Here is a 56,793-nt window from a genome sequence, read left to right as displayed (position 1 = left end):
CCCCGGTCGCCACCCACCGCGACGTCGCGCCCGCCCTGAACCGCCTCCTCGCCGGGTGACCCGAACCGCGCCATCGGCGGTGATCGCGGCGGTGGGAGCGGAAGCGACCCAGGTGGTCGGTCCCGCTCCCACCGTGACGATCACCGGCGCCGTGAACCGGGCCCGCCGCACCGGGCTAGCGTGCGGGAGTGGCGGAACTGATCGGGCTCGACGACATCACGACGGCGGCCGAACGGATCGCGGGGCAGGTGGTGCGCACCCCGACGGTGCACAGCCCGGGGCTCTCCGCGCTGCTCGGGGCACCGGTGACGGCGAAGCTGGAGCTGCTGCAGCGTTCCGGGTCGTTCAAGCCGCGCGGCGTGCTGGCCAAGATCGCGACGCTGTCCCCGGCCGAGCGCGACGCCGGCCTGGTCGCGGTCAGCGGGGGCAACCACGGGATCGCGCTCGCCGACGTCGCCGGGTCGCTGGGGATCGCCGCGACCGTCGTCATGCCGGAGTCGGCGCCGGCCCGGTCGGTGCAGATCGCCCGCGACGCCGGGGCCGACGTCCGCCTCACCCCGGACATGGCGGGCGCGTTCGCACTGACCGCCGAGCTGCAGGCCGCCGGCGTGACGCTGGTGCACCCGTTCGACGACCCGGTCGTGCTGGCCGGGCAGGCCACCGTCGGTCTGGAGATGGTCCGGGACCTCCCCGCGCCGGTCACCGACGTGCTCGTGAGCATCGGTGGCGGCGCGCTGATCTCCGGCGTGGCCGCGGCGGTGCGGGCGCTCGTCCCGGGCGTGCGGGTGTGGGGTGTGGAGACGGTCGGCGCCGAGGCCATGTCGACCGCCCTGCGCGTCGGCGGCCCGACGCCGGTGTCGCTGAGCTCGATCGTCTCGACGCTCAGCGCGCCGTCGGTGTCGCAGCTGACCTACGACCACGTCCGCGAGCTGGTGCACGACGTGCTCGTGGTCTCCGACGCCGAGGCCGTCCAGGGGGCCGTCGACCTCGCCGAGCACGGCAAGGTCTGGGGCGAGCCGGCCGCGGGATGCCTACTCCCGGCGGCGCGCCGCGTCCTGGCCCAGGTCGACGACGCCCGCCTCGGCCTCGTCGTCTGCGGCGGGAACACCACCGTCGCCGACCTCGCCGACCGGATCGCCCATCCCTGATCCACGAGTGGACGGCCCGGCGATCCGGGGTCCGGCCACCCACCCCGGTGACCGGGATCCGGCAACGGCAGATCCGGGCCAGCGGTGGCCCGACCTCGACCTCGACCGTCGATCACCGCCGCCGGGACTGCACGGGCGGCCCACCGCGTTGTAGCCGACATGCGCACGGACGTGGTGGTGATCGGAGCCGGGCAGGCGGGTCTGTCCGCCGCGAGCGGCTTGCGGCGCGGCGGGCTGGAACCCGGGGCGGGGTTCGTCGTCCTCGACGGCGACGACGGCCCGGGCGGGGCATGGCGGCACCGCTGGCCGACGTTGCGGGTCGACGACGCGCACCGGATCCACGACCTGCCCGGCATGGTCTTCTCCCCCGACGACCCGCAGCGCCCGGCGAAGGAGGTCGTCCCGGAGTACTTCGCCGCCTACGAGGACGCGTTCGACCTGCAGGTCCGCCGCCCGGTGCACGTCACGGCCGTCCACGACGACGCACCGGACCTGCGTGTCGAGACCGACGCCGGGACCTGGACGGCCCGTGCACTGATCAACGCCACCGGCACGTGGACGCGCCCGTTCCTCCCGCACTACCCGGGCGCGGAGACGTTCCGTGGCCGGCAGCTGCACGCCGTGGACTACCCCGGGCCGGGCGACTTCGCCGGGAAGCGCGTCGTGGTCGTCGGCGGCGGGACGACGGCGGTGCAGCTGCTGCTGGAGATCGCGCCGCACGCGTCGTCGACGACGTGGGTGACCCGGCGCGAACCGCAGTTCTTCGACGGGCCGTTCGACGCCGAGCACGGACGGGCCGCGGTGGCGAGGGTCGAGGAACGGGTCCGCGCCGGGCTGGCGCCGGAGAGCGTCGTGAGCGTGACCGGGCTCGCCCGCACCGACGCCGTCGCCGAGGGGCTGCGCACCGGCGTCCTGGACCGGCACCCGATGTTCGACCGGATCACCCCGGACGGCGTGGCCTGGGAGGACGGCAGCACCGAGGACGCGGACGTGATCCTCTGGGCCACCGGCTGGCGGCCGGCCGTCGGGCACCTGGCGCCGCTGGGACTGCGCGGCCCCGGCGGTGGGATCGCGCTGGAGGGCACCCGGGCGGTCGCCGACCCGCGCGTGCACCTCGTCGGCTACGGCCCGTCGGCCAGCACGATCGGCGCCAACCGCGCCGGGCGGGCCGCGGCCCGGGAGGTCCTGGCCCTGCTGCGCACCTCAGCCGCCGCCTGATCCCGCTCGTTCGACCCGCAGCGCCCGGTACTCCCGGATGACGATCACGATGATCGCGACGTCGAGTGCGGCCAGGAACGGCAGCAGCACCGAGCCCGTCGTGAACGCGCGGTAGACCTCGTAGACCACGAACAGGCCGAGCACCACGACCGCCACCGGGTACATCGGCACCCACCTGCGCAGCAGCGCGGCGACCAGCAGCAGCTTCACCACCCCGTGCAGGGCGAGGTAGACGATCGCGAACGTCCGGTTCCCGGACGCGAACTCGGCGGTGCCGGACACGAAGTGCCGGGCCAGCGACCCGTCCGGCGGGCCGAGCAGGTCCCGGGCCAGGACGTCGGTGACCAGCCGGTTCACCAGGTCCCCGGAGATCAGCAGCAGCGCGACCGCGCCGAGCAGCTCCGCGGCCCCGTCGACGCCCTTGACCAACAGCGCGATCCTGAACAGCTGCTCGGTGCGCCGCGATCCGCGCGTGGTGATCGGGTCTCGGCTCGGCACGGGATCCGAGACTAGACCCCGCCGATCGTTGCGGCGTAACATCATTAGCGATGCTCAACAAATCCGCCGCACCGCACCCGACCCGCTACAAGTGGATCGCGCTGTCGAACACGACCATCGGCGTGCTGATCGTGACGATCAACATGTCGATCCTGCTGATCGCCCTGCCGGACATCTTCCGCGGCATCGGGATCAACCCGCTGTCCCCGGACAACATCGACTACCTGCTCTGGCTGATCATGGGCTACCTCGTGGTGACGGCCGTGCTGGTGGTCAGCTTCGGCCGGCTCGGCGACATGTTCGGCCGGACCCGGATGTACAACCTGGGCTTCGCGGTGTTCACCGTGTTCTCGGTGCTGCTCGCCGCGACCTGGATGCAGGGCGACGCGGCGGCGATCTGGCTGATCGTGATGCGCGTGCTGCAGGGCGTCGGCGGCGCGCTCCTGCTGGCGAACTCGACGGCGATCCTCACCGACGCCTTCCCCACCCACCAGCGCGGGCTCGCGCTGGGCATCAACTCGGTCGCGGCCATCGCCGGCTCGTTCATGGGCCTGGTCGTCGGCGGCGTGCTGGCACCGATCAACTGGCATCTGGTGTTCCTGGTGTCGGTGCCGGTCGGGGTGTTCGGCACGGTCTGGGCCTATCTCAAGCTCCACGACACCGGCGTCCGCAGGGCCGCCCGGATCGACTGGTGGGGCAACGCGACGTTCGCGGTCGGGCTGGTCGCGGTCCTGATGGGCATCACCTACGGCATCCAGCCCTACGGCGGCGAGGTGATGGGCTGGACCAGTCCCCTGGTCCTGACGCTGATCATCGGCGGGATCCTGGTCCTGGGCGTGTTCGCCCGGATCGAGCGCCGGGTCGCGGACCCGATGTTCCACATCGACCTGTTCCGGATCCGTGCGTTCACCGCGGGCAACGTCGCGAACCTGCTGGCCGCGCTCGGACGCGGCGGGCTGCAGTTCATCCTGATCATCTGGCTGCAGGGCATCTGGCTGCCCGAGCACGGTTACGCGTTCGAGTCGACGCCGCTGTGGGCCGGGATCTACATGGTGCCGCTGACGATCGGTTTCCTCGTCGCCGGACCGGTGTCCGGGGTGCTCTCGGACCGCTACGGGGCACGCGCGTTCGCCACGATCGGCATGGTCGTCGCGGCAGCGAGCTTCCTGGCCCTGCTGGCCGTGCCGGTGGACTTCGACTACCGACTGTTCGCCGGGATCCTGGCCGTGAACGGCCTGGCCATGGGCCTGTTCAGCTCGCCGAACCGTGCTGCGATCATGAACTCGCTGCCCGCGGACCAGCGCGGCGTCGGCGCCGGCATGACCTCGACGTTCCAGAACGCGGCGACGGTGCTCTCGATCGGCGTCTTCTTCTCGATGCTGATCCTGGGCCTGTCGACGTCGCTGCCGGAGACGATGTTCGCCGGGCTCACCGCGCAGGGCGTGCCGGCCGCGGCGGCGCAGCAGGTGGCGGACCTGCCGCCGGTCGGGACGCTGTTCGCGGCCCTGCTGGGCTACAACCCGATCGCCACCCTGCTCGGGCCGCAGGTGCTGGCCGGGCTCGGCCCGGCACAGGCGCAGTTCCTCACCGGACGGGAGTTCTTCCCGCAGCTGATCTCCGGCCCGTTCGCCGACGGCCTGACGTTCGCCCTCGGCTTCGCCGCGGTCGCCTGCCTGATCGCCGCGGTGTCGTCCCTGCTGCGCGGGGGCAGGTACCAGCACGAGGAGACCCCGGAGCCCACTCCCGCCCGCCCCGAGCCCGCCCGCACCTGAACGAGCGGCACCCTCGTCGCAAAGATTGCGACGAGGGTGCCGTTCGTTGACGCGGGGTGGGCTCAGTCGCCGGTACGGACCTCGGCACCGTCCTGCGCCCAGCGGGTGTGGAACGAGCCGTCGGCGTCGGTGCGGCGGTAACCGTGCGCGCCGAAGAAGTCGCGCAGGCCCTGGATCAGGTTCGCCGGGCCGCGCTCGCGCCGGTAGCCGTCGTAGTAGCTCAGGCTCGACGAGAACGCCGGGATCGCGACGCCCTGCTCGGTCGCCGTGGTCACCACCCGTCGCCACGAGTCCTGCGCGTTCGCGACGGCCTCGGTGAAGTACGGGACCATCAGCAGGTTGTCCAGGTCCGGGTGCTCGGCGTAGGCGTCGCGGATCCGGTTCAGGAACTGCGCCCGGATGATGCATCCACCGCGCCAGATCGTGGCCATCGAGCCCAGGTCGAGATCCCACCCCTGCTCGATCGACGCGGCGCGCATCTGCGCGAAGCCCTGCGCGTAGGCGACGACCTTCGACGCGTAGAGCGCCTGGCGGATGTCCTCCACCAGGTCGTCGCGGTTCTCGCCACCGCCCGGGGTCGGGCCGCCCAGCGTCGTCGACGCCTTCTGACGCTCGTCGGCCAGCGAGGACAGGGTCCGGGCGAACACGGCCTCGGTGATGCCGGTCAGCGGCACGCCCAGCTCGAGCGCGTTCATCGCCGTCCAGCGGCCGGTGCCCTTCTGTTCGGCCTGGTCGGCGATCACGTCGACGAGCGGGCCGCCGGTGGTGTCGTCGGTCTTGGCCAGCACCTTGGCGGTGATCTCGCAGAGGAACGACTCCAGGTCCCCGGAGTTCCACTCCTCGAAGATCTTCCCGATCTCCGGCGCGGAGAGCCCGGCGACGTGCGTGAGCAGGTCGTAGGCCTCGGCGATCAGCTGGATGTCGGCGTACTCGATGCCGTTGTGCACCATCTTGACGTAGTGCCCGGCCCCGCCCGCGCCGACGTGCGTGCAGCACGGGGTGCCGTCGACCTGCGCGGCGATCGTGGTCAGGATCTCCTCGACCTCGGAGTACGCCGCCACGTCACCGCCGGGCATGATGCTCGGCCCGAGCAGGGCGCCCTCCTCGCCACCGGAGACGCCGATGCCCATGAAGCGCAGGTTGCGCTCGGCACAGTAGGCGGTGCGACGGTCGGTGTCCGGGAAGTGCGAGTTCCCGGCGTCGATGATGATGTCGCCGGCGTCCAGCAACGGGGCGAGCTCGTCGATGACGGCGTCGACCGGCTTGCCGGCCTTGACCATGACGACGATCTTGCGCGGCGTCTCCAGGGCGTCCACGAACTCCTGCAGCGTCTCCGCGCCGGTGAACGGGCCCTCGTCGCCGAAGTCCTTCATGAACTCGGTGGTCTTCGAGGTGGTGCGGTTGTGCACGGCCACCGGGAACCCCCGGCGGGCCATGTTGCGGGCCAGGTTGGCCCCCATGACCGCCAGCCCGGTGACGCCGATCCGGCTCTTCTCCGCCATCGCGTTCCTTCCCTGTGCTCGGTGCTCTCGCAGGGGACGACTACCCGTTATGACGGGTGCGTCCACGTCCACCGTCCATCCTGGCCCGATGCGGTGGTGCCTGCGCGAGCAGGTGCACGTTCGGTTGGTCACCGTTCCGGGCTCCGGGACGCGCGGGCAGACCCGGACGCCCGGGCGCCGTAGCGTCGCGGAGGTCGTCGAGCGAGGGGGTAGCGGGTGGGTCACGCCGGGTACGAGGTCGTGCTGCTGCGGCACGGGCAGACCGTCGGCTACGAGAACGACCTGGGGCTGACCGACCTCGGCGAGCAGCAGGCGTCGGAGCGGGGCAAGGCGCTCGCCGCCGAGCTGGAGCCGGGAACGCGCGTCGTCCTGCCGCACGCGCGCAGTGCCCGGGCCACGGCCACGGCCGTCGTGCTGCGCCGGGAGCTCCTCGCCGCCCTGGGGGACGCGAGCGGGGTCGACGTCGGGACGCTGTACCCGGAGCCGTGGTTCGACAACCTGCGGATCAGCATCGAGGGCGAGTCCCTGGACGCGAACGTCGCGATGGCCCGGCGCCTGCGGCTGCCCGACGGCGAGCTGCCGGACTGGGCCCGTGAGCTGGACCGTTTCGACACCGACCACCGCGCGATCGCCGCGGCCGGCGGGCCGATCGAGTTCTGGGTCTCCACGCCGACGACGTTCTTCGAGCCGCCGAACCTGACCGTGCACCGGCTGTGGGCCGGCATCACCGCGCTCGCCCCGGACGACGCCGACGAGCGCCGCGTCGCGCTGGTCGCCACCCACTCCGCACCGATGCGGGCGTTCCTCAACGCCGTCCTGGGCCGGGATCCCGGGGAGCCGGAGAACCTGGAGGACGTCCGCATCCGCGTGGCCCCGGACGGCGCGGCGACCGTCACCTACCGCGGCGAGCAGACCGCCTTCACCGGTCCGCCCCCGATCCCCCCGTGGTTCGACGCCGCGTTCCTCGCCGCCCACGGCCGCCCCTGACCTCTAGCCGGCGAGGAAGTCCAGGAGCAGCTCGGTGGTGCGCTCCGGGGCCTCGACCGGGATCCAGTGCCCGACGCCGTCGATGCGCTCGTAGGTGAACCCGCCGTCGACGAACTCCGCCGACCCGGTCATCTGCGCCTCGGTCAGCGCCATGTCGCGGCTGCTCCACACCCCGAGGACGGGACGGTCGATCCGCGGCAGCGCCGGCGGGGCGACGCCGGCGAACGTGGCCGGGTCGAGGTTGGCGCGGTACCAGTTCAGCGACGCCGTCAGCGCGCCCGGTCGGGACAGGTCGGCGATCTGGCGGGCGAGCGCCGGGTCGTCGGGGCTCGTGTCCGGGTGCGCCCACGTGCGCAGGAACGCCCAGTCGTCGGCCGGCAGGACCGACTCGGCGACGCCCGGGAACTGGAACCAGAGCATGTACCAGGACAGCTGCCTCTGCTCCAGGCCGGCGCCCAGGAACGAAGCGGTGTGCCCGACCGAGAACGCGGCGTAGCGGGTCACCCGCGGCGAGAAGATCGTCAGCGCCCATCCGAGGGAGGCGCCCCAGTCGTGCCCGGCGAGGGCGAAGCGGTCGACGCCGAGCGCGTCGGCCAGGCCCAGGACGTCGGCCGAGGTCTTGTCGAACGTGTAGTTCTCGACGCCCTCGGGACGGTCGCTGTCGCCGAAGCCGCGCAGGTCCGGCGCGATCACCCGGTACCCGGACTCGGCCAGGCCGCGGATCTGGTGCGACCACATCGACGCCCGGTCCGGCCAGCCGTGCAGCAGGACCACCGCCGGTCCGGTGCCCCCGGTGTCGATCACGGACAGGGTGATGCCGGGCAGCTCCACCCGGGTCGGTGCGAACGCGTCCATGGGATGTGACCGTAGCCCCGGCGGCGTCGGCGCCGCGGAGCGACAATCGCCTCATGATCAGTCGTGACACGGCGGAGCGGACCGACGGCTCGCGAGGCCTGATCGCGGTCATCGGCGTGGTCGGGGGCGTCGTCGGCGGGCTGATCGGGGGCGGCAGCGGGGTGCTCTACGTCCCCGCGCTGGACCGGTTCACGTCGATGTCGCGGATCCGCATCCACGGCACGTCCACGATCGCGGCCATCGGGGTCTGCGGGGCCGGCGCCGCGGCCTACGCCGTCGCCGGTGGCGCGCTGGACCTGCGCATCGGGGCCGGGATGACGGTCGGCGGGATCATCGGTGGCGCCATCGGGCCGAAGCTGCTGGCCCGGGCGTCGGAGACGCTGCTGCGGGTGCTGCTGGTGGTGATCCTGCTGCTCACCGCGGCCAAGTTCTTCGTCGACGCGCTCGGCATCGGGCTGTTCACCCACGCCGTCGTGCCGCCGGGCCTGATCGAGAACCTGTGGTTCGTCGTCCCCGCGACGGTCGTCGTCGGCGTCGTGATCGGTGCCTGGGCCGGAGCGATGGGACTGGGCGGTGGGCTGCTCGCGGTCCCGGCGCTGGTGCTGCTCTTCGGTGTCGAGCTGCACGTCGCGGCCGGGACGTCGTTGCTCATGTTCGTCCCGAACTCGATCGTGGGCGGCGTGGTCCACCTGCGTCAGGGCACCGCGTCGTCACGGTGGGGATGGCTGCTCGGCCTGACCGCGGTCCCCGGCGTCGTCGTCGGGGCGCTGATCGGTCTGGCGCTCGACGCCGTCGTGCTCGGCGTCGTGTTCGGGACGTTCGCGCTCGCGATGGCCGTCCGCGAGATCGTCCAGCTCGCCCGCGGGCGTCACTGACGGCCGGTCAGAACGCCGGCCACGGGATCGCGGGCCCGTACCCGTTCGGCTCCGGGAACCGCGGCTCGTCGATCAGACGGTCGATCCGCGAGCGCAGGGCCGCGACCTCGCGCCGGGTCACGTGCTCGCCGATCTCGTCGCCGAAGTCGCCGGACAGCTTGCGGCGCAGCGTCTTCAACGGCTCGATCAGGTCCTGGCGCAGCTCGTCGCCGACCCAGCCCCACAGCACCGTGCGCAGCTTGTCCTCGGTGTGCAGGGTCAGGCCGTGGTCGACGCCGTAGACGCGCTCGTCGCCGCCGACCAGGACGTGCCCGCCCTTGCGGTCGGCGTTGTTCACCACGACGTCGAACAGCGCCATCCGGCGCAGCTGGGGGTCGTTCGCGTGCACCAGGACGACCGGCGCGCCGCCACCGTCGCGGGCGCGCAGCACCGGCAGCCAGCCGTCGGGCACGTCGGTCGGCTCGCACAGCTCGACCAGCGACGCCGCGGCCAGCGTGATCGTGTCCTCGTCGAGGTCGCCGTCGAGGTCGTCGTCGTCCGGGTCGCTGATCGCGGTGTCGTCACCGGCGGAGACCCAGGCCTGCACCATGCCGGGGCCGAACGGCCCGTCGCGCAGACATGTCGGTGGCACGACACGCAGCCCGGACGCCTCGGAGATCAGGTAGCTGGCCACCTCGCGTCCGGCCAGGGTGCCGTCCGGGAAGTCCCAGAGCGGGCGTTCGCCGCGGACCGGCTTGTAGACGCAGCGCATCTCCACCCCGTCGGCACTCACGGTGCCGAACAGGGTCGCGTTGGAGGCGTCGACGAGACGCCCGGTGATGTCGATCCGGCCGTTGGCGAGCACGGTGTGCACGGCGGGGTCGCGAAGGTCGAGATCGCTCAACGCGCCGACCTCGTACGCAGGGTCATTCGGCCTCGGTCACGGGGTTGCGCTCGTGGTAGCCGTTGAGGCGCACGCAGACGTGGCCCTCCGGGTCCAGCGGCTCCGCGCACAAGGGGCACGGCGCGCGTCCGGCGGAGACGACCTTCTCCGCGCGGTCGGCAAACGCCCGCGCCGCCGACGGGGACAGGAACACCCGCAGCGCGTCCGGACCCTCGTCGGTGTCGTCGAGGACGACCGACTCGTCGATCTCCTCCTCGCTCACCGCGAGCAGCTCCACGACGATCGAACTCGAGTCCGCGTCCCAGCCCAGACCCATCGTGCCGACCCGGAACTCCTCCTCCAGCGGCACCGCCAGCGGGTCCGAGTCGGACTCGCCGGCCGACGGCTCCGCGGCCACATCGGACCCGAAACGCTTGCCGACCTCGCCGAGCAGCGCCGTGATGCGTTCCGCGAGGACCGAGACCTGCTGTTTCTCCAGCAGGACGCTGATCGTCCGGGCGCTCTCCATCGCCTGCAGGTAGAAGGAGCGGTCGCCGGGCTCGCCGACGGTCCCGGCCACGAAACGGTCGGGCTGGCGGAAGACGTGGATGACGCGTGACATGACATCTCCAGGATAGTTCACCGCCCGCGCAGCGGCATCCCGCGGTCGTGCCCGGGGCTCCGGACCAGCACCGACGCCCGGTTCAGGCGTTGGTGGAGCCCCCGATGACGGCGTCCGACGGCGACGGGGCGGGGGTGTCGCCGTCCGCCTTGTGCCCGTCGGCGTTCTCGGCGTCCTCCGGCTTGGGCTCCGGCGGGATCAGGCTCGCCACGTCGCCGGACTGCTCGTTGACCCGGGCCACGAACGGGCGCAGCTCGGTGTAGAGCACGACGCTGACCGAGCAGGTGTCGACCATGATCCGCTGGAAGTTGTCCAGGTGGGTGGCCAGCGCGTCGGCCAGGACCGCCTTGATGACGTCCCCGTGGCTGCAGGCGACCCAGATCGCATTCTCGCCGTGCTCGGCCGCGATCCGCTTGGCCTGACGGCGGACGGCCGCGACGGCGCGGGCCTGCATCCCGGCCAGCCCCTCCCCCTCGGGGAAGACCGCGGCCGACGGGTGCCCCTGCACGACCTTCCAGAGCGGCTCCGCGAGGAGGTCCTTGATGGCCTGGCCGGTCCAGGTGCCGTAGTCGACCTCGGCCAGGTCGTCGTCGACGACCGGCTCCAGGCCGCGTGCCGCCGCGAGCGGGGCGACGGTCTGACGGCAGCGCGTCATCGGCGAGGTGACGATCTCCGAGATCGGCAGGTCGGACAGCCGCTCGACGACCTTGTCGGCCTGTTCGCGGCCCTTCTCGTCGAGCTCGACACCGGGGGTCCGTCCGGCGAGGACACCGGAGACGTTCGCCGTCGAGCGTCCGTGCCGGAGCAGGATCAGCGTGGTCACGGCCGCTGACCCTACGTGGCCCGCGGCCGGCCGGCCCGCGGACGGGTCAGGTCGCGGAGACGGCCCCGATCGCCAGCGCGGCCAGCAGCGCGACGCCGAGCGCGATCCGGTAGGCGACGAACACGTAGACGGTGTTGTTCTCCACGAACTTCAGCAGCCAGGCGATCACCGCGTAGCCGACGACGAACGCGATGACGACCGCGACCACCATCTGCACCGGGCTCGGCCCGTCGCCGGCAGCGATGTCGGGGAGCTGGAACAGACCGGCGCCGAACACCGACGGGATGGCCAGCAGGAACGAGTAGCGCACGATCGCCGGACGGGTCAGCCCCAGCGCGAGGCCGGCCGTGATCGTGCCGCCGGAGCGGGAGACGCCCGGGATCAGCGCCATCGCCTGGGCCAGGCCCAGCAGGATGCCGTCCTTGACCGTGATCTGTGTGATCTCGCGCTCCTGGCGGCCGAACCTCTCGGCCAGGCCGAGCAGCACGCCGAACACGATCAACGTCGTCGCGACCAGCCACAGGTTCCGCGCGACCGTCTCGATCTGGTCCTTGAACAGCACCCCGAGCACCGCGATCGGCACCGAACCGATGATCACCAGCCAGGCCATCCGGTAGTCGGGGTCGTCGCGGGCGTCGCGGTGCAGCAGACCCCGGACCCAGGCGGTGACCAGCCGCCAGATGTCGCGCGCGAAGTAGACGATCACCGCGGCCTCGGTACCGATCTGGGAGACGGCGGTGAACGCGGCCCCCGGGTCGTTGCCGAAGAACGCACCGGAGGCGATCCGCAGGTGCGCCGATGACGAGATCGGCAGGAACTCGGTCAGTCCCTGCAGGAGCCCGAGGACGATCACCTCGAGCCAGCTCATGGGCGGTTCCTGCGGTCGCGGACGTCACGGGAGCGGGTGATCACGGTCGGTCACGGTACCGGTGCCGGATGCGCGTTCCGTTACCGCTCCGCTCGCCGCGTATGCCCGTTCTCCGGCCTCCTCCGCCCGGGTGTCCGGGAAGGCTTCCGCGCGTGTCCGGACGCGGCTGCGGCCCACCGGATGCCTAGGCTCGCGCCGTGCAACGCAGAGCGGTCGGCGCGAGCGGGCTCCAGGTGTCCCGCATCGGCCTCGGCACCATGACATGGGGGGACGACACCGGCGTCGAGGCGGCCGGTGAGCAGCTGCGCGCGTTCACCGAGGAGGGCGGCACGCTCGTCGAGACCGCCGACGACTACGGCGGCGGCGTCGCGCAGCAGGTGCTGGGCGGCCTGCTCGGCGACGTGGTGCGCCGCGAGGACGTCGTCGTCGCCGGGCGGGGCTCCCCGCCGCCCGGGCCGCTGGGTGAGCACGCGTCGCGCGCCACGCTCCTGAGCTGCCTGGACGCGACGCTGCGGCGGCTGGGCACCGACCACCTCGACCTGTGGCAGATCCCCGGCTGGGACACCCGGGTCCCGCTGGAGGAGACGCTGTCCGCGGTGCAGATCGCGGTCTACTCCGGCCGGGTCCGCTACGCCGGGCTCGTCGCCCCGCGCGGCTGGCAGCTGGCCACCGTCGTCGAACGGTCGGCGCCGCTGGGCAACGTCGCGCGTCCGGTCTCGGCCCAGGTCGAGTACTCGCTGCTGGCACGCGACCCGGAGATCGAGCTGCTGCCGGCCGCCGAGCACCACGGGATCGGGCTGATCGCCTGGGCACCGCTCGGGCGCGGGGTGCTGACCGGCAAGTACAAGAGCGGCACCCCGGCCGACTCGCGCGCCGCCTCGGCGGTGCTGGCGGGGTACGTGGAGGCCCGGCGGACCGAACGGTCGGCGCGGATCGTGCAGGCCGTCCTGACCGCCGCCGACGGGCTCGGGACGTCGCCGCTGTCGGTGGCGCTGGCCTGGGTGCGCGACCGCCCGGGGGTGGCCGCGGCCGTCGTCGGGGCCCGGGACGCCGCACAGCTGCGGGCGTCGATGGCCGCCGAACGACTGATGCTCCCGGCCGAGATCCGCACCGCCCTCGACGACGTCAGCGAGCCCGTCTGAGATCTTGCGGCCTTCCCCGCCCGCCCGGGACGCACCTATGGTGGAGGTCGACACCCGGCGTTCACCCGGGTATCACCGGGCGAGCACCACCACTGCCATCGGGAGGCGCCGTGAGCGGAGACGTGACGGAGGATGCCGGCGAGGGGAATCCCTGGGCCGGGAGGCGGGACGGCGACGGCTGGACCGACGACCGGTGGGAGTACCGCCCGGTGCGGATCGACGGTGAGGTCTCCCGTGCGACCGCCGCCGTCCGGCTGGCGATCCAGGCGGAGTTCTCCGGCTGGGAGCTGTCCCGGGTGCGGCTCTACCCGGGCAACGTGCGCAAGATCGTCCTGCGACGCAAGCGCACGCACCCGCTGCAGCCGGAGCCCTCCTTCTAGGTGCTCAGCCGCCGTAGGGCACCGTGAGGATCTCCATCACGTGCCCGGACGGGTCGTCGAAGTACAGCCCGCGGCCGCCGTCGTGGGTGTTGATCGCGTTCTCGCCCTGGTGGCCGGGGCCGGCCCAATACGTCTGGCCGCGGGCGACGATCCGGGCGAACGCGGCGTCGAACTCGTCGTCGGTGACCAGGAACGCGTAGTGCTGGCTCGCGACGTCGCCGCCGAACTGGGCGTAGTCGAGGGTGACGCCGCCGACCTCGACGGCGAGGAACGGGCCGAACGAGGCCGGGGCCTTCAGGTCGAGGATCTCGGCGAGGTACGCCGCCCCGGCCCGCTTGTCGTGGGAGTGGACGATGGTGTGGTTCAGCTCAGCCATGCCGTCGATGGTGCGAGCTGAACCACACTCGAGGTCAAGACATTTCTAGTGGTCCGCCCACGTGACCTCGGGGGCCTTCGAGCCGCCCTTCGGTCCCGGGACGCCGCGGAAGCCGTACGGCGCGGGCTCGCGACCGGGCTGGACGAACCAGCACTCCCCCGGCTCGCCGCGCTCGATGATGTCCTGCACCGCACCGGCCACGTCGTCCGCGGTGAGCAGCGGGAACTCGCCGAACTGGGGCTTGGCGTTCGCGATCAGCGGGGTGTCGGCGAAGCCGGGGCACACGGCGTTGACCCGGATCCCCTCCGGCGCCAGCGTCGGGGCGGCGGCCCGGACGTAGCCGACGACGGCGTGCTTGGTCGCGGTGTAGAGCGCGTCCCCGGGCAGGGCGACGAGCCCGGCCAGCGACGCCGTCGCCACGACGTGGCCACCCCCGGCCCGGCGCAGGGCCGGCACGGCCGCGTTCAGCCCGAACACGACGTGGTCGACGTTCACGCCCACGATCCGGCGGTAGGCGTCGACGTCGAGGTCGGTGATGCCGGACTGCCCGGACGTGATCCCGGCGTTGAGCAGCACCACGTCGAGGCGTCCGAACCGCTCCTCGGTCGCGGCCACCACGGCCGGCATCGCCGCCGGGTCGGTGACGTCACCGGGCAGCGCGAGCCCGCCGAACCGCTCCGCGACGGCCGCCGTGCCGTCGGCGTCGCGGTCCGCGACCGCCACCTGCGCCCCGGCCGCGACGAGCCGCTCCACCGCCGCTGCACCGATCCCGGACGCTCCCCCGGTGACCAGCGCGACCTTGCCCGAAAGATCCATGCCGCCACCCTCTCACCCGGACCGGGCCCGCGACCACGGCCGTCGTCGCGCGATCCGACGTCAGGAGGTGCGCAGGAAGCGGTCCAGGACCCTGGTGCCGAAGGTCAGGGAGCTGACCGGGACGCGCTCGTCGATGCCGTGGAACAGGCTCGAGAAGTCCAGGTCCGGGGGCAGGCGCAGCGGCGCGAAGCCGTAGCAGTTCATCCCCAGGCTCGCGAAGGACTTCGCGTCGGTACCACCGGAGAGCATGTACGGGACGATCTCGGCGGTCGGGTCCTCGACGCGCAGCGCGGCCTGCATCGCCTCGGTCAGCGCGCCCTCGAACGGCGTCTCGACCGCGGGCAGGTCCATCACCCACTCCCGCGTGACGTCCGGGCCGAGCAGCTCGTCGACCTCGCGCAGGAACTCCTCGCGGCGCCCGGGCAGCACCCGGCAGTCGATCACCGCCTCCGCCGTCGACGGGATGACGTTGGCCTTGTAGCCGGCGGAGAGCATCGTCGGGTTGGCGGTGTCGCGGACGGTGGCGCCGACCATCCGGGCGATCGGGCCGAGCTTGGCCAGCGCACCCTCCAGGTCGTCGGACGGGAAGTCCTGCCCGGTCAGCTCCCGCATCCGCTCGACGAACGCGCCGACGGTGTCCGTCACGACCAGCGGGAACGTGTGGTTGCCCAGACGCGCGACGGCCTCGGCGACGCGGGTGACGGCGTTCTCGTCGTGCAGGAACGAGCCGTGCCCGGGCTTGCCGCGCGCCCGCAGCCGCATCCAGGCCATGCCCTTCTCCGCCGATTCGATCAGGTAGACCCGCTGGTCCTCGCCGTAGGTCAGGGAGAACCCGCCGACCTCGCCGACCGCCTCGGTGCACCCCTCGAACAGGTCGGGCCGGTTCTCGACGAGCCACTGTGCGCCGAACTTCCCGCCGGCCTCCTCGTCGGCGACGAAGGCGAACACGATGTCGCGCGGGGGGACCACGCCCTCGCGCTTGAAGCGGCGGGCGACCGCCAGCATCATCGCGTCCATGTCCTTCATGTCGATCGCGCCGCGGCCCCACACGTAGCCGTCCTGCACCGCACCGGAGAACGGGTGCACCGACCACTCCGACGGGTCGGCCGGGACGACGTCGAGGTGCCCGTGCAGCAGCAGCGCCCCGCGCGAGCGGTCGGCGCCCTCCAGCCGGGTGATCACGTTCATCCGCTTCGGCGCGCCGGACTCCAGGACCTCGACCTCGTAGCCGACCTCGCGCAGCTTGCCCGCGACGTAGTCGGCGGCCTCGGCCTCGCCGGCGAGGGTCTCCGGATCGGCGGTGTTGGTGGTGTCGATCCGGATCAGTTCGGAGCAGAGGTCGACGACCTCGGCCTCGGCGGTGCTGGGGTCGTCGTGCGTGGCCGTCATGCCCGTCTTCCTACCACCGGCCCGTGGGGTGCCACCGGTTGTCAACCCTCCGGAGGGCCTCCGGTACGCTGTGATCCACGGCGGCACGATGCGCCGTGAGCGAGTCCGAGTGGCGGAATGGCAGACGCGCTAGCTTGAGGTGCTAGTGCCCTTTAACGGGCGTGGGGGTTCAAGTCCCCCCTCGGACACCACATCATCCTCACCCCGATCAGGGTCCGGCTCCGGCCGACCGGTCGGGGTTCTTTTCCGTCCAGGGCCGTTCCAGCCGCGGTGAGCACGCGAGCCTCCCGGCCCGGCTGGGTGGAGACTCTGCCCATGCGCGATGCGAACTCCCCCGTGGCGGCCCCGTGAGCGGCCCGGACCTGCGCCTGGGCACGGCGGCCGGGCGGTGGGTGCTGACGGCGTGCGTGCTCGGGTCCGGCATGGCACTGCTGGACTCGACGGTGGTGAACATCGCGCTACCCCGGATCGGCACCGACTTCGGCGCCTCGTTCGCCGGGCTGCAGTGGACGGTCAACGCCTACACGCTGACGCTGGCCGGGCTGATCCTGCTCGGGGGCTCGCTGGGCGACCGGTTCGGCCGCCGGAGGGTGTTCCTGACCGGTGCGGTGTGGTTCGCCGTCGCGTCGCTGCTCTGCGGGCTGGCGCCGTCGATCGAGGTGCTGGTCGGGGCGCGGGCGCTGCAGGGCATCGGCGGCGCGCTGCTGACCCCGGGGAGCCTGGCGCTGATCTCGGCGTCGTTCCACGGGCGGGACCGGGCCGCGGCGATCGGCGCCTGGTCCGGGCTCGGCGGGGTGGCCGGCGCGCTCGGGCCGTTCGTCGGCGGCTGGCTCGTGGAGTGGAACTGGCGGGCGGTGTTCCTGATCAACCTGCCGCTGGCCGCCGTCGTCGTGGTGGTCGCGCTGCGCCACGTCCCGGAGTCGCGCGACGAGACCGCGGAGAAGCACCTCGACGTCCCCGGCACCGTCCTCGCCGTCTGCGGGCTCGGTGCACTCACCTGGTCGCTGACCGCGGCCGGGACCGACGGCGCGAGCATCGGGGTGATCGCATCCGGGCTGGCCGGCGTCGCCGCGCTGGTGGCGTTCGCGCTCGTCGAGCGCCGGGCACCCGCCCCGCTGGTGCCCGGCGACCTGTTCGCGGACCCCCGGTTCACCGCGGCGAACGTGATCACCCTGCTGATGTACGCCGCCCTCGGGCTGCTGTTCGTGCTCCTGGTGCTGCAGCTGCAGGTCGTCTCCGGGTTCAGCCCGCTGGCCTCCGGGACGGCCCTGCTGCCGGTGACGGCCCTGATGCTGCTGCTCTCGGCCCGGATGGGCGCCCTCGGCGCGCGGATCGGGCCACGGATCCCGATGACGGTCGGGCTGCTGGTGGCCGCCGCCGGCATCGGGCTGATGACCCGGATCGGCGCCGGGTCGTCCTACCTGTTCGACGTGCTGCCTGCGGTGATCGTGTTCGGTCTCGGCCTGTCCGGGGCGGTGGCCCCGCTGACCACCGCCGTGCTCGACGCCGCGGACGACCGGCACGCCGGCGTCGCCTCGGGCGTCAACAACGCCGTCGCCCGCGCCGCGGGACTGCTCGCGGTCGCGCTGGTCCCCGCGCTCGCCGGGATCTCCGGCGACGACTACACCGACCCGGTCGCGTTCGGCGCCGGGTTCCGGACCGCGATGACGGTCGCGGCGGGCCTGCTCGTCGGCGGCGCCGCGCTCTCGGCGACGCTGCTGCGCGCGCCCCGGACACCCCGGGCGCCCTCTCCGGTCGAGGACGGCCCGCACTGCGGCGTCGCCGGACCCCGGCCGGTCCCGCGCGGGCACCGGAGGACCCGCTGATCACCCGTAAGTGGGCGTTCGGAATCCCGATCGTGCACACTCTGTATTCGACAGGGAGATCAGTACCGCCACCCAGGTGATCATCATCGGGGGCGCCGAGCGTCCGGGGAGGCTCACATGCTGCGTGACTCCGACCCGGCACGTCGGTCCGCCCCGTCCGGCACCTCGCTACGCACGGTGACCAAACCACTGCTCATCGCGGCCTCGCACGCGATCGAGGAGTTCGCCCTCGCGACGGCCCGGGACGCCCCGATGGCCGTCGTCGCGCTGTTCCAGCGGTTGTCCTACTTCGAGCGGGAGGCCCATCTCTACGCCCGGATCGCCGAGGTGGCCGACGTGACGCTGGTCGGGCTCGTCGGCGACGTGCCGCCACGGCTCCCACCGGGCGTCTCGCACGTCGTCCTCTCCGAGAACGAGCCGCTGGCGCGGGAGTGGAGTGTCACCGTGCTGACGCCACGATCCGGGGCGACGCTCGTCGCCCGGGACCTCGAGCAGGTCGACGGCGCGGCACGCTCGCTGGAGCGCGGGCGACTGTTCTCCGGCTGGTGGTCGTTCCGGCGCGGTGACGCCTACGGCGAGCTAATGCGCCTGCGCACCACGATGGGCCCGCGCCTGACCACCGACCAGAACGGCGGGCTCGACGAGGTGCTCGCCCGCGTCGTCTCCGTCCCGGGGACCGAGAGCGACACCCGGCACGACGCCGCGACGACGCTGCTGCTCAACCGTCTCTCCGAAGAGCGCCGCCGCGCCGACCACACCGCGAACAAGCTCGACGAAGTCGCTCCCGGCGCCGAGCGGGACCCGCGCAGCGGTCTGCCGACGCGGGCGTTCCTGGAGCGTTGGACCGACCGGTCGGCCACCGGGACCCTGCCGGTCGGGCTGGTGCTGCTGCGCGTGCACGAGCTGGCCGCCACCCGTCACCGCTTCGGGTTCCGCGCCGAGCTGGCGGTCATGCAGTCGATCGCGCGGATCCTGCGTCATCGCACCGGCCCGGCCGACCGCGCGGTGCGCGTCGGGCGCGAGGAGTTCCTGCTCGTGCTCCCCTCCCGCGACATCGAGCTCCTCGCCGACGAGGCCGCACGGGTGCAGGCGACGATCAGCGCGCTGTCGGGCGCCTACCCGTTCGTCCCGACGCCGGCCACCGCGGTGATCACCCGGACCCGTGCGCGGCCGTTGCCGGTCGGCGAGCTGTGGGCGGCGCTGGACCGGGCGACCGAGGCCGGCATCCCGGTCACGCTGCTGCGCGGCTGACACCTCGCGGCCGATCGTCGTCCGGATCGTCCCGGACTGCACCACCCGTCCGGGTTGCACCTCTGACCTGCACGAATGCCGACCGGCAGGCCCCCGAGGGCTGTGCGAGGGTGGCGGTCATGTTGATGACCCTCGTCGCCGAACACGGCCCGGTTCTCGCCCAGTACGCCGACGCACACACCTCGCACGCGGTGCTCGCCGACGCGACGCAGCACGCCGAGGCGGCCAACTTCCTGCAGAAGGTCGGCAAGGCGATCTTCGGCGTCCTGGCCGGGATCTTCGTCGTCGGCGCGCTGGTCGGGCTCCTGATCGGTTTCCTCGTCGGCCGCGCCGTCGGCCGCAGGACCCCGGACAACGTCGGGGCCTGACGAATCGCGCCCCTCCCTCTAAGGTCAGCCTAAGCTGAGTCGGGGGGAACCGGCTCGACCGAGCCGAAGGGGGCACCCGTGCCGTTCCGTCTGCGGGCCGTGACCGGCCTGTTCGTCGTCCTGCTCGTCGCCGTCACCGCATGCGGGTCCGGCCAGGAGGCACCCGCCCCGGAGGCCTCGGGCGGTGGCGCCTTCCCGGTGACGGTGCCGGGCAAGCTGGGTGCGGCCGTCGTGCCGCGGGCGCCGCAGCGCGTGGTGGCGATGGACTGGACCAGCGCCGACATCGCACTGGCCCTCGGCGTCGTCCCGGTGGCGATGCAACGGGTGCGGATCGGCGCACCCACCGGCGTCCAGCCCTGGGCGCAGCCGCGCCTGAACGGCGCGGCGCCGACGCTGTTCGGCACCGACGGCGGCGATCCGATCGAGCAGGTCGCCGCGGCCCGGCCGGACCTGATCGTCGCGGCCAAGGACTACAACTTGACACGCAGCCACGCGGCGTTGTCGCAGATCGCCCCGGTCGTGCACTTCCGCGACGCCCCCAACTCCGACTCGTGGCAGGACACCACCCGCTCGGTCGCGACGGCGCTGGGCAAGCAGACCGAGGGCGATCGGCTGATCGCCGACACCGAGGCGCGGATCGCCCGGGCCGGCACCGACAACCCGCAGATCCGGGGGAAGTCGGTCACGTTCCTGGTCGCCCCGCAGGCCGAGGCGGTCTATGCGGTGAACTCGACGACGGACGTCTCGGCACGGTTCCTGACCGGGCTCGGGCTGACCCTGAACCCCGCGCTGAACGGTCTGCCCGACTCGACGATCCCGGGCCGCACGCTGCTGTCCTACGAGCGGATCGGCTCCGCGGACGCCGACGTCGTGCTCGTCACCGGGCCGGCGTCGTCGATCGCGTTGATCAAGGGCGTCGAGGGCTACACCGCCCTCCCCGCCGTGCGCGAGGGACGGTCGGTCGACCTCGATCCCACCGCCGCGCAGGCGATCGCGTTCCCGTCACCGATCAGCCTGCAGTGGGCGGCGGAGGAGGTGGTCCCCCGGATCGCCCGGGCCGTGGTGGCCCGCTGAGGGCCGGGGCGACGCTCAGCTGATCCCGTCGGCGGTGCGGCAGGCCATCGCGACCAGGGCCAGCGTCGGCCCGACCGCGCCGGACGACGGGAACACCGCGCTGCTCGCGACGTGGACGTTCGGGGTGCCGTGCACCCGGCACCGGGCGTCGACGACGCCCTCACGCGGCGAGTCCGCCATCCGCAGCAGGCCCATCTGGTGGGTCCCGTCGGTCATCGGAAGATCCCCGACGCGCTCCACGTCGGAGAGGTCGACGGTGGCCAGGCCCGTCCGCTCGAGCTCCTTGCCGATCAGCGTCAGCGACGTCGCGATGCTCTGCCGGTCGCTCGCCGAGACCGAGTAGTCGATCCGCAGGCGGCACTGTCCGAGGGCGTCGCGTTCCCGGTCCAGGGTGACCCGGTTGGTCGCGGACGGGGTCTGCTCGGCGTCGAAACGCAGCCGGCAGTGGCTCGAGTCCAGCGGCATGAACGACGGCAGGTGGCGCTCGCCGGTCAGCCGGGGCCGGGCCCAGCCGCGTGCGAAGCGGGCGACCCGGCGGGGGTCGCCGACGACGTTGCGCAGGTGCCGGGAGATCCCCGTCGTGGACGTATACTGGGCGTGCGTGCCGGCCGCCTTGAAGCCGGCGCGGACCCGCCCCATGCCCCAGTAGGTGAGCGCGAACGTCGAGAGCAGCGCGTCACGGTGCGACGGGTCCTTCGGGTCGGCGAACCAGACCGCCGCCTTGAGGTTGCCCAGCCCCTGCTCGGCCTGCACCGACGGGGCCAGCGAGAGCATCCGGCGGGCGTAGACGCCCTCCGGGGTGACGGCGTAGCCGAGCCCGAGCGCCTGCCCGGCGGGGGTCAGCCGCAGCCGGCCGACCTCGCCGACGGGGTGGGTCATGTAGTGGCGCCCGACCTGGTCGTGGGCGTTGCCGATGCCGGCACCGAGCCCGCTGCCGCCGTAGCCGTCGGAGGCGAGCAGGATCCGGGTCGACTCCAGACCGCCGGCCGCCAGCACGAACTCGCGCGCCCGGACCCGGACCTCCTGGCCACGGCGTGGGACGACGACGGCCTCGGTGGCGGCACCGCCGACCGGGTCGCGGTCCAGGCGGGTGACGGTGGCGTGGGTGAACAGCCGGATCCGCCCGGTCTGCGCGAGCGTGCGCATCCGCGGGGCGAACGTCGTCGGCGGGCTCCAGCGCCACAGGTCGTCCCAGCGCAGGGCGTCGGTCTCGGTGACCTCCGGCGACGGGTCCGGGAACCCGGAGGCGGCGGCGGAGTACTCGCACTCACCGGCGTCGAGGTGACGCTGGGCGCGGCCGTAGTAGCGGCGCAGCTCGTCGTGCGCGATCGGCCACCGAGCGTCCGGGATCCACTCGCGCTCGGAGAAGTCGACGTCGTCGAGCGGGGCGCAGCGACCGCCCCAGACCGCGCTCGTCCCGCCGAGACGCTTCTGCCGGACCGCCTCGACCGGGTCGTGGGCACCCTCGCCGGCGACACCGCGGTAGGTGTCGTCGGCGGTGCGGTCCCGACCGGTGCCGCCACCCTCCAGAACGATCACCCGCAGGCCTCGGTCGGCCAGCTCGGCGGCCACGGTCGCCCCGGCCGGCCCGCTGCCGATCACACAGACCTCGGCGTCGAAGCTGCTGCCGGGCAACGCACGTCGCGCGTCTATGATCATCGGGTGGTTGGTCCTTCCGCCTCGCGATGACCCGGACCGGGTGGCCGGTTCGGGGCGCTGAGGAAACGGTAGCTAACGTCTTCTTTGTCTGGTTCATGCGGTATGTGCAGTTCGTTCCGGCTCGCCGGCCGGCTCGGGAGGATGATCGAGTATGGGTCTCGCGGCGATGACCACGACCGCGCGGGGCATGGCCGCGACCGTCCGTGTTCTCGGGCGCGGTGAGCTGGGCCGGTACACCGGTGGGGGACGCTCCGAGGTCGCGAGCTTCGAGAACGAACTGCGCAGCGTGATCGGCGTCGAGCACGCCCTCGCCGTCAACAGCGGCACCAGCGCCCTGATCGCCGCCCTCGTCGGAGCCGGTATCGGGCCGGGCGACGAGGTCCTCGTCCCCGCCTACACCTGGGTCTCGACGGCCGCCGCGCCACTGGCCGTCGGCGCCGTGCCGGTGCTGGTCGAGGTCGACGAGACGCTGACCCTGGACCCGATCGACCTCAAGCGGAAGATCACCGAGCACAGCCGCGCGGTCATCCCGGTCCACATGCTGAACCTGGTGTGCGACATGGACGCGATCATGGAGGTCGCCGGCGAGCACGGGCTGACCGTGATCGAGGACGCCTGCCAGGCCGTCGGCGTGACGTACAGGGGCCGCCGGGTGGGCTCGATCGGGCACGCCGGGTGTTTCAGCTTCAACCAGCACAAGAACATCCGGAGCGGTGAGGGCGGCGCGGTCCTGACCAACGACCGTACGCTCGCCGAGCGGGCCTCGATGTACCACGACGTGGGCAGCTACGAGCGTCCGGGCTTCACCGGTGACGACGCCGGACTGATCGTCGGGGTCAACCTGCGGATGCCCGAGCTCTCCGCCGCCGTGCTCCGTCCGCAGCTCAAGGGCCTCGACGCCCAGCTCGCCCGCCGCCGCCGGCACCGCGAGATCATGGTCGACGCGCTGCGCGGCACGCTCGCGGCCGGACGCTCGCACCTTGTCCCGCACCACGACCCCGAGGCCGCGACCGGCCTGGCCGTCGCGTTCGCCGACACCCCCGACGCGGTGTCGTTCGGCGCCGCCCGCGGGGTGCACCGCCTCGCCGACACCGGCCGTCACGTCTACACGAACTGGCGCTCGCTGCACGCCCGTAACCCCGCGCACCCGGGCATGGACCCGTACGGCTGGGCCGCACGTGACGTCGACCACGGTCCGGACGCATGCCCCGAGACGCTCCGGATCCTCGACCGCACCTGCGCGGTCGATCTGGCCCCCGAGCTCCCCACCCCCGCCTTCCGCCTCCTGGCCTCCCGCACCTCCGGCCAGGCCTGACCGACCCCGCCGGACCCGGCCGGTCAGCGCCGGTCCGGTCCGGCGCGCACCGCGCCCGTCGGCGCGCACCGGCGACGTCGGCGCGCACCGCATGAACCGCGCGTCGGCCGCCGGAGTGCGCAGGACATGGCCGGGTGCGCGTCCGGTGCCCGGACCGGGTGGTCCCGGGGATCGTGATCGCCACAACCGGCCGAACGGCGTCATATTCGTCGCGCCGGCGCCGTTTGCGGCAATCATCCGGAACCACCACGGCCCGCGGCCCGGAATCGTAGGATCCTCCGCGTGCCGGAGATCGCGAACCCGCAACTACGCGGGGCAGTGGATCACCTGATCACCCAGGTGACCCCGGAGAACGTCCTCGACGTACGCCGGGTCCTCCTCCAGGAGGTGGTCGATCTCCAGACGACGATCGACCGTTACGACAAGCAGGGCGACTACCGCCCGACGGGCCCGGCTGCCACCGGTGGCATGGGCACCCCGGGCGTCGGGTTCCACGTCGGTCACTGCAGCGGTGACCCGATCTCCGGTCCGGCGGCCATCTCGTTCAACCGCAAGATCGACGGGATCGTGGACGGGTGCAAGGCTTACGTGGCCGATCTCAACACGGCCGCTGAGTCTCTGGCGGCCATCGCGCGCAACTACGACATCGCGGAGGACGCCATCCAGACCTCGTTCGCCTCCGTGTCATTGACGTGGTGACCAGGACCCTGGCGGTCTGCATCGGCGCAGCGCTGCTGCTGTCGGCCGGCTGCGGCGCACGCTCCGAGGCCGGCGCCGACGCTGCGGCTGATCCCTTTCCTCCCCGACCGAGGTCCTTCGACATCCGGTCGACGGACCCGTGCTCGACGCTCACGTCGTCCCAGGTGAAAGAGCTCGGCATCGTCGCCACCAGCAGGAGCGACCTCGTGCCAGATCTCCCGGGCTGCCTGCACGTAGCCTCCGGCGGCTCGTACCGGGTGCAACTGCTCGTGTTCACGGGAGCGCGCGCGCTACTGCCCGGCTACCCGGACCAGCAGGGTCTCGACGTCTTCCGGGATCCGGTCGAGACCGACATCGACGGCTTCGGCGCGGTCGAGGCCCGGTTGCTGAGGGGCAAGCCGGCCGATTGTGCCTTCACCGTGGACACCGGCGCGGACTCCAGCATGCAGTTCTACTACTCGACGACGGGCGACGATTCCGATTCGGCCGCCGGGTGCGACAAGGCCCGCGAGTTCGCGTCGATGAGCTTGTCCACCCTGTCCGCCGGATAGTGCTGCGCGGCTCAGTAGCTGCGCGGCAGGCCCAGTCCCTGGGTGGCGATGTGGGCCAGGACGAGTTCCTCGGCGACCGGGATGTTCTTCGCGATGCGCGCGTCGCGGTGCAGGCGGGCGATCGGGTACTCCTCGGAGAACGCCATACCGCCGTAGGTCTGGTAGGCGCGGTCGGCCGCGTCCCAGGCGGCGCCGGCGGCGGTCAGCTTCGCGATGTTGGCCTCGTCGCCCGACGGGCGGCCCTGGTCGTAGAGCCACGCGGCCTTGTGCGTCATCAGACGGGCCAGCTCGGTCTGGGCCTTGACCCGGGCCAGCGGGAAGGCCAGACCCTGGTTGGCGCCGATCGGGCGTCCGAAGACCTCACGCTCGCGGGCGTAGCCCACGGCCAGGCGCAGCGCCAGCTCGGCCGTCCCCACCCCGCCGGCCGCGGCGAGGACGCGTTCGGGGTTGAGGATGTCCCAGAGCACGGCGAACCCGGCGTCGATCTCGCCGAGGACGCGGTCGGCCGGAACCCGGACGTCGTCGAAGTGCACCTGGTTGGATTTCACGATCCGGTTCCCGGCCTTGTGGATCGGGGTGTACTGCAGGGTCCCGGCCGCCTCGGCCTCTCGGACGTCGACCAGCAGCACCGAGAACCCGGAGGTGCGCCCGGACGCCTCGGCGGCGGGAGTGGTCCGGCAGACGACCAGCATCCAGTCGGCGCGCTGCACGCCGGAGATCCAGATCTTCTGCCCGCGCAGCACCAGGTCGTCACCGTCGCGACGGGCCGTGGTGGAGATGGCCAGGGCGTTGCTGCCGGCGTCGGGCTCGGTGAGGGCGAAGCAGGTCTGGGTGGTGCCGGCGGCGATACCGGGCAGCAGGTCGCGTTTCTGCTGGTCGGTGCCGTGCCGGGTGACCGTCACCCCGCCGAAGCCGGGGGTGAGCAGGTAGAGGAACGCGCCCGCGGTGCCGGCGCCGGACGCGGCGAGCTCCTCCATCGCGACGGCCAGCTCGAGCAGGCCCAGCCCGCCGCCGCCGAACTCCTCCGGCACGGCGAGCCCGAGCCAGCCGCCGCGGCCGAGCTCGGTCCACAGCTCCTCCGGCCAGCGGTCCTCGGCGTCGCAGCGCGACCAGTAGTCGGTGCCGAAGTCCGCACACAGCTCGCGCATGCCCTTCTGCACGGCGGCCGCGGTCTCGGAGAGCTCGAAGTCCATGGATCGGATCGTCGCACGCGGTCCGGGGTGTGGTCGCGGGTCCGGGCGGGCCCATGATGGCCCGGTGACCGATCTCGACCCCACGGCCCTCGATCCTGCCGCCCACGACGCGGCCGACCCGCTGGCCTCGTTCCGGGACCGCTTCGTGCCGGCCCCGGACGTCGTCGCCTACCTCGACGGCAACTCGCTCGGCCGCCCACCGGCGCTCACCGCCGAACGGATCGAGCGCTTCGTACGCGAGGACTGGGGCACCCGGCTGATCCGCGGCTGGGACGAGGGCTGGTGGGAGCAGCCCGGGACGGTCGGCGACCGGATCGGCGCGCTCGCCCTCGGCGCGGCGCCCGGGCAGACGGTGGTCGCCGACTCGACGACGGTGCTGTTCTACAAACTGGCCCGCGCCACCGTCACCGCCCGGCCGGACCGCAGCGAGATCGTGCTCGACACCGACAACTTCCCCACCGATCGCTACGTGATCGAGGGCATCGCCGCCGAGCGCGGGCTCACCCTGCGTTGGGTCGAGACCGACCCGGCCGCCGGCATCACACCCGAGCAGGTCGCCGCCGTCGTCGGACCGGAGACGGCGCTGGTGACGTTCAGCCACGTCGCCTACCGCTCGGGCTGGATCGCCGACGCCGAAGCGATCACCGCGATCGCCCACGACGCCGGAGCCCTCGTGCTCTGGGACCTGAGCCACTCCGCCGGGTCGGTGCCGCTGCGCCTCGACGACTGGGGCGTCGACCTGGCGGTGGGCTGCACCTACAAGTACCTCTGCGGCGGGCCCGGGTCCCCCGCGTTCGGCTACGCCCGCCGCGACCTCCTCCCGTCGCTGGAGCAGCCGATCCAGGGCTGGACGGGCCGGCGCGACCCGTTCGCGATGGCCGCGGGCTACGAGCCGGAGCCGGGGGTGCGGCGGCTGCTGTCCGGGACGCCGCCGGTGCTGGGCATGCTCCCGCTGACGGTGTCGCTCGACCTGCTCGCCGAGGCCGGGATCGACGCGGTGCGGGAGAAATCGCTGCGCCTGACCGACTACGCCCTCGACCTGGCCGACGCCTGGCTGGTCCCGCGCGGCGTCACCGTCGCCTCACCGCGCGAGCACGACCGGCGCGGCGGGCACGTGACGCTCGTCCGTCCCGGCTTCGCCGACCTGCTCACCCCGCTGTGGGAACGCGGCGTGATCCCGGACTATCGCGCCCCGGACGGGCTGCGGATCGGCCTGTCCCCGCTGTCGACGAGCTTCGCCGAGGTGTACGCCGGGCTGGCGGCGTTGCGGGACCTCCTGGACTGAACGCTCAGGCCGCCTCACGCCGTCCGGAGGGGCGATCGGCGTGGGCGACAGCACCCGGCCCCGCGACCGGCCCGGACCAGGGCAGCACCGTGTCCGGCAGCACCGGCCCGAACCGCGGCGGCGCGACCGCGCGGCCGCCGTCGTCGCGCAGCACCCGGCGGTGCAGCAGCAACAGCACCAGCCCGACGACCAGCAGCAGGTGCGCGAGCAGCCGGACCGGGTCCACCCGGCCCGCGATCAGGTCGACGACGCTGAGCACGGCCAGCACCCCGACGAACGCTCCGATCACCGGCACCAGCCCGGCCACCAGCCGGGACCGTCCCAGCGCGACGGCGGCGAACCCGACCCCGATCGCCAGGTTCCACGCGGCGCTCTCGTGCGCGAAGTGCTCGGCGCTCGCCCCGCCCATGTGCATCTCGCCGGTCCCGGCGATCGCGGCGCCGAGGACGCCGGCCGCAGCCAGCGCGATCTGCCCGGCACCGACCATCCCCAGCCCGGCCCGCACGGCGACCCCGGCCCGGCGGCGGCGCTCGACCGGGCGCATCCCGGTGGCCGCGGTCAGTACCGAGGCGACGAGGTCCGGGCCCGGCTGCGCGGTCCCGGTGCGGGCGAGACGGGTCACCGTCGCCGCCCGGTCCGCGAAGGCCCGGCAGTCCGGGCAGCCCTGCAGGTGCGCGTCGACGGCGGGAAACGGGTCGTCCTCGCCGTCGAGGCGCGCAGAGACCCGCTCACGGCATTCCGTACACGGGACGGGGGCGTGCGTCATGTCCCTATGGTCGCCGCGACGGTCCGTCGAGTTCCCGGCCGGGGGTGATCGTGAACACCGGATCACAGCGTGTGTCGATGGTGCGTTTAGGCTAACGACCATGTCCCAGCGCCCCGACGACGCCACGGTCACGGCGTGGGCGCTCGCGGCGGGCCGTGGAGACACCGACGCGCTGGCCGCGTTCGTCCGCGCCACGCAGGCCGACGTGCACCGGTTCCTGGTGCACCTGTCCGGCCCCGCCGACGCCGAGGACCTCGCCCAGGAGACCTACCTGCGCGCCCTGCGCACGCTGCCGACGTTCGCCGCGCGGGCCTCGGCCCGCACCTGGCTGCTCTCGGTGGCCCGCCGGGTCTCGGTGGACGCGGTCCGCACGGCCGTGCGCCGTCCGCGCACCCAGGGCGCCGACGACTGGGAGGGCCTCCTCGACCGGGCCGCCGGGCCACGCACCGGCGCGCACGAGGCGGTCCTGCTCCGCGCGCTCGTCGACGAGCTGGGCGACGAGCGCCGTGAGGCGTTCGTCCTGACCCAGATGCTGGACCTGAGCTACGCCGAGGCCGCCGAGGTCTGTGACTGCCCGGTGGGCACGATCCGTTCCCGCGTCGCGCGGGCCCGGGAGGACCTGGTCGAGGCCCTGGACGCCGACCGCAGCGGCGGCGCGGCCACCGGGCGATGTCGTGACGGAGCCTGAACGCTCTCCGACCGCTCGACGCAGGACCGCATCCACGGCGATGAATTCGACCGTGCGCGGCAAGTCGTAGGAACCGGACGACCGTTCCGTACGACCACTGCCGTGCACCACGCGAAGGAGACGACGTGATCGCATCCCTGCCCCTGGCCCTGGCCCTGTCCGCGGTCTTCGTCCTGACCGGCGCCTACGCACTCGTGCGTTGGTCGGCGGCGATGACCGGTCCGCTGCCGCCGTCGCGGCGGATGGCGGAGCTGGCGCACCTGCTGATGAGCGTGGCCATGGTCGTGATGACCTGGACCTGGGCCGGCACGACCGGCGTCACGGTGCAGATCGTGCTGTTCACGGTGTTCGCCGGCTACTTCGTCGTGGACGCGGTGGCGCGCTACCGGACCGGCTCGCACGGCTGCGCCGGAGGCTCGGCGCACGCGCTGATGGCCGCGGCGATGGTGTGGATGCTGGCCGCGATGCCGCTGATCATGCCGACGCCGGTGGTCGCGGAGGCCGGAGGCCACGGTGCGCACTCCGGGCACGGCGGGGGTGACGGCGCCGCGATGGACATGACGGCGCACACCGGCCCGGTCGCCTGGGCCGTCGTCCTGACGATCGGTGCGTGCGCCGCGCTGCTCGCCACGTCCGCCTTCTGGGCGGTCCGCGCCCTGCGCGGGCGGACCGTCGTCGCCGGGGCGCCGCTGGTCACGGACGAGACCGCCGAGCCGGCGACCGAGGCGGCCGAGACCGGGCCGGGGGGCGGAGGAACCGCCGTCGCCACCGTCGCGCCCGCCGTCGCCGCTCCCGCGCCGCACCGCCTGCTCGGCCCACGCTCCGACGCGGGCTGTCACGCCCTCATGGGGCTGGGCATGATCGTGATGCTGCTGGGGATGGTCGCCGGCTGGTGACCCGCCGGCCCTGACCTCCCCGCACCACCACGTCCCGCTCCACCCCGCCCGGTGCCCCCGGGTCCCGTCCGCATGCCCGAACCCGCCCGACTCGAGGAGCGCCGCACCCCGATGTCCGAGACCACACGCACCCGGCCCCCGGTCGAGCCGGGCCCGCCGTCCGATCCCTCCCCCGGTGACCGGCCGCGATCCGCCGGCGCCACCTGGTGGGCCGGGCTGCGGCCGCTGCTGATGCGGCTGCACTTCTACGCCGGGTTGTTCGTGGGGCCGTTCCTGCTGGTCGCGGCCGTGACGGGCCTGCTCTACACGCTGACCCCGCAGATCGACCGGGCGCTCTACGCCGACGTCCTCACCGCCCCGGTCACCGGGCCGGCGGTGCCGGTGCGCGACCAGGTCGCGGCCGCGATGGCGTCGCAGCCGGGGCTTCCGGTGACCGAGGTCCGTCCCGCGCCCGGACCCGGCGACACCACCCGCGTCTCGTTCGACGCGGACCTGGAGCCGAGCTACTCGCGGACGGTGTTCGTCGACCCGTCGACGGGCGGGGTGCGCGCCACGATCGACACCTACGCCGAGTGGCTGCCGTTCCGGGCGACGATCGACAACCTGCACCGCTCGCTGCTGCTCGGTGACCCGGGCCGGATCTACACCGAGCTCGCCGCGTCCTGGCTGTGGGTGCTGACGCTGTCCGGGCTGGCGATCTGGGTGGTGCGGCGAGAGAAGCGCAGGCGGAACGAGAATGGGCACAGTCACAAGGCCCGTCGGGTCCGCCGGACCCTGCTGCCGCAGGACACCGGCCCGGGACGGGCGCGACTGCGGTCCTGGCACGGCTCGGTCGGTCTGTGGGCCGCGGTCGGCATGCTGTTCCTGTCCGCGACGGGCCTGACGTGGTCGCAGTTCGCCGGCGCCAACGTCGACACCATGCGCTCCGCGTTCGACTGGACCACCCCGTCGGTGAGCGACACCCTGCCCGCGACCTCGACGGCCGCACCGGTCGGCAGCGTCGCCGTGCAGACCGACCGTGTGCTCGCCGCGGCCCGCGGCGCCGGGGTCGCCGGTCCGGTCGAGGTCACCCCGGCCGACCCGGGCGGGGCCTGGACGGTCACCCAGACCACCCGGAGCTGGCCGACCCAGCAGGACTCGGTGGCCGTCGACCCGTCGACCGGGGCCGTCGTCGACCAGCTGCGGTTCGCGGACTGGCCGGTCGCGGCGAAGCTCGCCCGCTGGGGCATCGACGCCCACATGGGCATCCTGTTCGGGGTGGCGAACCAGATCGTGCTCGCCGCGCTGGCGCTCGCGATCATCTGCCTGGTCGTGTGGGGCTACCGGATGTGGTGGCTGCGCCGCCCCACCCGCGGAGGGTTCGCCGGGCCGCCGGGCGTGCGGTCGAAGCCGGCGTTCTCGGCGGTGCTGACGGTCGGGGCGGTCGCGGTCCTGGTCGGCCTGGCGCTGCCGGTGTTCGGGGTGTCGCTGATCGCGTTCCTGCTCATCGACGCCGTGGTGCAGTCGGTGCGCAGCGACGAGCCCGCGGAAGCCTGAGACCCGGGCCTCAGCGGCCGGCCGCCCAGGTCCAGGCGTAGGCGGGGTCCTCGCAGGCGCGGGCGCCCTCCCCCAGCTCCAGCGGGGCGAACGTGTCCACCATGACCGCGAGCTCGTCGAAGAACTCCGCGCCCAGCGACCGCTCCACCGCACCCGGCTGGGGGCCGTGTGAGTGCCCGCCGGGGTGCAGCGAGATCGATCCCTGCCCGATACCGGATCCCTTGCGCGCCTCGTAGTTCCCGCCGCAGTAGAACATGACCTCGTCGGAGTCGACGTTGGAGTGGTAGTAGGGCACGGGCACCGACAACGGGTGGTAGTCGACCTTGCGGGGCACGAAGTTGCAGATCACGAAGTTGCGCCCGGCGAACACCTGGTGCACCGGCGGCGGCTGGTGCACCCGCCCGGTGATCGGCTCGAAGTCGGCGACGTTGAACGTGTACGGGTAGAGGCACCCGTCCCAGCCGACGACGTCGAACGGGTGCGTCGGGTAGACGTAGCGGGTCCCGGTGATCCCCCGGCTGCCGCGGTGCTTGACCAGCACCTCGGTGTCCTGGTCGGCCTCCGGGCCCGCGACGAGCAGGGGTCCCTCCGGGCCGTGCAGGTCGCGCTCGCAGTAGGGCGCGTGCTCGAGGAGCTGACCGAACCGCGACAGGTAGCGCTCCGGCGGCGCGATGTGGGAGTTGGCCTCGATCACGTAGGCCCGCACCGGGTCGTCGCCGGTGGGCAGCCAGCGGTGCGTCGTCGAGCGCGGCAGCAGCACGTAGTCCCCGGCGACGGCGGTCAGCGTGCCGAACGCCGTCTCCACGGTGGCGGCGCCGGACTCGAGGTAGACGCACTCGTCGCCGACGGCGTTGCGGTAGAGCGGCGAGGATCCGGACGCGACGACGTAGGAGATCCGCACGTCGGCGTTGCCGAGCACCAGCCGCCGCCCCGACACGACGTCGGTGCGTTTTGCGGTGTCGTCGTCGAACAGCTCGTGCAGCCTCAGGTGCCGGGGCAGCAGTGGGCGGTTCTCGCTCGTGGAGACGTCGGGAAGCTCCCAGGGGGTCGCGTCGACGATGGCCGACGGCACCCCCGTGTGGTAGAGCAGCGACGAGTCCGAGGAGAACCCCTCCTCCCCCATCAGCTCCTCGTAGTAGAGCCCGCCGTTCGGTCCGCGGTGCTGGGTGTGTCGTTTGGGCGGAACCTCGCCGCACCGCCGGTAGTACGCCATGTCCGACCTCCTCGTCCCGTCCCGAGGGTGCACCCCCTCCGCCTGTGACGCACGTGCGGGACACGCGTCGGAACGGCGGGCTTCGGGTACATGTGGGGCATCCGCGGTCGCCGCCGCCCGCACCACCCCCGCCGAAGGAGCCCCATGTTCTCGTCCTCCCGCACCGCCTGGTCCGTCGCCGACATCCCGCCCCAGCAGGGACGCACGGCCGTCGTGACCGGGGCGAACAGCGGCCTGGGCCTGGCCACGGCCCGGGCCCTGGTGCACGCGGGCGCACGCGTCGTGCTGGCCGTGCGCAACGTCGAGAAGGGCGAGGCGGTCGCCGCGGAGCTGGGCGGCGCCGCGTCGGTGCACCGCCTCGACCTCGCCGACCTGACGTCGGTGCGCGAGTTCGCCGCCGGCATCGACGGCCCCATCGACGTGCTGGTCAACAACGCAGGGCTGATGGCGATCCCGCAGCAGCGGACCGCCGACGGGTTCGAGATGCAGCTCGGCACGAACTACCTGGGCCACTTCGCGCTGACCGGGCTGCTGCTGGACCGGATCACCGACCGGGTCGTGACGCTGTCGAGCCTCGCGCACGGCTTCGGGAGGATCCGCCTCGACGACCCGAACTTCGAGAAGGGACGCTACGAGCGCTGGACGGCCTACGGCCAGTCCAAGCTGGCGTGCCTGATGTTCGCCTACGAGCTGGAGTACCGCTTCACCGCGGCCGGGTCACCGCTGCGGTCGCTCGCCGCGCACCCGGGGTTCGCCTCGACGAACCTGCAGGGGCGCACGGAGTCGTTCCAGGACGGCCCGGTCGCGCTCGCCACCCGGCTGCTCGGGCAGTCCGGCGAGGCCGGCGCGCTGCCCACGCTCTACGCCGCGACCGTCACCGACCTGCCCGGCGGGATGTACATCGGCCCGGACGGGATCGGCGAGCTCACCGGCAGCCCGCGCCCGGTCGGCTCCAGCGCCGCCTCGCACGACCGCGACGTCCGCCGGAAGCTCTGGGACCTCTCCGAGGAGCTGACCAAGGTCGGCTTCCCGGTGATGCCCTCCTGACAGCACGACGGGGCCGGGTCCCGCGGTGTGCGCGGCCCGGCCCCGTCGAGGGCGGTCAGATCTTGGACGTGTTCCGGGTGAAGTTCTCCGGGATGATCAGGTCGTCGCGGGAGAGCTCGTGGATCGAGTTCTTCCCCAGGCCCAGCAGTGCCTCGTCGATCCCCTTGTAGAGGATCGAGATCACGTTGGTCACCCCGCGCTCGCCCTGCGCGGCCATGCCCCACAGGTAGGCGCGCCCGATCATGCAGGCGCGGGCGCCGAGCGCGAGCGCCTTCGCGACGTCGGCGCCGCGGCGGATGCCGCCGTCCTGCAGCACCTCGATCTGGTCACCGACGGCGTCGGCGATCGCCGGCAGCGCACGGATCGAGCCCGGCGTGCCGTCGAGGTTGTTGCCGCCGTGGTTGGAGACCGAGACGGCAGTGGCCCCGGCGTCGACGGCGCGGCGCGCGTCGTCGGGGTGCGTGATGCCCTTGATCATGAACGGGCCGCCCCACTGCTCGCGCAGCCAGGCCAGGTCCTCCCAGGTCGGCAGCGGAGAGGTCCACCACACGCCGTAGGCGCCGAAGAACGTGGGCGGGTCCTGACCCGGGGCCGCCATGTTCGGGGTGGTGAGGTCGGGCAGCTTGCCGGTCTTCACCCAGTCCAGCAGGTACTTCGGCTTGACGATGGCCTCCGGGCCGAACTGGAGCATCGCCTTGAGGTCCATCTTCTCCGGGATGGGCGGGCTGCCCCAGTCCCGGCGGGTGGCGAACGTCCAGTCCAGCGTCACGATCAGGGCCTTCGCCCCGGCCGCCTTGGCACGCATCGCACGGGCCAGGATGTCGTCGCGCGAGCCCGCCCAGTAGACCTGGAAGAACACCTTGTCGTTGACGGCGCAGACGTCCTCGATCGAGCGCGACGCGAACGACGAGAGCCCCATCGCGGTGGAGACGGTCTGGTCCGGGTTGAGCGGGTTCTGGATGTTCGAGCTCGCCGCGGCCTTCGCGACCGCGACCTCGCCCTCCGGGTCGACGGCCTGCACGCCGGTCGGCGAGATGACGACCGGGAAGTCGATCTCCTGGCCCATCACCGTGGTGCTCTGCGACCGGACGGCCGGCAGGTCCGCGATGTGCGGGCGGAACCCGAGCTCGTCGAACGCGGCGACGTTGTCGCTCAGCGTCAGACCCTGCTCGGCGCCGGCGACCAGCGCGTAGTAGACCGACTTCGGCAGGCGCTTCTTCGCCCGCCGCTGGGCCTCCGCGACGGTCTCGAACCAGTCCTTGGTGCTCGCCATACCTGCCCCTTCGCAGTGATGATGTTCGCTCTGCGGGTTCGCTGACGCAGGGTCGTCCCTGCCTCGATGAGCGGCACACTAGCGATTCGGCACCGGGTGCCACAGTTCATGACGCGCAGACCCGTCCGAAGGCAGGGGGCGGCCCCCTCCGCCCGGGCCGGGCGGAGGGGGCCACGGCTCAGCCGATGGTCAGGCCCGGCTCCGAGCTCACCATCCGGGCCGCGACGCGGTCGGCGTGGCTCGGCGGGTCCGAGGGCACCCCCAGCGGGCGGCGCGACTCGAACTCCGTGCGCATCGCCGGGAGGATCTCGCCGAGCAGGTCGAGCTGCTCGAGCACGGTCTTCAGCGGCAGGCCGGCGTGGTCGACGAGGAACAGCTGGCGCTGGTAGTCGCCGAAGTGCTCGCGGAACGTGAGCGTCTTCTCCAGCACCTGCTGCGGGCTCCCGACGGTCAGCGGCGTCTGCGACGTGAAGTCCTCCATCGACGGCCCGTGCCCGTAGACCGGGGCGTTGTCGAAGTAGGGCCGGAACTCGTTCCAGGCGTCCTGGGAGTTGCGGCGCATGAAGAACTGCCCGCCCAGCCCGACGACCGCGCTCTCGCCCGGGCCGTGCCCGTGGTGCTCCCAGCGCTCGCGGTAGAGCCCGATCAGGCGCTCGTAGTGCGAGGCCGGCCAGAAGATGTTGTTGGCGAAGAAGCCGTCACCGAAGTAGGCGGCGACCTCGGCCACCTCCGGCGTGCGGATCGAGCCGTGCCAGACGAACGGCGCGACGCCGTCGAGCGGGCGCGGCGTGGACGTGAAGTTCGACAGCGGCGTGCGGAACCGGCCCTCCCAGTTCACGACCTCGGAGTCCCACAGCCGTCGCAGCAGCTGGTAGTTCTCCACCGTCAGCGGCACCGAGTCGGCCGGGTTCTGCCCGAACCACGGGTAGACCGGGCCGGTGTTGCCGCGGCCCAGCATGAGGTCCACCCGGCCCCCGGCCAGGTGCTGCAGCATCGCGAAGTCCTCGGCGATCTTCACCGGGTCGTTCGTGGTGATCAGCGTGGTGGACGTGGACAGCGTCAGCGTCTGCGTCCGCGCGGCGATGTAGCCGAGCAGCGTCGTCGGCGAGGACGGCACGAACGGCTTGTTGTGGTGCTCGCCGGTGGCGAACACGTCCAGTCCGACCGCCTCGGCGTGCTCGGCGATAGTAGTCATCGAGCGGATCCGCTCGTTCTCGGTCGGCTCGCGCCCGGTCGTCGGGTCCGGGGTGACGTCGCCGACGCTGAAGATCCCGAACTGCACGGGGGCCTCCTCCTTCGATGGGGCGCAGATCCTGCACCCGGGGTATGTGCACGCTCAACAACTTTGTCGGCGTCAGTGTTCCCGCGGGCCGGACGGGTGATCACGGCGCGCTGTCGTCCACACCCGAACGGAGCACCCCGTTCAGGCGGACCGACGAGCCCGGACCGCCTGCAGGTGACGGCGCGCACGCTCGCTACGGTGTGCTGGCAGTCACCGGGCAGCGGGCAGGGTCCCGCGGCGAGGAGGAGCCGTGTACAGCCACGTGCGGGGTGGGCACGCTTCCGGCGGGCCGTCGCCCGTCTCGGGCAGGTTGGCGCCGAACGGGATCGCACCCGGCGGCCCGGCCCCGGCCGGTTACGGCCAGGGCGGACACCAGCCGGGCGGGTACGCGCCGGGAGGCTACGACCCGGGCAACCATCGCCCGATCGGGTCGGGTCCCTCGGACCGTCCCGCGTCGCCGCCACCGCCGCCCGCCCCGTCCGGCGCCCTGACGGCCCTGGCCGTGGACGACGAGGAGCCGGCGCTGCTGGAGCTGGCGCACCTGCTCGGCGAGGACCCCCGCGTCGGCACCGTGCACACCGCCGCGAACGCGACCGAGGCCCTGCGGATCCTGCACGGCAACCCGGCCGACGGCAGCGCCCCGGTCAAGGTGGACGTGGTCTTCCTCGACATCCGGATGCCCGGGCTCGACGGACTCGAGCTGGCGCGCGTGCTGTCGGCGATGGCCGACCCGCCGCCGATCGTCTTCGTCACCGCCCACGACGACCGCGCCGTCGACGCCTACGAGGTCGGCGCCGTCGACTACCTGCTCAAGCCGCTGCGCAGCGAGCGCCTGGCCGGGTCCCTGGACCGCACGATCGCCCTGCGCGGCTCGCGCGGGCCGGTGCCGCCGTCCGCGGTGGCCGCCCAGCAGAAGCGCGTCGCCCCGGAGACGACCGACGACGAGGTGATCCCGGTCGAGCTGGCCGGCACCACGAAGATCGTGCCGCGGTCGTCGATCCGGTTCGTCGAGGCGCAGGGCGACTACGCCCGGCTGCACACCACCGACGGCAGCCACCTGGTCCGGATCCCGGTCTCGGTGCTCGAGGACCGCTGGGGCGAGGCCGGCTTCGTCCGCATCCACCGGGCGTACCTGGTGGCGCTGCACCTGATCACCGAGCTGCGGATGTCGGGCTCCGGCTACGTCGTGCGCCTGGGTCAGGGCTCCACCGCGATCGAGCTCCCGGTCAGCCGCCGGCACACCGCCGGGCTCAAGCGGATCCTGCGTGGACGTCCACAGCGTCCGCCGCGAGGCCCCGAGGACGGACCGGACGGACCGATCCGTCCCTGAGCGCCGCTCCCGACCCCGGGAGCGGATGATCACGGTCCGCGATCTGCCGCCCGCGTGGCGTCACTGCGGAGAGCCCGGCCGTCACCTAACCTGGTGACCGGTGCTTACTTCCGGGTTGTCTCGCGCGTCCACTCTCCGTCACCTCTCCCGCCGCGGCGTCGCGGCGACCGCCCTGCTCGCCGTCGCCGCGCTGCTCTCCGCGTGCACGGCCTCGCAGGCCGAACCCCGGCGCCCGGACGGCGCGGCGCCGCCGACGCCCGCCGCAGCCGCTCCGCCGCCGGTCGCGCAGCTGCCCGGCGGCGGCACCCAGCTCTTCCCGGGACGGCGGATGGTCGCGCTCTACGGGCACCCGGACACCCCCGGGCTCGGCGTGCTGGGCGAGCAGGGCATCGCGCAGTCGATCGCCCGCGCGAAGGACCTCGCGGCCGACTTCGACCCGGTCAGCACCGAGCCGGTGATCCCGGCCTTCGAGCTGATCGCCACGGTCGCCGACTCCGCGGCGGGCGCCGACGGGGACTACTCCGCCGAGTCCACGGTGGCCGACCTCAAGCCCTGGGTGGACGAGGCGGCGAAGAACGGCGTCTACGTCGTACTGGACCTGCAGCCGGGCCGGGCCGACTTCCTGAGCCAGGCCCAGCTCTACGCACCGCTGCTGGCGCGACCGAACGTCGGCCTCGCGCTGGACCCGGAGTGGCGGCTCGGGCCGAACCAGCGCCACCGCGCCCAGATCGGCACCGTGACCGCCGCGGAGATCAACAAGACGTCGGCCTGGCTGGCCGCGCTGACCGAGCAGAAGAACCTTCCGCAGAAGGTCTTCATGATCCACCAGTTCCGCACGTCGATGATCTCGGACCGGCAGACGCTGGTCACCTCGCACCCCGAGCTGGCGACCGTCCTGCACGCCGACGGGTTCGGTGACCCCGGCACGAAGATGGGCACCTGGAACACGTTGCACACCGCGCCGGGGCCGAAGGGTCTGTGGTGGGGATGGAAGAACTTCCTCGACGAGGACACCCCGATGTTCACCCCCCAGCAGACGGTCAAGGTGGGCCCGACCTCGCCGGTGTTCGTCTCCTACCAGTGACCCACAGGGGTGGGTGGGGGGCGGCCGAGATCGTGATCACAGCAAGTACTCTCGACGGAACCGATGTCGGCGACACCGGCCGCGCGCTGATGCGACACCCCCACCGGCGGATCCGACGCCCCGGAGACGGGCGATGTCGTGCCGAGAGTGACAGGGGGTGCCCCGGGTGGACGACGAGCGACCACACGGCGGCGACCGCCAGGGCGGCCCGGTACAGGACCCCCCGCCGGGCGCCCCGCGGGGCCGGGAGGACACCGGCCGCGACCCCCGTGAGGCCGACCGTCCCGACTCCCAGCGCGTCCCCGGTCGCACGACCGGCCCGCAGCGCGCGCCCCGCCCCGAGGGGCCGGGCGGGTCGCAGGCTCCTGCCCGGCAGGAACCGGGAGACCGCCGAGGTCATGGGCGGCCGGGCGCACCGGTGAACGGCCCCGGGCCGTCCGGCCCGCCGCAGGCCGGCGGTCCCCCGGCCGGTGGGCCGGGGCCGTCGGGCCCGCCGCCCACCCGCGGCCCGCAGAACAACCCCGGGCAGAACGCTCCCGGCCAGAACGGCCCCGCTCAGAACGGCCCCGCTCAGAGCACCTCCGGCCCGAACGGCCCGGCCCGGAACGGCCCCGGACCGGCCGGGCCCGCCGGTTCCGCGGGCACCCGGCAGTCCGGCCCCGTCCGGGCCCCGCACACCGAGCAGCCGCCGGCCCGCGACGGCGGCGGCCCGTCCGGCCTCCGGCGCCCCGGTCCCCCGCCGCCGCCCGGTGGACCGGTCCCCCAGCCGCCGTGGCCGCGCCGCCACGAGCGCACCACCGACTCCGGACGGTTCTCCCAGGCCCCGCAGGGCGGCCCGGGACGGCGTCGCAACGGTCCGTCCGGCCCCGATGCCGCGCCCGGCCGCGCAGCGTCCGACGGCGCTCCCGGGCGTCCGGCGGGCCCGTCCGCCCGCCCGTCCGCGCCGGTGCGCGGCCACTCCGACAGCCGCCCCACCGACATCCGCTCGATCCGCGGCAGCGGTTCCGCCGGGCCGGGCGGCTCCTCGGGGCAGAACACGCCGTCCGGCCAGAACGCACCGTCCGAACAGATGGCACCGTCCGGCCAGAACGCACCGGCCGGCCAGAACGGCCCCTCGGGCCAGGGCCCGTCCTCCGCGCAGGGCGGCGCGCCCGGGCCGATCGACGACCGGCACGCCGCACCGCCCGCCCGGCACGAGCCGGACTCCGGCGGACCCACCGGCACACCGGACGGCTCCCGGGCCGAGCCGGGCCGTCCCTCCGCGGACCGCTCCGGCGCCGACCGCTCGGGCGGTCCCGGACCGGACCGGCCCGCCGGGACCGCTCCACGCCCACCGGGTCCCCCGCCCCCGGGCGGACCGACGGGGCCACCGCCGCGCCCGGGCGTCCCCGGACGTCCGGACACCGCCGCCGAGCACCGTCGTCGTCAGGCCTCCGGGGCCGGCGGCGCGGATGCACGCGACCGCGCCGCACGCCTGAGCGGCGAGATCCCGATCGTCCCCCGGCGCGAGCGCCCCGGCGGCGCCCGCGCGGGCGCCGGGACCGCCGTCGCGGCCTCCCGCGCCGCCACCGCGCCGGACCCGGACGCCACCGAGGCCGTCCGCGCGCCGGCGCGCGAGCCCGGCTCGGTGGACTCCACGACCGCCGCCACCGCACGTCCCCCGGGCCGGCGCGACACAGGACGGCCCGGCGGCAGGCCCGAGAAGACCTCCGGACAGCGGCTGCCCGATCCCGCGCGTTCCTCGCTGGGCGCCGCGCTCGGCCTGACCGCGGCGTCGACCGCCCTGCCCGGCAGCGGGCACCTCGCGATGCGCCGGCGCCGCACCGGCGGGCTGATCCTCGGCACCCTGCTGGCCGTCGTGGTCGCGCTCGTCGTGCTGGTGCTGGTCGTGCGCCGGTCCACCCTGCTGCAGAACCTGCTGTCGACCACCGCCCTGACCGGGCTGGCGATCGCGCTGGTCCTCGGCGGCATCGGGTGGATCGCCCAGATCGCCCGGACCTACGCACTGGCCCGTCCCCGCAACCTGACGACGGGCAGAAAGGTCGTCGGCACCGCGACGGCGGCCCTGCTGTGCCTCACCGTCGCCGTCCCGTTCGGCTACGGCGTCGAGCTCCTGAACTCCCAGCGCAGCCTGCTGAACTCGCTGTTCAAGGGCGGTGGCACCGACGCCGCGACGGCGCTGGGCAAGCCGCGCCTCAACGTCCTGCTCCTGGGCAGCGACGCCGGCCCGGACCGCACCGGCACCCGGACCGACTCGATGATGCTCTCCAGCATCGACACCACGACCGGCCGGACCACGCTGTTCAGCCTGCCGCGCAACATCCAGCGCGCCCAGTTCCCGCCGGGTTCGGCGATGGCCGCGAAGTTCCCGGACGGCTTCCACGACCCGTCGCAGCCGCTGTCCGGGGACTACCTGCTCAACGCCGTCTACGCCTACGGCGAGCGGGACCCGTCCGTCGCACCGTCCGGACCGACGCCCTACCCCGGCGTCAACCTGCTGCAGTCGACGATCTCGTACATGACCGGCCTGCCGATCGACTACTACCTCGAGGTCAACATGGCCGGGTTCTCGTCGATGATCGACGCGGTCGGCGGGGTGACGGTGAACGTCGGCGCGGAGCCGATCCCGATCGGTGGCGTCACCGCGGGCGGGACGTACGTGAGACCGGACGGCTACATCCAGCCCGGCATCCAGACGCTGAACGGCGAGGAGGCGCTCTGGTTCGCCCGCTCGCGCCGCAACGGCACCGACTACCAGCGGATGGGCCGTCAGCGCTGCCTGATCCAGGCGGTGATCAACGAGAAGAGCCCGGCCGAGCTGCTGACCCGGTTCCAGGCGATCGCGGCCGCGACGAAGGACACCGTCTACACCGACATGCCCCAGCAGGTGCTGCCCGCGCTCGCCGTCCTGGCCGACGACGGGTTCCGGCTGGAGAGCATCGCGTTCGACCCGACGCTGCCGGACCCGAACGCCTCCAGCGGCCAGTTCGACACGGCGAACCCGGACGTGAGCTACATGCAGGAGGTCGCGCAGAAGGCGATCGCGGACCCGCCGCCGCCTCCGGCGCCGGGTGCGGCCACGATGCCGGCACCGTCGTCGTCGGCGTCACCCACCTCGGAGTCGTCGTCCGCGGAGCCGTCCACCTCGGCGAGCCCCACACCGCCGGCCCAGTCGGCCGCTCCGGTCTCGGTGCAGGACGCCTGCGCCGGCGTGTCGGCTGCGCCCGCACCGGGCAGCACGGGCGCCGAGGAGTCCGGCGCCGGGTCCGTCGGCGGCACCACCGGTCTGCCCTCGGCGATCACCCGCGGCACCGGGAACTGAGCCCACCCGCCCCGGTGGGCGGCCCCGACGATCTTCACGGGGTGCCCGGCGTAGGCACCGGGAGCCGGGGGCCTCACACTGTCCCGATGCGGATCACCCTCGCCCAGCTGGACTCCCGACTCGGTGACGTCGACGCCAACGTCGACCGGGCCGAGAAGGTGATCACCGACGCCGCCGCGGACGGCTCGGACATCGTCGTCTTCCCGGAGCTGTTCCTGTCCGGGTTCGGCGTCGGCGAGGTCGACGAGGACGTCTCGATGACCCTGGACGACGAACGTCTCGGCCGCCTGGCCGACAAGACGCCCGGCGGGGTCCTGCTCTCCTTCCCGGAGGCGCAGGCGCACGGCCTGCACACCTACAACAGCGCCGCCTACTACGAGGGCGGGCAGCTGGTGCACGTGCACCGCAAGCTCTACCTGCCGAACTACTCGATCTTCGAGGAGCGCAAGCACTTCCTGCCCGGGCAGACCTCGCGGGCGTTCCCCGTGCGCGGCGGACGGCACCGCGCGGCCACCCTGATCTGCAACGACGCGTGGCAGCCGCAGCTGGCGTTCCTGGCCACCCAGGACGGCGCGATGGTCATGCTGGTGCCCGCGGCCAGCGCCCAGTCGATGTTCCCGGAGCGCTACGACAGCCGCGACTACTGGCGCGGCATCACCCAGTTCTTCGGCCGGATGTATCAGCTCTACGTGGTGTTCGTGAACCGCGTCGGCGACGAGGGCAAGCTGCGCTTCTGGGGCGGCAGCCACGTCGTCGACCCGTGGGGCGAGGTCGTCGCCGAGTGCGTCGAGAACGAGGAGCACGTGCTCAACGTCGACATCGACATCAACCAGGTCCGCCGCCGCCGCCGCGACATCCCGCTGGTCCGGGAGGCCCGCCTCGGCCTCATCCGCCGCGAGGTGGACCGACTCCTCGACGAGGGCGGCGACCTCTGATCGGCGCAGCGTCGCTCAGGCCGTGGCGAAGGCGCCGAGGGTGTGGTCGGGCCTGATCCCCTCGAAGGTGCGGCGCCAGATCTCGTAGTAGAGGAACTCCTCGTCGCTGCGCAGGGCCCAGCTGTGCTCGGGCTGCTCCGGGATCGCGCCGGTGTCGGCCTCGCGTGCCTTGCCCTTCGCCAGCTCGGCGAGGACGGTACCGGCACCGGAGCCGTCGCCGAACTGCTCCTTGCCCCGCCAGAGCAGGTCCTCGGGCAGCCAGCCGGTGAACGCCTCGCGCAGGATCGCCTTCTCCGGGCGCCCGTCCGGGCGCTGCTTCCACTCCGGGGGCAGCGCCAGCGCCGTGCGGACCAGCGCGGAGTCCAGGAACGGCTCCCGGGCCTCGAGGCCGTAGTACATCGTCGTGCGGTCGCAGCGCTGCAGGTTCAGGTGGTGCAGCTGCTCGAGCGAGCGGACCAGCTCGGCGTGCAGGGCGTCCGGCTCGGCGTACTCCTCGCCGTGGATGTAGGAGTAGCCGGCGAACAGCTCGTCGGCGCCCTCGCCGGTGAGCACCACCTTGACCTTCTTCGACGCCTCCTGGGCCAGCAGCAGGTTCGGCACGGCGCTGCGGACCAGGGCCGGGTCGTAGTGCTCGATGACGGCGACGGCCTGGTCGAGGGCGGTGTTGATGTCCTCGGCGGTCACCAGGATCTCGTGGTGGTCCGAGCCGATGTGCGCGGCGACCTTACGGGCGGCGATCAGGTCCCCGGAGCCCTCGGTGCCGACGGCGAACGTGGGCAGCACCTCTCCCCTGGCCTGCGCCAGCGGGGCCGCGATCGCCGCGACCAGCGCCGAGTCCAGGCCGCCGGAGAGGAACACCCCGACCCCGACGTCGCTCATCATCCGGCGCTTCACCGCGGCGATGACCGCCTCGCGGACCTCGTCGAGCACGACGTTGTCCCAGGTCGGGTGCTCGGCGCGACGGGCCGGTCGGACCTCGACCGGGACCGCGTCGGCGTAGCGGACCAGGCCCGAGGACGGGCTCCACAGGCAGCCGGGCGGGAACGACTCGACGTACGGACGGTCCTCGACGTCGAAGGCGCGCAGCTCGCTGGCGAACAGCACCGTCGCGTCCGGGTCCGGCGAGGTGTAGGGCACGGACTCGTCGGTGACGTCGTTCGGCGGGATCCAGTACAGCGGCTTCACGCCCATCGGGTCCCGGGCGACGAGCCCGCTGCCGTCGGTGCGGGCCATCGCGACGGCGAACATGCCGTTGAGCGAGCCGACGGCGATCTGGCCGTCGCGCATCACCGCGTGCAGGGCGGCCTCGGTGTCCGACCCGGTGCGGACGGTGCCGTCCGGGAAGGCCGAGGAGATCCGCTCGTGGTTGTAGATCTCGCCGTTGCCGACGATCCAGGCCGACTCGGCCGCGTCGGCCATCGGCTGGTGCCCGCCGCTCACGTCCATGATCGACAGGCGCTGGTGGCCCAGCCACGCCGTGGACTCCACGTGCACACCGGTGTCGTCGGGACCGCGGTGCGCGACCTTGCCGAGCATCCGTTCGTACTTGCCGGAATGCCGGCCGTGGTCGATGTCACCGAATGCCGCGACGATCCCGCACATGGGGACCACCATGCCACGGCCGGGACGCCCCGGGCGCTCCCACGCTGTGAGTTCGGGCATCTCGTGCCCCCGAATGGCTCGTCCCGTTTGCCCAGGCTGCGCCACGTTCGTACCGTCGGGGGTGGCCGGGTCGGTGTCATCGAGGTTGTCGACTTCCGATCGGCCCCCGGGCATCCGTCACGGAGGCCGTCCTCCCGGCCGGAACTGCAACGCGCGCGTGCGCGACGCGACCGAGGGGTGAACGACGTGACGACGGCAGGGCACGACCACAGCAGCGCCGACGGAACGAGCGCCGGTGCCCATCAGCAGGGACGGCACCGCGTCGTGATCGTGGGCGGCGGGTTCGGCGGCGTCCAGACGGCCAAGGCGCTGAAGAAGGCCGACGTCGACATCACGCTGGTCGACCGCACCAACCACCACCTGTTCCAGCCACTGCTCTACCAGGTCGCGACGGGCATCCTGTCCCCCGGCCTGATCGCGCCGGCGCTGCGGCGGGTGCTGAAGAGCCAGCGCAACGTGCGCACGCTGCTCGCCGACGTCGGCGACATCGACCTCGAGCGCAAGCTCGTGCACGCCGCGGCACCGGACGGCCAGCACATCGACCTGCCCTACGACACCCTCGTGGTGGCAGGCGGGGCGACGCACGCCTACTTCGGGCACGACGAATGGGCCGAGCACGCACCCGGCATGAAGACGATCGAGGACGCGCGGATGCTGCGCAGCCGGATCCTCGGCGCCTACGAGCTCGCCGAGGTCTCCCAGGACCCGGCCGAGCGCGAGGCGTACATGACGTTCGTCGTCGTCGGAGCCGGCCCGACCGGGGTGGAGCTCGCCGGGCAGCTCTCCGAGCTGGCCCGCTACGTGCTGCCGCGGGAGTACCGCTCGATCGACACCCGCGAGGCGAAGATCATCCTGCTCGACGGCGCGCCGACGGTGCTGCCGCCGTTCGCGAAGAAGCTGCAGAGGTACACGCTCGAGACGCTCGAGGAGAAGGGCGTCGACGTCCGGCTCAACAGCATGGCGACGAACATCGACGCCGACTCGATCACGGTGAAGAGCCCGAAGGGCGAGGAGCGCATCGTCGCCCGGACGAAGGTCTGGGCGGCCGGGGTGCAGGCCTCGCCGCTCGCCGCGATGCTGGCCAAGGCCTCGGGCACCGAGGTCGACCGCGCGGGCCGCCTGCCCGTGGACCCGGACTGCAGCCTGCCCGGGCGCCGCGACGTCTACGCGGTCGGCGACATGGTCTCCACCATCGACCGGCTCCCCGGTGTGGCCCAGGTGGCCATGCAGCAGGGCACCTACGTCGGCAAGCAGATCGCCGCCCGCAGCAAGGGCGACGACACCACCCCGGCGCCGTTCAAGTACTTCGACAAGGGCTCGATGGCCACCATCGGCGCCCGCGAGGCCGTGGCCGACGCGTTCGGCGTCAAGGTCACCGGGTGGCTCGGGTACCTGCTGTGGTGCTACATCCACGTGATGTTCCTGATCGGCTGGGGCAACCGGATCGGCACGCTCTACAACTGGGTGCGCTCGCTGCGCTACGCCCGCAACCGCGGTCACCGTCTGATCAGCGTCCGGGCCTCCTACGACGAGAGCCTCGCCGCGGAACACCACTCCCACGCCGAGAGCTTCGGGCGCGACATCCCCGAGAAGCAGATCTCCTGAGCCGGGTCCGGGCGGTGACGTACACGGTGACCTGCGCTGCGTCACCGTCCGGGCACAGCGGGTGGTGAACGCCCCGGGCTCTGCGGCGAGCGGTCGCCGAGCCCCCGAAAAACGGACGAAAAGGTCGCGGATCGGGTCGCCGTACCGGCACGACACGCCCTGAACTGGGGGTTCTTGCAGGTACCGGACACGGCTCTGCCAGTCTGTACGGCGATCCGCGAGTCGTACGATGCTCACCCGCCCGAGGGTGCGTGGAACCGAGAGGAGCTGTCAGCGATGGCACTGCCCACCCTGACCCCCGAACAGCGCCAGGAGGCGCTCAAGAAGGCGGCCGCCGCGCGGACCGCCCGCAAGGAGCTGCGCGACAAGATCGCGAGCGGCGAGGAGACCATCCCGTCGGTGCTCGGCCGGGCCAAGACCGACCAGATCGTCGGCAAGACCAAGGTCGCGGACCTCCTCAAGAGCGTCCCCGGCTGGGGCCCCGCCAAGGTCACCAAGGTCCTCGAGGAGACCGGCATCGACGTCTCGCGTCGTGCCGCCGGCCTCGGCGACCGTCAGCGCGCGGCGCTGATCGAGAAGGTCGGCTGACCCTCTCCCACACCGATCCGGCCCGGCCCCAGTTCGTGGGGACCGGGCCGGTGTCGTATCCGGGCCGTTCTCGTCTCCGGCCCCGGCGTCAGGCCCGGTGGCCGATCAGGCCCCGCGCCCGATCAGCCCCTTGTCGGCGAGGAAGCGCAGCGCCACCTGGTCCTCGCTGAGGCCCTGCAGGTCCACCTGACCGTTGAGCTCGATCATGGTGTCGACGGTCAGCAGCGGCGCCAGCCGCGCGACCAGCGTCCGCAGCGGCGGGTACTGCTCCAGGGTCTGCGACCGCACCGTCAGCCCGGCCAGCTGGGTGATGATCACGCCCTTGTCGTCGGCGAGCACGGTCAGGTTCAGCGAGCGGATCCGGGCGTCGGTGGTGAACACCTCGGCGAAGTCGCAGGGGCTGCTCCGGGCCACGTTCACGAAGTTCAGCGCGAAGTCGTTCTGGTAGACCTGCGACGGCGGGAAGTACGCGTCGTAGGAGCGCTGCAGGTCCTCCCACGCACGGTCGAGGAACTCCGCGGCCCCGCAGAACGTCGCCCGGTCCGGGTCGGGCCGGATGTAGGCCGCCATGTCCGACAGCGACCGGACCTGCGCCAGCGGTCCCGTGACGTCACTGCGCCGGGCGACCGCGTACTGGTTGCCGAACGCCGCGGGACCGAGCCAGACGATGCCGTTGCGCTGCTCGTCCTCGGCCGCGACGGCGTCGAAGAGCTCCCGCTCGCCCGGGATCAGATCGTCGTGGCCGAGGAACAGCGACCACCCGGTGCCCGCGTACTCCCAGTACATGTCGATGGCACCGGTCTCCAGCGCCGAGCGCACGATGGACGACCCGGACAGCCCGGTCCGGTCCACCGTCGTCGCCCCGGCGGCCTGCAGGGCGTAGTCCAGGATCTTGCCGAGGACCTTCTGCTCGGTGAACTCCTTGGAGCCGACGGTGAGCCGTGCCCCGGCGAGATCGACCTCGCGGGCCAGGGAACCGCCACGCAGCTGCTCGACGGGCGGGCGCAGCGCCGCGGCCGCGGCACCGCCGGCGCAGCCCGAGGTCACCGCGGCGACCGCGAGCAGCAGCCCCGGCAGGGCCCGGCGTGGCAGTGTTGCTCTTCCTGGGGCTCGGGACACAGGGGTCTCCTTCGTCCGGTTCTCGTCAGACGCCACGGGGGGCCAGGTTCTCCTCGGCGATGGCGGCCAGCCAGTCGATCAGCAGCGCGAGCGCCGCGACCAGCACGCTGCCGGTGACCAGGACGAGGTTGCGGTTCGAGGCGAGGCCGTTGGAGATGATGTCGCCGAGGCCGCCGGCGCCGATGAACGTGGCCAGCGCGACGGTCCCGGTGGTGATCGTCAACGTGGTGCGCACCCCGGCCAGGATCACCGGCACGGCCAGCGGCAGCTCCACCGACAGCAGCACCCCGACCTTCGTCATCCCCATCCCGCGGGCGGCCTCGATCACCGACCGGTCGACCTGGCCGATCCCGGCGATCGTGTTGCGCACGATCGGCAGCACGCCGTGGATCACGAACGCCAGCACCGCGATCACGTACACCGGCAGGGTCAGGAACGCGACGGCGAACAGCACGATCAGGCCGATCGACGGGATCGCCTGGCTGATGTTGGCCAGCGTCAGGATCGGCCCGGAAAAGCGGCTGATCCCGTCCCGGGTGAGCAGCACGCCCAGCGGGACGGCGATCAGCAGGATGATCACCGACACGATCGCCGTGAGCTGCACGTGTTGCCATGTCCGGCTCAGGATGTAGGCGGCGTTGAGGCTGCGCCGCTCGATCGAGTCGAGCTGCTGGGCGGAGACGTGGAGGTAGAGCGCCCCCAGCGCGACGACGACGATCGCGGGCCGCACGAGGTGGGTCAGCCACCGCCGCCGGGTGCCGGTCGTTCCCGGGGCCTCTCCGGCCGAGGGCGCGGGTGCGCCCTGTCCGGTGACGACGGCCATGTCAGACCGTCCCCGGGGCGGGCGCGGGCGCGGCGCCGGGACGGGCGGCGTCGGCGTGCACCGTCGACAGGATCGTCTCCAGGTCCAGCACGCCCCGGTAGGCGCCCGCGTCGTCGACCACGACGACGGCCGAGGAGTTCGCGGCCAGCATCGCGTCCAGCGCGGCGAACAGCGAGTCGCCCGGCCCGATCCGGGTCACGATCGGCAGGCCCCGGTCGAGGACCTCACCGCTCGCGTCCGCCGGCACCCAGCCCAGCGGACGGCGGTCGGCGTCGAGCAGCGGCAGGAACTCCCGCGCCCCGGCCCGCACCGCGGCCGCGCGCTCGTCGCGGTGGGTGTCCTGGCCGATCGCCGGCCAGTCCGGCACCGGGACGTCCCCGACCCGGGACAGCGTCAGCCGCTTGATCGCCGCGCCGGACCCGACGAACTCGGAGACGAAGTCCGTCGCCGGCTCGGTGAGGATCTTCTGCGGGGTGTCGTACTGCTCGATCCCGCTGCCGGCGTTGAAGATCGCGATCCGGTCGCCCATCTTCACGGCCTCGTCGATGTCGTGGGTGACGAACACGATCGTCTTGCCCAGCTCGGACTGGATCCGCAGGAACTCGTTCTGCAGCGTGTCCCGGGTCAGCGGGTCGATCGCGCCGAACGGCTCGTCCATCAGCATCACCTCCGGGTCCGCCCCCAGGGCCCGCGCCACGCCCACCCGCTGCTGCTGGCCGCCGGAGAGCTGCTTGGGCAGCCGTCCCCGGTAGGTGCCGGGGTCCAGCCCGACGAGCGTCAGCAGCTCATCGACGCGCGCGGCGATCCTCTTCCTGTCCCAGCCGAGCATCTTCGGCACGGTCCCGACGTTGTCGGCCACGCTGCGGTGCGGGAACAGGCCGGTCTGCTGGATCGCGTAGCCGATCCGGCGGCGCAGCTCGTCGGGGTCGCTGCGGGTCACGTCCTCGCCGTCGAGCAGGATCGTGCCCGACGTCGGCTCGATCAGGCGGTTGATCAGCTTCATGGTCGTGGTCTTGCCGCAGCCCGACGGGCCGAGGAACACCACGATCTCCCCCGGCGGCACGTCGAGGTCGAGCCGGTCCACGGCCGGCCTCTCCTGGCCGGGGTAGCGCTTGGTCAGCTTCTCGAGCCGGATCATCGGCTCGGGTGTCGCCCCGTTCTCAGGCACGGATCCCCCTCGGCGTCGTCAGTCGGGTGAGCAGCGCGATCGCCGCGTCGAACACGATGGCCAGCAGCACGATCCCGAGGATTCCCTCGACGGCGAGGTAGACCGCGAACGGCGTGCCGGCCGAGGACAGCCCGGACAGGATCAGGTTGCCCAGCCCCGGTCCGTTGACCGCCGCGGAGATCGCCGCGATCCCCAGCAGCAGCTGCGCGGACACCCGTACACCGGCCAGCACCACCGGCCAGGCCAGCGGCAGCTCGATCGAGAGCAGCAGCCCTCGGCGGTCCATCCCCACGCCCCGCGCGGACTCGGCCACCGCCGGGTCCACCTCGCGCAGGCCGACGATCGCGTTGCGCACCACCGGCAGCAGCCCGTAGAGCGTCAACGCGACGATCGCCGGTGCGGTCCCCAGCCCGAGCAGCGGGATGAGCAGCCCGAACAGCGCGTAGGACGGGATCGTCATGATCAGTGAGGTGCTGTTGATCGCGGCGGCGCGGCCGAGCGCGGTGCGGTAGGTCAGCACCGCCAGCGGGACGCCGATCAGCACCGCCAGCACGAGGCCCTGGAGGACCAGCAGGGCGTGCTCCACCGTGTACCCGATCACCTCCAGGTAGTTGGAGGAGAGGTACTCCCAGAAACTCATGGCCGCAGTATTCCGGGCGAATCGGGCGGGCGGGAATCGTGGACCGGTGTGTCCCGGCTCGATCGGCCGACGCGTCGTCTCATCCGGACGCGACCTCCGGCAGCACCAGCCGGGACGGGCCGTGGTGCACGGTGTGCTCGGCGACGACGGCCTCGTCGAGGCCGCCGAGCTCGGGGACGGTGGTGGTGTGCAGGTTCCGGCTGCGCCGCGGGTAGCAGGCACCGGCGACATGGACCCGGATCCGGTGCCCGGCGCGGAACGTGTGCGCGGTGTCGTGCAGCACGACCTCGATCTCGGCCGGTTCGTCGGGGACGAGCCAGTCCCGGGTACCGCCGAGGCGGTAGCGGGTGCGCAGCGCGCCCTCGGCCACCGGCACCGCGAACCCGTCCGGCTCGACGTCGACGAGCGTCACGCACACGTCGGCGTCCGGGGCGGTGCTGGAGAACCGGAGCACCAGGCGCGGGACGCCGGCCGTGGTGACCGGTTCCGCCAGCGGCTCCGAGGTGTAGACCAGCACGTCCGCACGGTGGTCCACGGCGCGCTGGTCCTGGATGCCGTCCGGGCCCAGGCTCCCTGCAGGGAAGGCACCGCCGCACGTCGGGAACGGGTCGCGCGGGTCGGCGCGCACGGTGTCCGCGGTGTCCTCGCGCACCGGCCGGCCGTCACCGTCCGGCCGCAGGTGGCCGTCGCCCGCGGCCGAGCGGGCGTCGCCGCCGGAGCCCAGCAGCCAGGACGTCCCGGCTCCCGACGGCGGCCAGGACGGCGCCGAGGCCCACCGGTTCTCCCCGCCCACGTGGTAGCGCACCGGCTCGCCGGCCAGCCACCGCGCCGCGGCCGGGTACGCGGCCCCGGTCCCGCCGCGCAGGTGCACGTCGAACCACGCGGCGACCAGCGGGCCCCACGTCCCGACCCCGCCGGGCGTCCCGGGCAGCACCCGCGCACCGGTGTGGCCGGTGTAGACCCCGCCGTGCGCCCACGGCCCGGCCACCAGGCGGTGCCGGGTGTCCCCCGCGAGCCGTGCGGCCAGGGCGAACATGGTCGGCGCCATGAAGTCCCGGTAGGACGCGACCTGCAGCAGCGGCACGTCCACCCGTCCCGGGTCGGCGGCCACGGTGGGCCGGTCCCAGTACGCGTCGCCCGGCTCGTGGCGCAGCCAGTCCGCCCAGTACGGGGCGATGCGCGGGTCGGACAGCACGTCGACGTCCGTCAGCGGCAGCGTGCCGACCGTTGCGGCGGGCGCGGACAGCGCGGCGACGATCCGCCCGGTCAGCGCGGCCCTCTCCGCGTCGTCGACGTCGAGGCGGCGCACCGCGTCGAGCGACTGCCCGAGGGCGTAGAGCGTCAGGAACCCGAGCTCGAACGTCCCGCCCGGGCGCACCGTCGGGGCGAGGTCGGCCGCACCGATCATGGTCAGCGCGGCGCGCAGGTGCGGCGGGCGGGCCGCGACCGCCGCATACGCCGAGATCGCGTGGTAGGACGAGCCGTAGACGCCGACCGCGCCGTCGCTCCAGGGCTGCGCGGCGGCCCACTCGACGGCGTCGTGGCCGTCGTCGTGCTCCTGGTGTGCGAAGTCCAGGTCACCGCCGGAGGCGAACCGCCCGCGGACGTCCTGCACCACCACGGCGAAGCCCTGCCGCGCCAGCCACAGCGGGTCCGCGACGATCGCCGAGACCAGGGTCGGGTCGGTGCGGTCGTAGGGGGTGCGATGCAGCAGCGTCGGCCAGCGCCCGTCGGCGGCGGGGCGGTAGACGTCGGCGACGAGCGTGACGCCGTCGCGGGTCGTCATCTCGACGGCGGTCTCGATCATGGGGTGCACCCGCCCGACCCTAGGGGCGGTGGCAGGCTGGGCGGGTGGAACGCGAGGTCGAGGTCGAGCCGGGTGTGCACCTGTGGGTGCAGGACCTGCCCGCCTTCTCCGCGTCCCCGGCCGCGCACGCGTTCCCGGCCCTGCACGCCGTCGCGCACCGTGCGGCGGAGCCGGTCCTGCTGATCGCCGACGCCGACCGGCCGGGCCCGGCCTGGCCGGACGCGCTGGTGGACCTCCTGCGCGCCCGGCACCGGGTGATCCGCTACGACCACCGCGACACCGGCCGCTCCACCCACGCCTACGACGAGCACCCCTACGACCTGGCCGACCTGGCCGGCGACGCGGTCACCGTCCTCGACGCCTGCGACGTCGGCCGGGCGCACGTGGTGGGGATGGGGCTGGGCGGCACGCTGGCCCAGCTACTGCTGCTCGACCACCCCGACCGTCTCGCGGGCGCCGCCCTGCTCGGCTCCACCGCGCTGGAGGGCACCGACGACCCGCCGCTGCCCCGCCCGGCCCGCGACGTCCTGCGGATGTGGCAGGAGATGACCGACCCCCGCGACGAGCGCGGTGAGCTGGCGTGGCGCGTGGAGTACCGGCGACGCCTCCACGGCGACGGCCTCCCGTTCGACGGCCTGGAGATCCGCACGCTGGAGCAGGACCTGATCGCCCACGCCGGCCGGTCGGACGCCCTGGCCGTGCACGCCCAGGCCGATCCGGAGGGCCTCGACCGCGGCGACGAGCTGCCCGGGATCACCGTGCCGACGCTGGTCGTCGAGGCCCCCGAGGACCCCGTCCACCCGCCACCGCACGCGGAGCACCTGGCCGCGCGGATCGGCCCGGCCGCGCACCTGGTGCGGATCCCGGGGATGGGGCACGCGCTGCCGTCGTCGGTCCTCGAGCCTCTGGCGGAGCTCCTGATCGACCACGCCGCGTCCGCCGAGGGCGCGCTGCGTCGCTGATCCCCGCCTCACGCCTGTCGGGGGCGGCGCTCGTCGTCACGGCGATCGCGGACCGGGCCTGTCCGCAAAGGGCGCGAGGATGTCGCCATGCACGCATACGAGACGCGGCCCGTCCGCCCGCACGCGACGCCCACGACGACGGGAGCATCCCGATGAGCCGGCACGTCCAGATCACCGTCGACGCCCGCGACCCCCGGACGCTGTCCCTGTTCTGGGCCGACGCGCTGGGCTACGTCGTGCCCGGCCCGCCCGGTGTCGACCTGCCCGACGGCGCCGACCCGCTCGCGGCGTGGGACGACTTCCTCGCCCGGATCGGGGTCCCGGAGGACCAGCGCAACACCCGTTCGGCCATCGAGGACCCGGACGGGCACGGTCCGCGCATGTTCTTCCAGCAGGTGCCCGAGGACAAGGTCGCCAAGAACCGCCTGCACCTCGACGTCCGCGCGGCCCCCGGGCTCGAGGGCGAGGAGCGGATGACGGCCCTGGAGACCGAGTGCGCCCGCCTCGTCGCACGGGGTGCGACGCGGGTGTGGCGCGAGGACCCCGCTCCCCCGATGGTCTCCGGGCACATCGTGATGACCGACCCCGAGGGCAACGAGTTCTGCCTGGACTGAGCCGCAATCCGACCTTGCACGACGAACAACCGGACGCGGGTACTGCCCACCGCCGGCCGCGACGGATCCACGGGCGGTCAGAAAGGCGGCGGGTCGTCATCCCCGGTGACCGGCCCGCCGGGCTCGCCCTCGTCATCTGTACCGACGTCCGCGGATGGGGCCCCCGGTTCGTCGAGATCGGGGAGCGGGTCGGTGAAGGGGCGGTAGTCGTAGGGCTCGCTGACGTAGCGCTGACCGGTGGGGGTGATCCAGGTCAGGCGTCCGTCGGGGTGGGCGAGGACGTGCCAGTCCTGGTGTTCCTTGAGCAGGTGGTGGGTGCGGCAGTAGCCGTTGAGGTTGGTGTCCTTCGTGTGTCCGATGCCGCTGAACTGTTCGTGGTGGTCGAGCTCGCGGACGCGTCGGGTGCAGGTGGGGAAACGGCAGTACTGGTCGCGGCCGGTGACGTGGTCGGCCAGTGGGGTGGGTGGGCGGTAGGTGGTGCGGCCGTGGTCGAGCAGGGTCCCGGAGAGCGGGTCGGTGGTGAGGCGTTTCCAGAGGGCGTCGGCGGCGAGGGCGCGGGCGGTGTCGGCGTCGATGGGGCCGTGCCCGAGCAGTTCGGCCGGGCGCTGGGATGCCCCGGTGAGGGTGTCGAGGCCGACGACGACCTGGATCAACGGTTTGCGCACGGTCTCGTGGACCTGTGGTCGCCGGGCCAGTACCGCCGCGACGGCGTCGATCAGGGTTTGTTCGGTCGGAGTCTGTTCGCGTGGTCGGCCCGGGCCGGCGTCGGCGACCTGTGGGGGACCGGATCCGGTCTCGATGTCCTCCGGTGCCGTCGAGTCCGGGTCCGTGGCTGCGCCGCCGGTCGAGGTGGTGTCGGTCGAGGTGGTGTCGGTCGAGGTGGTGTCGTCGTCGATCGCTGTGTCGAGGTCCGCGACGTCGGTCCCGGTCCCCGTGAGGGCCCCGGGCTCGGTGTCGGTGCGGGTTCCGGAGGTCGCCGAGGCCGCTGTCGTGGATGCATCCGACCCGGCGGCCGGCGCGCCCAATTCGGTGCCGTTCCCCGAACCGGAGGTGTCGGCGGCGGCTTCGGCACCGCTGTCGGGCACGTTCGTGCGGTCGGTGTCTGTCGTCGTCTCGTGTGGCGCGGTGCCGGTTCTGGCGGAGATCGCGGTGCTGACGTCGTCGAGATCGGTCAGGGTCAGGCGGCCCTGCCAGAGCTGGATGCCGATGTCGGAGCGGCGCTGGTCCAGGGTGCGGCCGTCCTCGCCCACGGCCTCGGCGAGCCGGGTGATCATCGCGAACGCGGCTTCGGCGTCGGGGCTCGACGCGCACAGCCAGATCGAGGCCATGCCTTCGTCGCGGGAGGAGATGGTGACGCGGCGGTCGTCGTGGGCGGCCTGGTGGCGGCGGTGCTCCCCGTCGGGGTCGACGCGGTGCACCGCGCGGCGGAGCCGGTCGCGGAGCTGGCGCAGGGTGCGTCCCGGGGCAGCGGGCAGCACGATCGCCTCGACCGCGCGGGCCTTGGCGGCGGGGAGCAGCGCGGTGGTGTCGCAGATCGCGACGGCGCGGCGTTCGTCGATCGCCCCGGCGGTGAGCGCGGCGAGGGTGTCGGGCAGCACGTGGGTCAGGCGCAGCGAGCGGGCCAGGCGGGTGGTGGCGTCGAAGCGGGTCTGTTCCAGGGCCAGGCCGAGCTCGTCGGGGGCCCAGCGGGATCCGGTGAGCACGGTGTCGGTGCAGACCAGGGTGGGTTCGTCGCCGGGGCGGCGGTGGGCGAACTCGGCCACCAGCTGCGCCTGCACCCCGGCGGCCCAGCGGGCGAGGTGCTCGGCGCCGGTGATCGCGTCGACGACCTCGGCGTCGTCGAGCCCGTCGAGGTCGAGCAGGGCGTGTTCGATCCCCTCGGCCAGCCCGGCGCCGGGACGGGTGTCGGTCAGGCGGCGGTGCTCGGCGGGATCGGGCAGCTCCGCCTCGGCGACGACCGGGTGCGGCGCCCACACGCCGTCGGCGACCTCGACCCACATCGACCGGTCACGGGTCGGGCGCGGCCCGGCGTCCGTGAAGGCGGTCGACCTGGGGAACATGCGTTCGATTTTATCATCATGAGCTGCTCCGACTCAAGCCACTGATACCGAGAAACGAGCGCGTCGAACGGCCTGCGCCGTGCCCGGCCGCGCGGTGAGCGGGACCCTCGAGTCCGCCGGGTCGGGACGGCCCGACTCGCCCGCACCGTCGAGATGATCGGCCCGTCGGCCCGCTGCTCCGGCTCGGACCGCGGATGCGGCGCGCGATATCGGCCCGTCCCGGGAAGCCCCCGGAGGCCGGGTGCGCGCGAGGGCCGTGGACACCGCCGTGTCGGGACCCGACACCGGCGCCCGGCGGCGCACGTTGCGGAGCCTCGGACTCGACGCGGGACCGGACGTCCGTTCCTGTGCCGACGGGTCGGCCCGGGAGCCGGCCGGGCGGCTACCCGGCCCAGCGGTAGCGACGTTCCGGACGTCCGGTGCCGCCGTAGCGCAGGCGGACGGTGGCGGCGCCGGTGCCCACGAAATGCTCCAGGTAGCGACGAGCGCTGACGCGCGAGAGCGACGCCGCCTCCGCGCACTCGGTCGCCGACAGGTCGTCGCCGGGGTGCTCGCGCAGCACCCGCGCGACGAGCTCCGCGGTGGGGGTCGTGAGGCCCTTCGGCAGACGCTCGGGCCCGGAGCCGGCGGGCTGGGCACCGGCGCCGCCGAAGAGACGGTCGATGTCGTCCTGCCCGGCCCGGCCGAGACCGCCGAGCTCGCTGCGCATCCGCATCGCGCGCCGCACCTGCTCGGCCAGCGCGGCCGAGGCGAACGGCTTGACGAGGTAGTGCAACGCACCGCCGTGCAAGGCCGCGGCGACCGTGTCGGCGTCGTCGGCGGCCGTCACGACCAGCACGAACGGGTCGTCGGCGGCGCCGGTGCGCAGGCCGCGCAGCACGTCGATGCCCGACATGTCCGGCAGGTAGACGTCGAGCAGCACCAGGTCCGGGCGCAGCTGCGCGGCCAGCTCCAGGGCCTCCGCCCCGCGGTGCGCGACGCCGACCACCGTCGCGTCCGGGATCCGTTCCACGTACCCG

52 protein-coding genes and 1 tRNA gene (2 of these 53 cut by a window edge) are annotated in these 56,793 nt (G+C 73.3%); 29 read left to right on the top strand and 24 right to left on the bottom strand.

The features are described from left to right. The 3 genes from EV383_RS32010 to EV383_RS06520 all read left to right on the top strand — a co-directional run. Positions 1–59, top strand: partial view of a vWA domain-containing protein gene (locus EV383_RS32010; RefSeq protein ID WP_130289069.1) — the final stretch only. Its footprint begins 877 nt before the window's first position; only the last 59 of its 936 coding nucleotides appear in the window; its start codon lies beyond the left edge, outside the window; it ends in the stop codon at positions 57–59. Between the two features lie 129 nt (positions 60–188). After that, positions 189–1,148: a threonine ammonia-lyase gene (locus tag EV383_RS06525; protein ID WP_242622934.1), complete on the top strand. Its 960-nt coding sequence runs from the start codon at positions 189–191 to the stop codon at positions 1,146–1,148. Between the two features lie 159 nt (positions 1,149–1,307). Further along, positions 1,308–2,366, top strand: coding sequence for an NAD(P)-binding domain-containing protein (locus tag EV383_RS06520; RefSeq protein WP_130289068.1), 1,059 nt, complete (start codon positions 1,308–1,310; stop codon positions 2,364–2,366). On the opposite strand, the gene EV383_RS06515 is transcribed toward EV383_RS06520, so the two are convergent. Continuing rightward, positions 2,352–2,864: a DUF2127 domain-containing protein gene (locus EV383_RS06515; protein ID WP_242622933.1), complete on the bottom strand. Its 513-nt coding sequence runs from the start codon at positions 2,862–2,864 to the stop codon at positions 2,352–2,354. The two genes, EV383_RS06520 and EV383_RS06515, sit on opposite strands and share 15 nt — an antisense overlap. 50 nt (positions 2,865–2,914) lie before the next feature. Here EV383_RS06515 and EV383_RS06510 point away from each other — a divergent pair, with 50 nt between their 5' ends. Continuing rightward, positions 2,915–4,636, top strand: a complete 1,722-nt coding sequence (locus tag EV383_RS06510) for an MFS transporter (protein WP_130289066.1) — start codon at positions 2,915–2,917, stop codon at positions 4,634–4,636. A gap of 62 nt (positions 4,637–4,698) precedes the next feature. On the opposite strand, the gene gndA is transcribed toward EV383_RS06510, so the two are convergent. Beyond that, the gene (gene gndA / locus EV383_RS06505) at positions 4,699–6,138 is read right to left on the bottom strand and encodes an NADP-dependent phosphogluconate dehydrogenase (RefSeq protein WP_130289065.1); all 1,440 of its coding nucleotides are present in this window, start codon (positions 6,136–6,138) and stop codon (positions 4,699–4,701) included. A 216-nt stretch (positions 6,139–6,354) separates the two neighbouring features. On the opposite strand from gndA, the gene EV383_RS06500 reads away from it, so the two are divergent. Then, positions 6,355–7,125: a histidine phosphatase family protein gene (locus EV383_RS06500; protein WP_130289064.1), complete on the top strand. Its 771-nt coding sequence runs from the start codon at positions 6,355–6,357 to the stop codon at positions 7,123–7,125. 3 nt (positions 7,126–7,128) lie between these two features. On the opposite strand, the gene EV383_RS06495 is transcribed toward EV383_RS06500, so the two are convergent. Next, positions 7,129–7,980, bottom strand: a complete 852-nt coding sequence (locus EV383_RS06495; RefSeq protein WP_130289063.1) for an alpha/beta fold hydrolase — start codon at positions 7,978–7,980, stop codon at positions 7,129–7,131. A gap of 53 nt (positions 7,981–8,033) precedes the next feature. Here EV383_RS06495 and EV383_RS06490 point away from each other — a divergent pair, with 53 nt between their 5' ends. Then, positions 8,034–8,855 (top strand): TSUP family transporter, encoded by an 822-nt coding sequence (locus tag EV383_RS06490; protein ID WP_130289062.1) that lies wholly within the window; start codon positions 8,034–8,036, stop codon positions 8,853–8,855. Between the two features lie 7 nt (positions 8,856–8,862). Here the strand turns inward: EV383_RS06490 and EV383_RS06485 are convergent, their stop codons facing one another. The 4 genes from EV383_RS06485 to EV383_RS06470 all read right to left on the bottom strand — a co-directional run bounded on the left by EV383_RS06485 (position 8,863) and on the right by EV383_RS06470 (position 12,030). Then, positions 8,863–9,738 carry an SCO1664 family protein gene (locus tag EV383_RS06485; protein ID WP_130289061.1) on the bottom strand — a complete coding sequence of 292 codons (876 nt, stop codon included), beginning with the start codon at positions 9,736–9,738 and terminating at the stop codon, positions 8,863–8,865. 22 nt (positions 9,739–9,760) lie between these two features. Next, positions 9,761–10,339 carry a DUF3090 domain-containing protein gene (locus tag EV383_RS06480; protein WP_130289060.1) on the bottom strand — a complete coding sequence of 193 codons (579 nt, stop codon included), beginning with the start codon at positions 10,337–10,339 and terminating at the stop codon, positions 9,761–9,763. Positions 10,340–10,421: 82 nt separating this feature from the next. Beyond that, positions 10,422–11,162 carry a histidine phosphatase family protein gene (locus EV383_RS06475; protein WP_130289059.1) on the bottom strand — a complete coding sequence of 247 codons (741 nt, stop codon included), beginning with the start codon at positions 11,160–11,162 and terminating at the stop codon, positions 10,422–10,424. Positions 11,163–11,208: 46 nt separating this feature from the next. Continuing rightward, positions 11,209–12,030 carry an undecaprenyl-diphosphate phosphatase gene (locus tag EV383_RS06470; RefSeq protein ID WP_130289058.1) on the bottom strand — a complete coding sequence of 274 codons (822 nt, stop codon included), beginning with the start codon at positions 12,028–12,030 and terminating at the stop codon, positions 11,209–11,211. A gap of 197 nt (positions 12,031–12,227) precedes the next feature. On the opposite strand from EV383_RS06470, the gene EV383_RS06465 reads away from it, so the two are divergent. Both EV383_RS06465 and EV383_RS06460 read left to right on the top strand, forming a co-directional pair. Continuing rightward, positions 12,228–13,172 carry an aldo/keto reductase gene (locus tag EV383_RS06465; RefSeq protein ID WP_130289057.1) on the top strand — a complete coding sequence of 315 codons (945 nt, stop codon included), beginning with the start codon at positions 12,228–12,230 and terminating at the stop codon, positions 13,170–13,172. A gap of 110 nt (positions 13,173–13,282) precedes the next feature. After that, the gene (locus EV383_RS06460) at positions 13,283–13,552 is read left to right on the top strand and encodes a DUF5703 family protein (RefSeq protein WP_207223895.1); all 270 of its coding nucleotides are present in this window, start codon (positions 13,283–13,285) and stop codon (positions 13,550–13,552) included. A gap of 4 nt (positions 13,553–13,556) precedes the next feature. Here EV383_RS06460 and EV383_RS06455 read toward each other — a convergent pair whose 3' ends face one another. Genes EV383_RS06455 through EV383_RS06445 form a run of 3 tightly spaced genes read right to left on the bottom strand, consistent with a single transcriptional unit; the run spans position 13,557 to position 16,133 of the window. Then, positions 13,557–13,928, bottom strand: coding sequence for a VOC family protein (locus EV383_RS06455; RefSeq protein WP_130289055.1), 372 nt, complete (start codon positions 13,926–13,928; stop codon positions 13,557–13,559). 45 nt (positions 13,929–13,973) lie between these two features. Then, positions 13,974–14,744: an SDR family oxidoreductase gene (locus EV383_RS06450; RefSeq protein WP_130289054.1), complete on the bottom strand. Its 771-nt coding sequence runs from the start codon at positions 14,742–14,744 to the stop codon at positions 13,974–13,976. A 60-nt stretch (positions 14,745–14,804) separates the two neighbouring features. Then, entirely contained in the window at positions 14,805–16,133 is a 1,329-nt protein-coding gene (locus tag EV383_RS06445) for a M20/M25/M40 family metallo-hydrolase (protein WP_130289053.1), read from the bottom strand. A gap of 103 nt (positions 16,134–16,236) precedes the next feature. Between EV383_RS06445 and EV383_RS06440 the strand changes: the two genes are divergently transcribed. The 5 genes from EV383_RS06440 to EV383_RS06420 all read left to right on the top strand — a co-directional run bounded on the left by EV383_RS06440 (position 16,237) and on the right by EV383_RS06420 (position 20,652). Then, positions 16,237–16,324, top strand: a tRNA-Leu gene (locus EV383_RS06440). A gap of 156 nt (positions 16,325–16,480) precedes the next feature. Next, entirely contained in the window at positions 16,481–17,959 is a 1,479-nt protein-coding gene (locus EV383_RS06435; RefSeq protein ID WP_130289052.1) for an MFS transporter, read from the top strand. 117 nt (positions 17,960–18,076) lie between these two features. Next, a complete protein-coding gene (locus EV383_RS06430) occupies positions 18,077–19,210 on the top strand; it encodes a sensor domain-containing diguanylate cyclase (RefSeq protein ID WP_130289051.1) in 1,134 nt (377 codons plus the stop codon). Positions 19,211–19,329: 119 nt separating this feature from the next. Continuing rightward, the gene (locus EV383_RS06425; RefSeq protein ID WP_130289050.1) at positions 19,330–19,578 is read left to right on the top strand and encodes a hypothetical protein; all 249 of its coding nucleotides are present in this window, start codon (positions 19,330–19,332) and stop codon (positions 19,576–19,578) included. 78 nt (positions 19,579–19,656) lie between these two features. Continuing rightward, the gene (locus EV383_RS06420; protein WP_130289049.1) at positions 19,657–20,652 is read left to right on the top strand and encodes an iron-siderophore ABC transporter substrate-binding protein; all 996 of its coding nucleotides are present in this window, start codon (positions 19,657–19,659) and stop codon (positions 20,650–20,652) included. A gap of 15 nt (positions 20,653–20,667) precedes the next feature. Here EV383_RS06420 and EV383_RS06415 read toward each other — a convergent pair whose 3' ends face one another. Beyond that, positions 20,668–22,311 carry an FAD-dependent oxidoreductase gene (locus EV383_RS06415; RefSeq protein WP_130289048.1) on the bottom strand — a complete coding sequence of 548 codons (1,644 nt, stop codon included), beginning with the start codon at positions 22,309–22,311 and terminating at the stop codon, positions 20,668–20,670. Positions 22,312–22,477: 166 nt separating this feature from the next. Between EV383_RS06415 and EV383_RS06410 the strand changes: the two genes are divergently transcribed. The 3 genes from EV383_RS06410 to EV383_RS06400 all read left to right on the top strand — a co-directional run bounded on the left by EV383_RS06410 (position 22,478) and on the right by EV383_RS06400 (position 24,876). Further along, entirely contained in the window at positions 22,478–23,626 is a 1,149-nt protein-coding gene (locus EV383_RS06410) for a DegT/DnrJ/EryC1/StrS family aminotransferase (RefSeq protein WP_242622932.1), read from the top strand. 282 nt (positions 23,627–23,908) lie between these two features. Further along, positions 23,909–24,325, top strand: a complete 417-nt coding sequence (locus EV383_RS06405; protein WP_130289047.1) for a hypothetical protein — start codon at positions 23,909–23,911, stop codon at positions 24,323–24,325. Continuing rightward, on the top strand, positions 24,322–24,876 hold the full coding sequence (locus tag EV383_RS06400; protein WP_165438253.1) for a DUF3558 family protein: 555 nt from the start codon (positions 24,322–24,324) through the stop codon (positions 24,874–24,876). The genes EV383_RS06405 and EV383_RS06400 overlap by 4 nt, the downstream gene beginning before the upstream one ends. 11 nt (positions 24,877–24,887) lie before the next feature. Here EV383_RS06400 and EV383_RS06395 read toward each other — a convergent pair whose 3' ends face one another. Further along, positions 24,888–26,069 (bottom strand): acyl-CoA dehydrogenase family protein, encoded by a 1,182-nt coding sequence (locus EV383_RS06395; protein WP_130289045.1) that lies wholly within the window; start codon positions 26,067–26,069, stop codon positions 24,888–24,890. A 64-nt stretch (positions 26,070–26,133) separates the two neighbouring features. Here EV383_RS06395 and EV383_RS06390 point away from each other — a divergent pair, with 64 nt between their 5' ends. Beyond that, entirely contained in the window at positions 26,134–27,354 is a 1,221-nt protein-coding gene (locus EV383_RS06390) for a kynureninase (protein WP_242622931.1), read from the top strand. Between the two features lie 4 nt (positions 27,355–27,358). Here EV383_RS06390 and EV383_RS06385 read toward each other — a convergent pair whose 3' ends face one another. Further along, positions 27,359–28,120 carry a zf-HC2 domain-containing protein gene (locus tag EV383_RS06385; protein WP_165438252.1) on the bottom strand — a complete coding sequence of 254 codons (762 nt, stop codon included), beginning with the start codon at positions 28,118–28,120 and terminating at the stop codon, positions 27,359–27,361. A gap of 100 nt (positions 28,121–28,220) precedes the next feature. Here EV383_RS06385 and EV383_RS06380 point away from each other — a divergent pair, with 100 nt between their 5' ends. From EV383_RS06380 to EV383_RS06370, 3 genes are all read left to right on the top strand, one after another. Further along, positions 28,221–28,808: a sigma-70 family RNA polymerase sigma factor gene (locus tag EV383_RS06380; RefSeq protein WP_130289042.1), complete on the top strand. Its 588-nt coding sequence runs from the start codon at positions 28,221–28,223 to the stop codon at positions 28,806–28,808. Between the two features lie 125 nt (positions 28,809–28,933). Next, positions 28,934–29,704 carry a DUF5134 domain-containing protein gene (locus tag EV383_RS06375; RefSeq protein WP_130289041.1) on the top strand — a complete coding sequence of 257 codons (771 nt, stop codon included), beginning with the start codon at positions 28,934–28,936 and terminating at the stop codon, positions 29,702–29,704. A gap of 111 nt (positions 29,705–29,815) precedes the next feature. Continuing rightward, positions 29,816–31,240 (top strand): PepSY-associated TM helix domain-containing protein, encoded by a 1,425-nt coding sequence (locus EV383_RS06370; protein WP_165438251.1) that lies wholly within the window; start codon positions 29,816–29,818, stop codon positions 31,238–31,240. Between the two features lie 10 nt (positions 31,241–31,250). Here the strand turns inward: EV383_RS06370 and EV383_RS06365 are convergent, their stop codons facing one another. Next, entirely contained in the window at positions 31,251–32,453 is a 1,203-nt protein-coding gene (locus EV383_RS06365; protein WP_130289039.1) for a homogentisate 1,2-dioxygenase, read from the bottom strand. A 144-nt stretch (positions 32,454–32,597) separates the two neighbouring features. Between EV383_RS06365 and EV383_RS06360 the strand changes: the two genes are divergently transcribed. After that, positions 32,598–33,500, top strand: a complete 903-nt coding sequence (locus tag EV383_RS06360; protein ID WP_130289038.1) for an oxidoreductase — start codon at positions 32,598–32,600, stop codon at positions 33,498–33,500. 55 nt (positions 33,501–33,555) lie between these two features. Here the strand turns inward: EV383_RS06360 and mftD are convergent, their stop codons facing one another. Next, positions 33,556–34,773 (bottom strand): pre-mycofactocin synthase MftD, encoded by a 1,218-nt coding sequence (gene mftD / locus EV383_RS06355; protein WP_130289037.1) that lies wholly within the window; start codon positions 34,771–34,773, stop codon positions 33,556–33,558. A 178-nt stretch (positions 34,774–34,951) separates the two neighbouring features. After that, a complete protein-coding gene (locus EV383_RS06350; RefSeq protein WP_130289036.1) occupies positions 34,952–36,055 on the bottom strand; it encodes a CE1758 family FMN-dependent luciferase-like monooxygenase in 1,104 nt (367 codons plus the stop codon). Positions 36,056–36,542: 487 nt separating this feature from the next. On the opposite strand from EV383_RS06350, the gene EV383_RS06345 reads away from it, so the two are divergent. The 4 genes from EV383_RS06345 to EV383_RS06320 all read left to right on the top strand — a co-directional run bounded on the left by EV383_RS06345 (position 36,543) and on the right by EV383_RS06320 (position 42,726). After that, on the top strand, positions 36,543–37,385 hold the full coding sequence (locus tag EV383_RS06345; RefSeq protein ID WP_130293994.1) for a LytR/AlgR family response regulator transcription factor: 843 nt from the start codon (positions 36,543–36,545) through the stop codon (positions 37,383–37,385). Between the two features lie 100 nt (positions 37,386–37,485). After that, positions 37,486–38,469, top strand: a complete 984-nt coding sequence (locus EV383_RS06340) for a hypothetical protein (protein WP_242622930.1) — start codon at positions 37,486–37,488, stop codon at positions 38,467–38,469. Between the two features lie 418 nt (positions 38,470–38,887). Continuing rightward, entirely contained in the window at positions 38,888–41,791 is a 2,904-nt protein-coding gene (locus tag EV383_RS06325) for an LCP family protein (RefSeq protein ID WP_165438250.1), read from the top strand. An 86-nt stretch (positions 41,792–41,877) separates the two neighbouring features. Then, positions 41,878–42,726: a nitrilase-related carbon-nitrogen hydrolase gene (locus EV383_RS06320; RefSeq protein WP_130289033.1), complete on the top strand. Its 849-nt coding sequence runs from the start codon at positions 41,878–41,880 to the stop codon at positions 42,724–42,726. A 15-nt stretch (positions 42,727–42,741) separates the two neighbouring features. Here EV383_RS06320 and asnB read toward each other — a convergent pair whose 3' ends face one another. Then, complete coding sequence (gene asnB, locus EV383_RS06315; protein ID WP_130289032.1) at positions 42,742–44,328, bottom strand: asparagine synthase (glutamine-hydrolyzing); 1,587 nt, start codon at positions 44,326–44,328, stop codon at positions 42,742–42,744. A gap of 246 nt (positions 44,329–44,574) precedes the next feature. Between asnB and EV383_RS06310 the strand changes: the two genes are divergently transcribed. Next, positions 44,575–45,993: an NAD(P)/FAD-dependent oxidoreductase gene (locus tag EV383_RS06310; RefSeq protein WP_130289031.1), complete on the top strand. Its 1,419-nt coding sequence runs from the start codon at positions 44,575–44,577 to the stop codon at positions 45,991–45,993. A 276-nt stretch (positions 45,994–46,269) separates the two neighbouring features. Continuing rightward, on the top strand, positions 46,270–46,581 hold the full coding sequence (gene mihF, locus EV383_RS06305) for an integration host factor, actinobacterial type (protein WP_130289030.1): 312 nt from the start codon (positions 46,270–46,272) through the stop codon (positions 46,579–46,581). Positions 46,582–46,686: 105 nt separating this feature from the next. Here mihF and EV383_RS06300 read toward each other — a convergent pair whose 3' ends face one another. The 5 genes from EV383_RS06300 to EV383_RS06280 form a co-directional block, all read right to left on the bottom strand. Further along, positions 46,687–47,700 carry a glycine betaine ABC transporter substrate-binding protein gene (locus EV383_RS06300; protein WP_165438249.1) on the bottom strand — a complete coding sequence of 338 codons (1,014 nt, stop codon included), beginning with the start codon at positions 47,698–47,700 and terminating at the stop codon, positions 46,687–46,689. A gap of 25 nt (positions 47,701–47,725) precedes the next feature. Then, positions 47,726–48,523 (bottom strand): ABC transporter permease, encoded by a 798-nt coding sequence (locus tag EV383_RS06295; protein ID WP_130289028.1) that lies wholly within the window; start codon positions 48,521–48,523, stop codon positions 47,726–47,728. 1 nt (position 48,524) lies between these two features. Beyond that, positions 48,525–49,691, bottom strand: a complete 1,167-nt coding sequence (locus tag EV383_RS06290) for an ABC transporter ATP-binding protein (protein ID WP_130289027.1) — start codon at positions 49,689–49,691, stop codon at positions 48,525–48,527. Further along, on the bottom strand, positions 49,684–50,331 hold the full coding sequence (locus EV383_RS06285; RefSeq protein WP_130289026.1) for an ABC transporter permease: 648 nt from the start codon (positions 50,329–50,331) through the stop codon (positions 49,684–49,686). The genes EV383_RS06290 and EV383_RS06285 overlap by 8 nt, the downstream gene beginning before the upstream one ends. A gap of 79 nt (positions 50,332–50,410) precedes the next feature. Beyond that, the gene (locus tag EV383_RS06280) at positions 50,411–52,138 is read right to left on the bottom strand and encodes a CocE/NonD family hydrolase (protein WP_130289025.1); all 1,728 of its coding nucleotides are present in this window, start codon (positions 52,136–52,138) and stop codon (positions 50,411–50,413) included. Between the two features lie 44 nt (positions 52,139–52,182). Here EV383_RS06280 and EV383_RS06275 point away from each other — a divergent pair, with 44 nt between their 5' ends. Both EV383_RS06275 and EV383_RS06270 read left to right on the top strand, forming a co-directional pair. Beyond that, positions 52,183–53,100 carry an alpha/beta fold hydrolase gene (locus EV383_RS06275; RefSeq protein WP_130289024.1) on the top strand — a complete coding sequence of 306 codons (918 nt, stop codon included), beginning with the start codon at positions 52,183–52,185 and terminating at the stop codon, positions 53,098–53,100. A gap of 152 nt (positions 53,101–53,252) precedes the next feature. After that, entirely contained in the window at positions 53,253–53,714 is a 462-nt protein-coding gene (locus EV383_RS06270; protein ID WP_130289023.1) for a VOC family protein, read from the top strand. Positions 53,715–53,791: 77 nt separating this feature from the next. On the opposite strand, the gene EV383_RS32585 is transcribed toward EV383_RS06270, so the two are convergent. Together EV383_RS32585 and EV383_RS06260 are read right to left on the bottom strand one after the other, a co-directional pair. Then, complete coding sequence (locus tag EV383_RS32585) at positions 53,792–55,774, bottom strand: DUF222 domain-containing protein (protein ID WP_130289022.1); 1,983 nt, start codon at positions 55,772–55,774, stop codon at positions 53,792–53,794. Positions 55,775–56,156: 382 nt separating this feature from the next. After that, positions 56,157–56,793: the 3' portion of a response regulator gene (locus tag EV383_RS06260; RefSeq protein WP_130289021.1), read on the bottom strand. Its footprint extends 50 nt past the window's final position; the window shows 637 of its 687 coding nt (coding positions 51–687); its start codon lies beyond the right edge, outside the window; the stop codon is at positions 56,157–56,159.

Origin of the sequence: Pseudonocardia sediminis (assembly GCF_004217185.1) — a bacterium.
GTDB lineage: Bacteria > Actinomycetota > Actinomycetes > Mycobacteriales > Pseudonocardiaceae > Pseudonocardia > Pseudonocardia sediminis.
The sequence above is the reverse complement of the archived record's forward strand: the minus strand, read 5'-3'. Positions and strand labels throughout refer to the sequence as shown.

What these genes read in the sequence shown, in the direction of transcription:
- EV383_RS06445 (WP_130289053.1), bottom strand. Translation starts at nt 16,133, where the DNA reads ATGACGGCCACGCACGACGACCCCAGCACCGCCGAGGCCGAGGTCGTC.
- EV383_RS06480 (WP_130289060.1), bottom strand. Translation starts at nt 10,339, where the DNA reads ATGTCACGCGTCATCCACGTCTTCCGCCAGCCCGACCGTTTCGTGGCC.
- EV383_RS06415 (WP_130289048.1), bottom strand. Translation starts at nt 22,311, where the DNA reads ATGATCATAGACGCGCGACGTGCGTTGCCCGGCAGCAGCTTCGACGCC.
- EV383_RS06370 (WP_165438251.1), top strand. Translation starts at nt 29,816, where the DNA reads ATGTCCGAGACCACACGCACCCGGCCCCCGGTCGAGCCGGGCCCGCCG.
- EV383_RS06450 (WP_130289054.1), bottom strand. Translation starts at nt 14,744, where the DNA reads ATGGATCTTTCGGGCAAGGTCGCGCTGGTCACCGGGGGAGCGTCCGGG.
- EV383_RS06320 (WP_130289033.1), top strand. Translation starts at nt 41,878, where the DNA reads ATGCGGATCACCCTCGCCCAGCTGGACTCCCGACTCGGTGACGTCGAC.
- EV383_RS32585 (WP_130289022.1), bottom strand. Translation starts at nt 55,774, where the DNA reads ATGTTCCCCAGGTCGACCGCCTTCACGGACGCCGGGCCGCGCCCGACC.
- EV383_RS06455 (WP_130289055.1), bottom strand. Translation starts at nt 13,928, where the DNA reads ATGGCTGAGCTGAACCACACCATCGTCCACTCCCACGACAAGCGGGCC.
- EV383_RS06510 (WP_130289066.1), top strand. Translation starts at nt 2,915, where the DNA reads ATGCTCAACAAATCCGCCGCACCGCACCCGACCCGCTACAAGTGGATC.
- EV383_RS06360 (WP_130289038.1), top strand. Translation starts at nt 32,598, where the DNA reads ATGTTCTCGTCCTCCCGCACCGCCTGGTCCGTCGCCGACATCCCGCCC.
- EV383_RS06520 (WP_130289068.1), top strand. Translation starts at nt 1,308, where the DNA reads ATGCGCACGGACGTGGTGGTGATCGGAGCCGGGCAGGCGGGTCTGTCC.
- EV383_RS06470 (WP_130289058.1), bottom strand. Translation starts at nt 12,030, where the DNA reads ATGAGCTGGCTCGAGGTGATCGTCCTCGGGCTCCTGCAGGGACTGACC.
- EV383_RS06285 (WP_130289026.1), bottom strand. Translation starts at nt 50,331, where the DNA reads ATGAGTTTCTGGGAGTACCTCTCCTCCAACTACCTGGAGGTGATCGGG.
- EV383_RS06270 (WP_130289023.1), top strand. Translation starts at nt 53,253, where the DNA reads ATGAGCCGGCACGTCCAGATCACCGTCGACGCCCGCGACCCCCGGACG.
- mftD (WP_130289037.1), bottom strand. Translation starts at nt 34,773, where the DNA reads ATGGCGAGCACCAAGGACTGGTTCGAGACCGTCGCGGAGGCCCAGCGG.
- EV383_RS06280 (WP_130289025.1), bottom strand. Translation starts at nt 52,138, where the DNA reads ATGATCGAGACCGCCGTCGAGATGACGACCCGCGACGGCGTCACGCTC.
- EV383_RS06410 (WP_242622932.1), top strand. Translation starts at nt 22,478, where the DNA reads ATGACCACGACCGCGCGGGGCATGGCCGCGACCGTCCGTGTTCTCGGG.
- EV383_RS06295 (WP_130289028.1), bottom strand. Translation starts at nt 48,523, where the DNA reads ATGGCCGTCGTCACCGGACAGGGCGCACCCGCGCCCTCGGCCGGAGAG.
- EV383_RS06365 (WP_130289039.1), bottom strand. Translation starts at nt 32,453, where the DNA reads ATGGCGTACTACCGGCGGTGCGGCGAGGTTCCGCCCAAACGACACACC.
- EV383_RS06495 (WP_130289063.1), bottom strand. Translation starts at nt 7,980, where the DNA reads ATGGACGCGTTCGCACCGACCCGGGTGGAGCTGCCCGGCATCACCCTG.
- EV383_RS06380 (WP_130289042.1), top strand. Translation starts at nt 28,221, where the DNA reads ATGTCCCAGCGCCCCGACGACGCCACGGTCACGGCGTGGGCGCTCGCG.
- EV383_RS06385 (WP_165438252.1), bottom strand. Translation starts at nt 28,120, where the DNA reads ATGACGCACGCCCCCGTCCCGTGTACGGAATGCCGTGAGCGGGTCTCT.
- asnB (WP_130289032.1), bottom strand. Translation starts at nt 44,328, where the DNA reads ATGTGCGGGATCGTCGCGGCATTCGGTGACATCGACCACGGCCGGCAT.
- mihF (WP_130289030.1), top strand. Translation starts at nt 46,270, where the DNA reads ATGGCACTGCCCACCCTGACCCCCGAACAGCGCCAGGAGGCGCTCAAG.
- EV383_RS06430 (WP_130289051.1), top strand. Translation starts at nt 18,077, where the DNA reads ATGCTGCGTGACTCCGACCCGGCACGTCGGTCCGCCCCGTCCGGCACC.
- EV383_RS06425 (WP_130289050.1), top strand. Translation starts at nt 19,330, where the DNA reads ATGTTGATGACCCTCGTCGCCGAACACGGCCCGGTTCTCGCCCAGTAC.
- gndA (WP_130289065.1), bottom strand. Translation starts at nt 6,138, where the DNA reads ATGGCGGAGAAGAGCCGGATCGGCGTCACCGGGCTGGCGGTCATGGGG.
- EV383_RS06490 (WP_130289062.1), top strand. Translation starts at nt 8,034, where the DNA reads ATGATCAGTCGTGACACGGCGGAGCGGACCGACGGCTCGCGAGGCCTG.
- EV383_RS06395 (WP_130289045.1), bottom strand. Translation starts at nt 26,069, where the DNA reads ATGGACTTCGAGCTCTCCGAGACCGCGGCCGCCGTGCAGAAGGGCATG.